Annotated in this window: 61 protein-coding genes and 2 pseudogenes (2 of these 63 only partly in view); 42 read left to right on the top strand and 21 right to left on the bottom strand. The window is 63.2% G+C overall.

The window, feature by feature from the left end; all coding sequences use genetic code 11:
• From LB543_RS16845 to LB543_RS16800, 10 genes and pseudogenes are all read left to right on the top strand, one after another.
• Window positions 1-238: the end of a DUF2778 domain-containing protein gene (locus LB543_RS16845; RefSeq protein ID WP_224614835.1), read on the top strand. The gene continues 1,361 nt to the left of window position 1, outside the view; only the last 238 of its 1,599 coding nucleotides appear in the window; its start codon lies beyond the left edge, outside the window; it ends in the stop codon at window positions 236-238.
• A 123-nt stretch (window positions 239-361) separates the two neighbouring features.
• Window positions 362-3,529 (top strand): excinuclease ABC subunit UvrB, encoded by a 3,168-nt coding sequence (gene uvrB / locus LB543_RS16840; RefSeq protein WP_224614834.1) that lies wholly within the window; start codon window positions 362-364, stop codon window positions 3,527-3,529.
• Between the two features lie 122 nt (window positions 3,530-3,651).
• Window positions 3,652-4,557 carry a DMT family transporter gene (locus LB543_RS16835; protein WP_224614833.1) on the top strand — a complete coding sequence of 302 codons (906 nt, stop codon included), beginning with the start codon at window positions 3,652-3,654 and terminating at the stop codon, window positions 4,555-4,557.
• 250 nt (window positions 4,558-4,807) lie between these two features.
• Window positions 4,808-6,323: pseudogene (locus tag LB543_RS16830) on the top strand (ABC-F family ATP-binding cassette domain-containing protein).
• Between the two features lie 134 nt (window positions 6,324-6,457).
• Window positions 6,458-6,739: a type II toxin-antitoxin system RelE/ParE family toxin gene (locus LB543_RS16825; protein WP_140810368.1), complete on the top strand. Its 282-nt coding sequence runs from the start codon at window positions 6,458-6,460 to the stop codon at window positions 6,737-6,739.
• A 14-nt stretch (window positions 6,740-6,753) separates the two neighbouring features.
• Entirely contained in the window at window positions 6,754-7,053 is a 300-nt protein-coding gene (locus LB543_RS16820) for a HigA family addiction module antitoxin (protein ID WP_127278412.1), read from the top strand.
• Between the two features lie 130 nt (window positions 7,054-7,183).
• A complete protein-coding gene (locus tag LB543_RS16815; protein WP_023770253.1) occupies window positions 7,184-7,366 on the top strand; it encodes a hypothetical protein in 183 nt (60 codons plus the stop codon).
• 142 nt (window positions 7,367-7,508) lie between these two features.
• Window positions 7,509-7,925, top strand: a complete 417-nt coding sequence (locus LB543_RS16810) for a VOC family protein (protein WP_224614832.1) — start codon at window positions 7,509-7,511, stop codon at window positions 7,923-7,925.
• Window positions 7,926-8,024: 99 nt separating this feature from the next.
• Window positions 8,025-8,378 (top strand): DUF1428 domain-containing protein, encoded by a 354-nt coding sequence (locus LB543_RS16805; protein ID WP_224614831.1) that lies wholly within the window; start codon window positions 8,025-8,027, stop codon window positions 8,376-8,378.
• Window positions 8,379-8,463: 85 nt separating this feature from the next.
• Window positions 8,464-9,033, top strand: coding sequence for a dihydrofolate reductase family protein (locus LB543_RS16800; protein WP_224614830.1), 570 nt, complete (start codon window positions 8,464-8,466; stop codon window positions 9,031-9,033).
• Between the two features lie 22 nt (window positions 9,034-9,055).
• Here LB543_RS16800 and LB543_RS16795 read toward each other — a convergent pair whose 3' ends face one another.
• Window positions 9,056-10,690, bottom strand: a complete 1,635-nt coding sequence (locus LB543_RS16795; protein ID WP_224614829.1) for a tetratricopeptide repeat-containing sulfotransferase family protein — start codon at window positions 10,688-10,690, stop codon at window positions 9,056-9,058.
• Window positions 10,691-10,883: 193 nt separating this feature from the next.
• Between LB543_RS16795 and LB543_RS16790 the strand changes: the two are divergent.
• Window positions 10,884-11,218: pseudogene (locus tag LB543_RS16790) on the top strand (NADPH-dependent oxidoreductase); the annotation flags it as partial.
• Window positions 11,219-11,233: 15 nt separating this feature from the next.
• Here the strand turns inward: LB543_RS16790 and LB543_RS16785 are convergent.
• Window positions 11,234-11,638, bottom strand: a complete 405-nt coding sequence (locus LB543_RS16785; protein WP_224614828.1) for a Kazal-type serine protease inhibitor family protein — start codon at window positions 11,636-11,638, stop codon at window positions 11,234-11,236.
• Between the two features lie 583 nt (window positions 11,639-12,221).
• Between LB543_RS16785 and LB543_RS16780 the strand changes: the two genes are divergently transcribed.
• The 3 genes from LB543_RS16780 to LB543_RS16770 all read left to right on the top strand — a co-directional run bounded on the left by LB543_RS16780 (window position 12,222) and on the right by LB543_RS16770 (window position 13,592).
• Window positions 12,222-12,434 carry a cold-shock protein gene (locus tag LB543_RS16780; RefSeq protein WP_006202520.1) on the top strand — a complete coding sequence of 71 codons (213 nt, stop codon included), beginning with the start codon at window positions 12,222-12,224 and terminating at the stop codon, window positions 12,432-12,434.
• 318 nt (window positions 12,435-12,752) lie between these two features.
• Window positions 12,753-12,965, top strand: coding sequence for a cold-shock protein (locus tag LB543_RS16775; protein ID WP_008877668.1), 213 nt, complete (start codon window positions 12,753-12,755; stop codon window positions 12,963-12,965).
• A 192-nt stretch (window positions 12,966-13,157) separates the two neighbouring features.
• Window positions 13,158-13,592, top strand: coding sequence for a BA14K family protein (locus LB543_RS16770; RefSeq protein WP_224614827.1), 435 nt, complete (start codon window positions 13,158-13,160; stop codon window positions 13,590-13,592).
• A gap of 100 nt (window positions 13,593-13,692) precedes the next feature.
• Here the strand turns inward: LB543_RS16770 and LB543_RS16765 are convergent, their stop codons facing one another.
• From LB543_RS16765 to LB543_RS16755, 3 genes are all read right to left on the bottom strand, one after another.
• Entirely contained in the window at window positions 13,693-14,331 is a 639-nt protein-coding gene (locus tag LB543_RS16765; RefSeq protein ID WP_140810374.1) for an MBL fold metallo-hydrolase, read from the bottom strand.
• A 137-nt stretch (window positions 14,332-14,468) separates the two neighbouring features.
• Window positions 14,469-14,786 carry a hypothetical protein gene (locus LB543_RS16760; protein WP_224595768.1) on the bottom strand — a complete coding sequence of 106 codons (318 nt, stop codon included), beginning with the start codon at window positions 14,784-14,786 and terminating at the stop codon, window positions 14,469-14,471.
• A gap of 147 nt (window positions 14,787-14,933) precedes the next feature.
• The gene (locus LB543_RS16755; RefSeq protein WP_224595766.1) at window positions 14,934-15,827 is read right to left on the bottom strand and encodes a branched-chain amino acid aminotransferase; all 894 of its coding nucleotides are present in this window, start codon (window positions 15,825-15,827) and stop codon (window positions 14,934-14,936) included.
• 260 nt (window positions 15,828-16,087) lie between these two features.
• Here LB543_RS16755 and LB543_RS16750 point away from each other — a divergent pair, with 260 nt between their 5' ends.
• The 4 genes from LB543_RS16750 (at window position 16,088) to LB543_RS16735 (ending at window position 20,171) form a co-directional block, all read left to right on the top strand.
• Window positions 16,088-16,621: a MarR family winged helix-turn-helix transcriptional regulator gene (locus tag LB543_RS16750; RefSeq protein WP_181178647.1), complete on the top strand. Its 534-nt coding sequence runs from the start codon at window positions 16,088-16,090 to the stop codon at window positions 16,619-16,621.
• Complete coding sequence (locus tag LB543_RS16745; RefSeq protein WP_140759369.1) at window positions 16,608-17,327, top strand: response regulator; 720 nt, start codon at window positions 16,608-16,610, stop codon at window positions 17,325-17,327. Before LB543_RS16750 ends, LB543_RS16745 begins: the two co-directional genes overlap by 14 nt.
• A gap of 146 nt (window positions 17,328-17,473) precedes the next feature.
• Window positions 17,474-18,889, top strand: coding sequence for an ATP-binding protein (locus LB543_RS16740; RefSeq protein ID WP_140810376.1), 1,416 nt, complete (start codon window positions 17,474-17,476; stop codon window positions 18,887-18,889).
• Window positions 18,890-19,148: 259 nt separating this feature from the next.
• A complete protein-coding gene (locus LB543_RS16735) occupies window positions 19,149-20,171 on the top strand; it encodes a glycosyltransferase family 4 protein (RefSeq protein WP_224614826.1) in 1,023 nt (340 codons plus the stop codon).
• Window positions 20,172-20,414: 243 nt separating this feature from the next.
• On the opposite strand, the gene LB543_RS16730 is transcribed toward LB543_RS16735, so the two are convergent.
• From LB543_RS16730 to LB543_RS16720, 3 genes are all read right to left on the bottom strand, one after another.
• Window positions 20,415-20,774 (bottom strand): tRNA-binding protein, encoded by a 360-nt coding sequence (locus LB543_RS16730; RefSeq protein WP_224595760.1) that lies wholly within the window; start codon window positions 20,772-20,774, stop codon window positions 20,415-20,417.
• A 16-nt stretch (window positions 20,775-20,790) separates the two neighbouring features.
• Entirely contained in the window at window positions 20,791-21,291 is a 501-nt protein-coding gene (locus tag LB543_RS16725) for a YbjN domain-containing protein (RefSeq protein WP_027143347.1), read from the bottom strand.
• Between the two features lie 319 nt (window positions 21,292-21,610).
• Window positions 21,611-21,913 (bottom strand): accessory factor UbiK family protein, encoded by a 303-nt coding sequence (locus LB543_RS16720; RefSeq protein ID WP_027143348.1) that lies wholly within the window; start codon window positions 21,911-21,913, stop codon window positions 21,611-21,613.
• 212 nt (window positions 21,914-22,125) lie between these two features.
• Between LB543_RS16720 and LB543_RS16715 the strand changes: the two genes are divergently transcribed.
• From LB543_RS16715 to LB543_RS16685, 7 genes are all read left to right on the top strand, one after another.
• A complete protein-coding gene (locus tag LB543_RS16715; protein ID WP_140810380.1) occupies window positions 22,126-22,368 on the top strand; it encodes a BrnA antitoxin family protein in 243 nt (80 codons plus the stop codon).
• A gap of 127 nt (window positions 22,369-22,495) precedes the next feature.
• Window positions 22,496-23,356 carry a prolipoprotein diacylglyceryl transferase gene (gene lgt / locus LB543_RS16710; protein WP_224614825.1) on the top strand — a complete coding sequence of 287 codons (861 nt, stop codon included), beginning with the start codon at window positions 22,496-22,498 and terminating at the stop codon, window positions 23,354-23,356.
• Complete coding sequence (locus tag LB543_RS16705; RefSeq protein ID WP_224614824.1) at window positions 23,353-24,441, top strand: class I SAM-dependent methyltransferase; 1,089 nt, start codon at window positions 23,353-23,355, stop codon at window positions 24,439-24,441. Before lgt ends, LB543_RS16705 begins: the two co-directional genes overlap by 4 nt.
• Before the next feature lie 103 nt (window positions 24,442-24,544).
• Entirely contained in the window at window positions 24,545-25,339 is a 795-nt protein-coding gene (gene pgeF / locus LB543_RS16700; protein WP_224614823.1) for a peptidoglycan editing factor PgeF, read from the top strand.
• A complete protein-coding gene (locus tag LB543_RS16695; protein ID WP_140810384.1) occupies window positions 25,339-26,490 on the top strand; it encodes a M24 family metallopeptidase in 1,152 nt (383 codons plus the stop codon). The genes pgeF and LB543_RS16695 overlap by 1 nt, the downstream gene beginning before the upstream one ends.
• 43 nt (window positions 26,491-26,533) lie before the next feature.
• Window positions 26,534-27,169: a hypothetical protein gene (locus LB543_RS16690; RefSeq protein WP_224614822.1), complete on the top strand. Its 636-nt coding sequence runs from the start codon at window positions 26,534-26,536 to the stop codon at window positions 27,167-27,169.
• 155 nt (window positions 27,170-27,324) lie between these two features.
• The gene (locus LB543_RS16685) at window positions 27,325-28,260 is read left to right on the top strand and encodes a ribose-phosphate pyrophosphokinase (RefSeq protein WP_140758465.1); all 936 of its coding nucleotides are present in this window, start codon (window positions 27,325-27,327) and stop codon (window positions 28,258-28,260) included.
• A gap of 8 nt (window positions 28,261-28,268) precedes the next feature.
• Here LB543_RS16685 and LB543_RS16680 read toward each other — a convergent pair whose 3' ends face one another.
• A complete protein-coding gene (locus LB543_RS16680; protein ID WP_224614821.1) occupies window positions 28,269-29,165 on the bottom strand; it encodes an AraC family transcriptional regulator in 897 nt (298 codons plus the stop codon).
• A gap of 139 nt (window positions 29,166-29,304) precedes the next feature.
• Between LB543_RS16680 and LB543_RS16675 the strand changes: the two genes are divergently transcribed.
• Window positions 29,305-30,546, top strand: a complete 1,242-nt coding sequence (locus LB543_RS16675; protein ID WP_224614820.1) for an MFS transporter — start codon at window positions 29,305-29,307, stop codon at window positions 30,544-30,546.
• A gap of 72 nt (window positions 30,547-30,618) precedes the next feature.
• Here the strand turns inward: LB543_RS16675 and LB543_RS16670 are convergent, their stop codons facing one another.
• A complete protein-coding gene (locus tag LB543_RS16670; RefSeq protein WP_224614819.1) occupies window positions 30,619-31,476 on the bottom strand; it encodes an alpha/beta fold hydrolase in 858 nt (285 codons plus the stop codon).
• 152 nt (window positions 31,477-31,628) lie between these two features.
• Between LB543_RS16670 and LB543_RS16665 the strand changes: the two genes are divergently transcribed.
• From LB543_RS16665 to ychF, 4 genes are all read left to right on the top strand, one after another.
• Window positions 31,629-32,057 carry a MarR family winged helix-turn-helix transcriptional regulator gene (locus tag LB543_RS16665; RefSeq protein WP_140810389.1) on the top strand — a complete coding sequence of 143 codons (429 nt, stop codon included), beginning with the start codon at window positions 31,629-31,631 and terminating at the stop codon, window positions 32,055-32,057.
• Window positions 32,058-32,291: 234 nt separating this feature from the next.
• Window positions 32,292-32,933, top strand: a complete 642-nt coding sequence (locus LB543_RS16660; RefSeq protein ID WP_140810390.1) for a 50S ribosomal protein L25/general stress protein Ctc — start codon at window positions 32,292-32,294, stop codon at window positions 32,931-32,933.
• Window positions 32,934-32,956: 23 nt separating this feature from the next.
• Entirely contained in the window at window positions 32,957-33,712 is a 756-nt protein-coding gene (pth, locus tag LB543_RS16655) for an aminoacyl-tRNA hydrolase (RefSeq protein ID WP_224595732.1), read from the top strand.
• Window positions 33,713-33,810: 98 nt separating this feature from the next.
• Window positions 33,811-34,914 (top strand): redox-regulated ATPase YchF, encoded by a 1,104-nt coding sequence (gene ychF, locus LB543_RS16650; protein WP_224614818.1) that lies wholly within the window; start codon window positions 33,811-33,813, stop codon window positions 34,912-34,914.
• Between the two features lie 68 nt (window positions 34,915-34,982).
• On the opposite strand, the gene guaD is transcribed toward ychF, so the two are convergent.
• Window positions 34,983-36,350 carry a guanine deaminase gene (gene guaD, locus LB543_RS16645; protein WP_224614817.1) on the bottom strand — a complete coding sequence of 456 codons (1,368 nt, stop codon included), beginning with the start codon at window positions 36,348-36,350 and terminating at the stop codon, window positions 34,983-34,985.
• A 136-nt stretch (window positions 36,351-36,486) separates the two neighbouring features.
• Between guaD and LB543_RS16640 the strand changes: the two genes are divergently transcribed.
• The 3 genes from LB543_RS16640 (at window position 36,487) to LB543_RS16630 (ending at window position 38,901) form a co-directional block, all read left to right on the top strand.
• A complete protein-coding gene (locus tag LB543_RS16640) occupies window positions 36,487-37,821 on the top strand; it encodes a uracil-xanthine permease family protein (protein ID WP_224614816.1) in 1,335 nt (444 codons plus the stop codon).
• A 154-nt stretch (window positions 37,822-37,975) separates the two neighbouring features.
• Window positions 37,976-38,446, top strand: a complete 471-nt coding sequence (locus LB543_RS16635; protein WP_224614815.1) for a MaoC family dehydratase — start codon at window positions 37,976-37,978, stop codon at window positions 38,444-38,446.
• Window positions 38,443-38,901: a MaoC family dehydratase gene (locus LB543_RS16630; protein ID WP_224614814.1), complete on the top strand. Its 459-nt coding sequence runs from the start codon at window positions 38,443-38,445 to the stop codon at window positions 38,899-38,901. The genes LB543_RS16635 and LB543_RS16630 overlap by 4 nt, the downstream gene beginning before the upstream one ends.
• 48 nt (window positions 38,902-38,949) lie before the next feature.
• Here the strand turns inward: LB543_RS16630 and LB543_RS16625 are convergent, their stop codons facing one another.
• From LB543_RS16625 to petA, 4 genes are all read right to left on the bottom strand, one after another.
• The gene (locus LB543_RS16625; RefSeq protein ID WP_027143364.1) at window positions 38,950-39,495 is read right to left on the bottom strand and encodes an adenine phosphoribosyltransferase; all 546 of its coding nucleotides are present in this window, start codon (window positions 39,493-39,495) and stop codon (window positions 38,950-38,952) included.
• A gap of 221 nt (window positions 39,496-39,716) precedes the next feature.
• A complete protein-coding gene (locus tag LB543_RS16620; RefSeq protein ID WP_140758477.1) occupies window positions 39,717-40,589 on the bottom strand; it encodes a cytochrome c1 in 873 nt (290 codons plus the stop codon).
• Window positions 40,590-40,616: 27 nt separating this feature from the next.
• Entirely contained in the window at window positions 40,617-41,957 is a 1,341-nt protein-coding gene (locus LB543_RS16615) for a cytochrome b (RefSeq protein ID WP_224614813.1), read from the bottom strand.
• 16 nt (window positions 41,958-41,973) lie between these two features.
• Entirely contained in the window at window positions 41,974-42,534 is a 561-nt protein-coding gene (petA, locus tag LB543_RS16610) for a ubiquinol-cytochrome c reductase iron-sulfur subunit (RefSeq protein WP_140758479.1), read from the bottom strand.
• A 314-nt stretch (window positions 42,535-42,848) separates the two neighbouring features.
• Between petA and LB543_RS16605 the strand changes: the two genes are divergently transcribed.
• On the top strand, window positions 42,849-43,193 hold the full coding sequence (locus tag LB543_RS16605; protein ID WP_224614812.1) for a cupin domain-containing protein: 345 nt from the start codon (window positions 42,849-42,851) through the stop codon (window positions 43,191-43,193).
• An 83-nt stretch (window positions 43,194-43,276) separates the two neighbouring features.
• Window positions 43,277-44,161, top strand: coding sequence for an alpha/beta fold hydrolase (locus LB543_RS16600; protein WP_224614811.1), 885 nt, complete (start codon window positions 43,277-43,279; stop codon window positions 44,159-44,161).
• On the opposite strand, the gene LB543_RS16595 is transcribed toward LB543_RS16600, so the two are convergent.
• Genes LB543_RS16595 through LB543_RS16575 form a run of 5 tightly spaced genes read right to left on the bottom strand, consistent with a single transcriptional unit; the run spans window position 44,142 to window position 49,177 of the window.
• Complete coding sequence (locus LB543_RS16595; protein ID WP_224614810.1) at window positions 44,142-44,453, bottom strand: DUF6665 family protein; 312 nt, start codon at window positions 44,451-44,453, stop codon at window positions 44,142-44,144. The two genes, LB543_RS16600 and LB543_RS16595, sit on opposite strands and share 20 nt — an antisense overlap.
• A gap of 1 nt (window position 44,454) precedes the next feature.
• The gene (locus LB543_RS16590; protein WP_224595727.1) at window positions 44,455-44,970 is read right to left on the bottom strand and encodes a GNAT family N-acetyltransferase; all 516 of its coding nucleotides are present in this window, start codon (window positions 44,968-44,970) and stop codon (window positions 44,455-44,457) included.
• 4 nt (window positions 44,971-44,974) lie between these two features.
• Window positions 44,975-46,858, bottom strand: a complete 1,884-nt coding sequence (locus LB543_RS16585; protein WP_140758483.1) for an ABC transporter ATP-binding protein — start codon at window positions 46,856-46,858, stop codon at window positions 44,975-44,977.
• 10 nt (window positions 46,859-46,868) lie between these two features.
• On the bottom strand, window positions 46,869-48,755 hold the full coding sequence (locus LB543_RS16580) for an ABC transporter ATP-binding protein (RefSeq protein WP_224614809.1): 1,887 nt from the start codon (window positions 48,753-48,755) through the stop codon (window positions 46,869-46,871).
• Between the two features lie 29 nt (window positions 48,756-48,784).
• Window positions 48,785-49,177 carry a hypothetical protein gene (locus LB543_RS16575; RefSeq protein ID WP_140810404.1) on the bottom strand — a complete coding sequence of 131 codons (393 nt, stop codon included), beginning with the start codon at window positions 49,175-49,177 and terminating at the stop codon, window positions 48,785-48,787.
• A 409-nt stretch (window positions 49,178-49,586) separates the two neighbouring features.
• Between LB543_RS16575 and LB543_RS16570 the strand changes: the two genes are divergently transcribed.
• Together LB543_RS16570 and soxR are read left to right on the top strand one after the other, a co-directional pair.
• Entirely contained in the window at window positions 49,587-50,045 is a 459-nt protein-coding gene (locus LB543_RS16570) for a tRNA (cytidine(34)-2'-O)-methyltransferase (RefSeq protein WP_140758486.1), read from the top strand.
• Between the two features lie 129 nt (window positions 50,046-50,174).
• Window positions 50,175-50,618: a redox-sensitive transcriptional activator SoxR gene (gene soxR, locus LB543_RS16565; protein WP_140758487.1), complete on the top strand. Its 444-nt coding sequence runs from the start codon at window positions 50,175-50,177 to the stop codon at window positions 50,616-50,618.
• Between the two features lie 248 nt (window positions 50,619-50,866).
• Here the strand turns inward: soxR and LB543_RS16560 are convergent, their stop codons facing one another.
• Window positions 50,867-51,124: a hypothetical protein gene (locus LB543_RS16560; protein ID WP_023770299.1), complete on the bottom strand. Its 258-nt coding sequence runs from the start codon at window positions 51,122-51,124 to the stop codon at window positions 50,867-50,869.
• A 163-nt stretch (window positions 51,125-51,287) separates the two neighbouring features.
• Between LB543_RS16560 and hemF the strand changes: the two genes are divergently transcribed.
• The 5 genes from hemF to LB543_RS16535 all read left to right on the top strand — a co-directional run.
• The gene (gene hemF / locus LB543_RS16555; RefSeq protein ID WP_224614808.1) at window positions 51,288-52,202 is read left to right on the top strand and encodes an oxygen-dependent coproporphyrinogen oxidase; all 915 of its coding nucleotides are present in this window, start codon (window positions 51,288-51,290) and stop codon (window positions 52,200-52,202) included.
• A gap of 303 nt (window positions 52,203-52,505) precedes the next feature.
• Window positions 52,506-52,766, top strand: a complete 261-nt coding sequence (locus LB543_RS16550; RefSeq protein ID WP_140758489.1) for a DUF1344 domain-containing protein — start codon at window positions 52,506-52,508, stop codon at window positions 52,764-52,766.
• 213 nt (window positions 52,767-52,979) lie between these two features.
• Entirely contained in the window at window positions 52,980-53,165 is a 186-nt protein-coding gene (locus LB543_RS16545; protein WP_027143380.1) for a DUF1059 domain-containing protein, read from the top strand.
• A gap of 245 nt (window positions 53,166-53,410) precedes the next feature.
• Window positions 53,411-53,989, top strand: coding sequence for a hypothetical protein (locus tag LB543_RS16540; protein WP_224614807.1), 579 nt, complete (start codon window positions 53,411-53,413; stop codon window positions 53,987-53,989).
• 86 nt (window positions 53,990-54,075) lie between these two features.
• Window positions 54,076-54,936, top strand: partial view of a S8 family serine peptidase gene (locus LB543_RS16535; RefSeq protein ID WP_140758491.1) — the 5' portion only. 126 nt of this gene lie beyond the right edge of the window; 861 of the gene's 987 nt are visible here — the first part of the coding sequence; it begins with the start codon at window positions 54,076-54,078; its stop codon lies off the right edge, out of view.

Genomic DNA, 54,936 nt, shown 5'->3' with positions numbered 1-54,936 from the left:
CGTCGAGGCCATCCGCCTGACACCGACGAGCGGCGGCAACAAATACAACCGCACCGGCCTGCTCGCGCACACCTACATGCTGCGCGGCGGCCGCGCCGAATCCAATGGCTGTGTCGTCTTCAGGGACTATGCCCGCTTCCTCGCCGCCTTCAAGAAGGGCAAGGTCACTCGCCTCGTCGTGGTGCCGCGCCTGAACGGATCGCCGACCCGCGTGGCGGACAACGCGCGCGGCGCCTGAGCCCTGCGAGCAAGCGCGATACCTACCAACTCCTGACAGCCTGCTGTCAGCAGCCGCAGTTGGCAATGCGCCTGTCTTCATCCCGCTCTTTCCATTTTCGCCAAGACCTCCCATATTCGGGACATGGCCAAATCCCCCGATAAAAGAACGCCGCCGACGGCGAGTGACGAGCGCGCCGCGCCGAAGCGGCGCAGCCCGCTGACTGATTTCCTCGACGCGTCGGAACCACTGCACAAGGGCGGCTTCGCCGAAATGCCGCAGACCGAACTGTCGGGCACGCCGCTGACCGGTTCGATCGCGGATTGGGCCGAGCAGATCGAGCAGGAGGCGGAACGCGAAGGGCGCACCACGGGCAAGGGTGGCGGCGCCAAATCGCCGAAGAAGATACCCGAGCGCTCCGCCGCGCCGGGCCGCACCGCGCGCGGCACCTCGATGGGCGGCGCCGCGACGGCCCGCGAACGCGCCGCGGCCGGCCTCAATCCCGTCGCCGGCCTCGATGTCTCGCTGGAGGAGGCCGAGACGATGACGTCGAGTGGCGTCACCGCTACGGTGGCCGCGCTCTCGGCGCTGATCGAATCCGGCAATCCCCTGCACAAGGACGGCGTGCTGTGGACACCGCACCGCCCTGCCCGGCCGGAAAAGTCCGAAGGCGGCATCGCCATCAAGATGGTGTCGGACTTCGAACCCGCCGGCGACCAGCCGACCGCGATCAAGGACTTGGTTGAGGGCGTCGACAACAACGATCGCACCCAGGTGCTGCTTGGCGTCACCGGCTCCGGCAAAACCTTCACCATGGCCAAGGTGATCGAGGAGACGCAGCGGCCCGCTTTGATCCTGGCGCCCAACAAGACGCTGGCCGCGCAGCTCTATTCGGAGTTCAAGAAATTCTTCCCCGACAACGCGGTCGAGTATTTCGTCTCCTATTACGACTATTACCAGCCGGAAGCCTACGTTCCGCGCACCGACACCTTCATCGAGAAGGAATCCTCGATCAACGAGCAGATCGACCGCATGCGCCACTCGGCGACGCGCTCGCTGCTCGAGCGCGACGACGTCATCATCGTTGCCTCGGTGTCGTGCATCTACGGTATCGGCTCGGTCGAGACCTATACCGCGATGACCTTCCAGATGCAGATCGGCGACCGGCTCGACCAGCGCGCCCTGCTCGCCGACCTCGTCGCCCAGCAGTACAAGCGCCAGGACATCAATTTCGTGCGCGGCTCGTTCCGCGTGCGCGGCGACACGATCGAAATCTTCCCGGCCCACCTGGAAGACCGCGCCTGGCGCATCTCCATGTTCGGCGACGAGATCGAGGCTATCACCGAGTTCGACCCGCTGACCGGCCAGAAGACCGGCGAGCTGAAGAGCGTCAAGATCTACGCCAATTCGCACTACGTGACGCCGCGCCCGACGCTCAATCAGGCGATCAAGTCGATCAAGGAAGAGTTGAAACACCGGCTGGTGGAACTGGAGCGCGCCGGCCGTCTTCTGGAAGCGCAGCGGCTGGAACAGCGCTGCCGCTTCGACCTGGAGATGCTGGAGGCCACCGGCTCCTGCGCCGGCATCGAGAACTATTCGCGCTATCTCACCGGCCGCCAGCCGGGCGATCCGCCGCCGACGCTGTTCGAGTACATTCCCGACAATGCGCTGGTCTTCATCGACGAAAGCCACGTCACCGTGCCGCAGATCGGCGGCATGTATCGCGGCGACTTCAGGCGCAAGGCGACGCTGGCCGAATATGGCTTCCGCCTGCCCTCCTGCATGGACAACCGGCCGCTGCGCTTCGAGGAATGGGACGCCATGCGGCCGCTCTCGGTTGCGGTTTCGGCGACGCCGGGCGGCTGGGAGATGGAACAGGCCGGCGGCGTCTTCGCCGAGCAGGTCATCCGCCCGACCGGGCTGATCGATCCGCCGGTCGAGGTGCGACCGGCCAAGAGCCAGGTCGACGACGTCGTCGGCGAAATCCGCGAGACGACGGCTGCCGGCTATCGCACGCTGGTCACGGTGCTGACCAAGCGCATGGCCGAGGACCTGACCGAGTACCTGCACGAGCAGGGCGTGCGCGTTCGCTACATGCACTCCGACATCGACACGCTGGAGCGCATCGAGATCCTGCGCGACCTGCGGCTTGGTGCCTTCGATGTGCTAGTCGGCATCAACCTTCTGCGCGAAGGCCTCGACATTCCCGAATGCGGCTTCGTCGCCATCCTCGATGCCGACAAGGAAGGCTTCCTGCGTTCGGAAACCTCGCTGATCCAGACCATCGGCCGCGCCGCCCGCAATGTCGACGGCAAGGTCATCCTCTACGCCGACCAGGTCACCGGCTCGATGGAACGGGCGATGGCGGAGACCAACCGCCGCCGCGAGAAGCAGATGGAATGGAACGCCGCCAATGGCATCACGCCGGAATCGGTGAAATCGCGCATCTCCGACATCCTGGATTCGGTCTACGAGAAGGATCACGTCCGCGCCGACATCTCGCAGTTCACCGACGGCGCCGGCGCCATGATGGGTAACAATTTCAAGGCTCATCTCGACGCGCTCGACAAGCAGATGCGCGACGCCGCCGCCAATCTCGACTTCGAGAAGGCGGCCCGTATCCGCGACGAGATCAAGCGGCTGCGCGAGATGGAACTATCCATCTCCGACGATCCGCTGGCGCGCGAGGTGGAAGGCCAAAGCCCGGCGTCAGGCCGCGAAAAGGGCAAACACAACAAGGGCGTGGCCAAGCATCGAACGGCTGAGGAGCAGGAACGTTTCCGCAAGCTCGACCAGGCACGCGCCGCCAAAGAGGCGGCCAAGGCCGCCAGGCCCAACCTCTTCCGCAAGCCCGATCTCGACGAGATGGGCACCGACGGCGCCGTACCGGTGAAGAAGCCGCTGTTCGCCAAGCCCTCGCTCGACGATATGGGACCTGGTACCGACATGCCGACACCGTCCGGCGCGGTGTCGCGTTCGCTGTTCAAGAAGCAGTCGGCCGAAGAGGCGCACGGCTCCGACTTCGGCATTCCCGGCGACGCGACCAAGCCGCTGTTCAAGAAGAACTCGCTCGACGAGATGACGGTGCGCCGCACGGAAAAACCGGTCGAGGGAAAAGTGCCGGCGAAGCCACAGCCAATCTCCCCCCTCATGGGGGAGATGTCCGGCAGGACAGAGGGGGGCGCGAAGGATCGCGGCGATACCGGCAAGCCAATCATCCGCCAACGCTCTGGCATCGGGTCCTATGAAGATCCGGGAGACGCCCGCCGCGAAAAGCGCCGGCCGGGCAAGACTGGCAGGCCGGGAAAGTAGCGATCCTTCGCGCCCCCCTCCGACATAGATCAGCTCTTTTTGCCACCTTGCCAGTCATGGGACGAACCTATACGGGCCTTGCAATTCTGCTCTTCCGCTCCGGAAACCATCAGCCCACCACCATGAAACCAAGAGACATCGCCGCCTACGTCTTCCTGGCCGTCACCTGGGGACTGTCGTTCTTGGTGCTGCTCAAGGTGGTGCATGCCTTTGGCTGGGTCGGCGCGGTCACCTTGCGCGCGCTGATCGCCGGCATCACGCTCTTTCTGCTTGCAGCCGCGACACGGCGACGGCTGGATTTCAGCGCCGGCTGGCGGCACTTCGCCATGGTCGGCGCAACCACGGTCGCGGCGCAGCTGATCGGCCTGTCCTATGCCACGCCGCGCATCGGCACGGCGATGGCGGCCATCCTGGTTGCCGCGATCCCGCTGTTCTCGATGATCATCGGCCAGTTCTGGGGGCTTGAGCGCATCACTGTTCGCGGCCTTGTCGGGCTGCTGCTCGGCGTTGCCGGCATCATCGTGCTGGTCGGTTTCCCCGCGGTTCCGGTCACCGCTTCCTTTGCGATCGGCTGTGCCGCCTCGCTGTTCAGTTCCTTCTCGGCGGCGTTCGGCAGCAACTACGCCAATCGCCATTTGCGGTCGGCCGGCTCGCTGGAGCTCACCAGCGCCGCCTTCCTCTTTGGCGGCCTGATGACGCTGCCGCTGCTGCTCGCCGTGCCGGTGCCGGCCATGCCGCGCTTTGTCGACTTCCTCTATTTGGCGATACTGGCCTGCGTGATGAGCGCATTGACCTATGTCGTGTATTTCCGGCTGGTGGCCAGCATCGGCGCGACCAGGACGATCAGCGTCGAATTCGCCGTGACCACGATCGCGGTGCTGGCCGGAACGATTGTGCTCGGCGAGTCTCTGACCATGATCCAGGGCTTCGGCGCGGCGGCGATCATCGGCGGCTGCATACTGGTGCTGGATCCCTTCCCGCGCCGCTTGAAAGCGGCGCCCTTGCCATCCGCCCCGCCTTTGGTGTAGCCAGTCGTCACACTCGAACGTCTCGAAAGGAGGGCTCACGTGTTTACGTTTTTTCGTCACCATCGTCAGCGTGGCCCGATTTCTGCCCTGCAAGCTAGCTTGCAGGGCTGACCAGGGACGGTCCGGGTTTTTTCCCGCTTCGATTTTTTGGTCTGCCCTTCGTGGTGTGCAACGCCTGGCCTGATCGCCGGCACGCGCACCGACAAAGTGCATCGAGCCGGATTTTCCGGACAGACCAGAGAAATCGAAAATGGCCCTGATCAGCCTCAAATCCCTCGGCGTCACCATGAGCGCGCCGCTCTTCTCCAACCTCGACATCAGCATCGGCACCGGCGACCGGCTCGGCATCGTCGCCGCCAAGTCGACCTTGCTGAAATGCCTGGCCGGCGAACTGGAGCCGACGACAGGCGACATCACCCGCACGCGCGGCCTGCGTGTCGGCCATGTCGAGCAGTCCGTTGTCCCTGCCCTGCTCGGCCGCCCCTTTTATCAGGTGGTGGCTGACGCCTTGCCGCCGGAGCAGGCCGACAGCGAGATGTGGCGCGTCGACGTGGTTCTCGATTCACTCGACGTGCCCGAGGCGATGCGCGAGCGGCCCAATGCGGGCGCTGAGCGGCGGCTGGCAGCGGCTGGCGCTGATCGCCCGCGTCTGGGTCACCGATCCCGACGTGCTGCTGCTCGACGAGCCGACCAACCATCTCGATCTCGCCCGCATCAGCCAACTCGAGACATGGCTGAATGCGCTGCCGCGCGAGGTGCCTGTCATCATCGCCAGCCATGACCGCGCCTTCCTCGACGCCACCACCAACCGGACGCTGTTCCTGCGCCCGGAACAATCGCCGGTGTTTTCCCTCCCCTATTCGCGGGCCAGGGACGCGCTGGACGAGATAGATGCTTCGGCCGAACGAAAATTCCAGCGCGACATGAAGGTGGCGCAGCAATTGCGCCGCCAGGCGGCCAAGCTCAACAATATCGGCATCAATTCCGGCAGTGATCTGCTGACGGTCAAGACCAAGCAGCTCAACCAGCGCGCGGAGAAGCTCGAAGAGGCCGCCAATCCGGCGCATCGCGAAAAATCGGCGGGTGCGATCAAACTCGCCAATCGCGGCACGCACGCCAAGGTGCTGATCACGCTCGACGACGCGGCGGTCGAAACGCCTGACGGCACGCTGCTGTTCAGGACCGGCAAACGCCACATCTGCCAGGGCGATCGCATCGTGCTGCTCGGTCGCAACGGCGTCGGCAAATCGCGCTTCGTCACCTTGATCCGCAACGCCATCGTCGAACCGGATACGGTGCGGAATGTTAAGGTGACGCCGTCGACCGTGCTCGGTTACAGCGACCAGGCGCTGTCGGGCATCAGCGGCGACGACACGCCGCTGGCGATGGTCTCGCGCCGTTACGATATCGGCGAACAGCGCGCCCGCTCGTTGCTTGCCGGCGCCGGCGTGGTCATCGAGATGCAGGAGCGCAGGATCGGCGTGCTGTCGGGCGGCCAGAAGGCGCGGCTGATGATGCTGGCGCTGAGGCTCGCCAATCCCAACTTCTATCTGCTCGACGAGCCAACCAACCATCTCGACATAGACGGCCAGGAAGCGCTGGAGGAGGAGTTGTTGAAGCACCAGGCAAGCTGCCTGCTCGCCTCGCACGACCGCTCCTTCATCCGCGCCATCGGCAACCGCTTCTGGCTGATCGAGAAGCGAAAGCTGACCGAGGTCGAAGACCCGGAGAATTTCTTCCGCGAGGTGGCTGAGGGAACCAACTGAGCGGCGGGGACAGATGCCTTGCCAATGAAGTTCCTGCCTGTCATTGACACGCCGGACCTTTGGTATCATTTCATGAGACGTACTCTTGATTCCTGGAACGTATCATGTCATGGTACGTCTGTCGGGCTCCACGGATGATACGTTCATTCAAGGACAAGACCAGCGAAGCCGTTTCGAACGGCAAGGCTCCAAAGGGCTTCCCTTCGGATCTTGTCCGACCGGCCCAACGGAAGCTGTACATGATCGACAACGCCGCCGAACTGTCAGATCTCAAGACGCCTCCCGGCAACAGGCTTGAGCCGTTGAAAGGCAACCGTGCCGGTCAGCATTCGATCCGCATCAACGATCAGTTTCGCATCTGCTTTCGCTGGGTGGATGGGCAAGCAGAAGATGTTGAAATAACCGACTACCATTGAAAGGCAGGTCCTAAATGCTTGATATCAACCCGCCTATCCATCCCGGAGAAATTCTCCGCGAAGAGTATCTCATACCGCTTGGTCTGAAGCCTTACACGCTGGCCAAAAAGCTGCATGTGCCTCGCACGCGCATCGAGCGCCTGGCCAGCGAGACGACCCCGGTAACCCCTGATACCGCGTTGCGCCTTGCGAAGTTTTTTGGGACCACGCCGCAGTTCTGGATGAACATGCAGGCAAGCTATGACCTCGCCGTCGAGGGAAAGGCCAAGAGAGCCGACCTTGAAACGATCGAACGATTGGAGACTGCCGCCTGACGTAAGCGCGCCGCGCCGGTAACAGAGGCCGCTGAAAAATTCTCCGGGCGATCTGTCGGATCGCCCATTGGTGCCTCGTCCTTGGGATGCCGACACGATGATGCCGGCGCCAACCCAGGGAGAATTCGTCATGTCCGTCCTGTCATCCATCGGCCGCATCGCAACCCGGTATGCCGCGGCGCGCGCCCGTCACCGCAGCGAACGAATTCTGCTGTCGCTGCCGGCCGAACTGCGCAAGGATATCGGCTTTCCGGAAATCTTCGATGCCCGCGACAGCCGTCGCGCGGCCACGTCGTCGGCCAAGGTCATATGACCACTGCCTGTGCGCCGGCCTCCAGAGGCGACCGGTTGCCCGATGATATCAGGCGAAAAATTTTCGCGACCCTGTAGGATTGGCGTCACCTCGTCCGTCCTATGGTCCGCAAGGCCAACCAAACGTGAAGAGGAACACGAGAATGACCGACCAGACCCCGCCCCGCGCCAAAGTTCTTGGCGGATTGACCCCCTATCTGCAGGTCAACGGCGCCATCAAGGCCGCCGAATTCTACAAGAAGGCTTTCGGGGCCGAGGAAGTCTTTGCCTATCCGGCGGATGAAAAAGGCCGCACCATGCATATCCATCTCTACATCAACGGCTCGACGCTGATGCTGGGCGACGCCTATCCGGAACACGGCCACCCGCACCAGGCGGCGCAGGGCTATACGCTGCAGCTCCATCTCGGCAAGGATGACATCGACGCCTGGTGGAAGCGCGCCGTCGACGCCGGCTGCGAGATCGTCACGCCGCTGCAGGTGATGTTCTGGGGCGACCGCTGGGGTCAGGTGAAGGACCCCTTCGGTGTCGCCTGGGCAATGAACGCACCGGTGGAATAAGTTTTAGCGCGCGCGCCCTCGCCGAGGGGGATGCGCCCAACCGCGCCGGGTCGTATCCCCGCCGACCCGGCGCCCGTTTCCAGCAATGAGGAGACCACCATGTCCTATGTCGATGGCTTCGTGCTTGCCGTGCCGAAGGCAAATCTCGATGACTATAAAAAGCTGGCCAACGTCACAGGCCCCATATGGATGGAACACGGCGCGCTCGCCTATGTCGAATGTATCGGCGACGATGTGCCCTATGGCGAGTTGACCTCGTTTCCGCGTGCCGTTCAGGCCAAGGATGACGAGATCGTCGTTTTCTCCTGGGCCGTCTACAAATCCAGGCAGGACCGCGATGCGGTGATGGCCAAGGTGATGGCCGACCCGCGCCTGAAACCCGATTGGGGAACCATGCCCTTCGACGCCAAGCGCATGATCTTCGGCGGCTTCCAGCCCTTCATGGAGCTATAGGCGGGACGATCTGACCGATCATTCCCTACCCCGCGCGACAGCAGGGCCCGAGACTCATCTTCATCTCTCAAAATAGGACCGACTTATGCGCAAGCTGATCGTATTCAACAGCATATCGCTCGACGGCTATTTTACCGACAGGCACGGCGCCATGGACTGGGCGCACAGCCAGGATCCGGAATGGAACGCTTTCGTCGCCGACAATGCCAAAGGCGGTGGCATGCTGGTGCTGGGCCGCGTTACCTACGACCTGATGATCCAGTTCTGGCCGACGCCGATGGCGGCCCAGATCGCACCGGTGGTGGCCGAACGCATGAACGCCATACCGAAGGTCGTGTTCTCACGGACGCCCGACACGGCGAGTTGGAACAACACTGAGCTGGTCAAAAGCGGGCCGGCCGCCAAGCTTCGCGAACTGAAGCAGCAACCGGGCAACCACATGACAATCCTCGGAAGCGGCAATCTCGTCGCTCAATTGGCCGCGGAGAGTCTGATCGACGAATACCAGTTCGTCATCGTGCCGATTATGCTTGGCGCCGGCAGGACGATGTTCGAAGGCATCGGCAATTGGCTCAACGTGAAGCTGGCCCGGTCGCAAGCTTTCGGCAACGGCAATGTCTTCCTGCGCTATGAGCAGAAGGAACGGGCCGGCTAATGCATGTCGCATACTTGACTGCTCAGTCCAGTCTATCCAGCAGCGGCTTCAGCCGGTCGCCATAACGCTTCCACAGATCGACCGAGCCCTGGTACATCGGCTGGCGCACCTGCGCGGCCGATGCCGTGCGTACCGGCCGGTCGGTCTGGTGGAACGACAGCACGGCATCGTCCCACGGCAGGCCGAGATAGTCGATCAGCGCCCGGCTCTGCCCGTCCTGGTCGGCGACGAAATCCTCGTAGCGCACATCGTGCACGACGCCGGGCAGCACCTTGTGCCAATGCGCCATGATGTCGGTATAGAGATTGTGGAAATCGGCGAGCTCGCCGAGGTCATAGCCATAGCGGTGGCTGTCGCCGCGGAAATGCACCTTGTAGATCGACAGGCATGTCGCCGCCGCATCGCGGGCGCAATGGATGATTTTTGCCTTCGGCAGCATCATGTGGATGAAGCCGATGAGCAGGAAGTTGCCCGGCATCTTGTCGGTGACGTGGCGCATATGCGGATAGCGGGCATGGAGCATGTCGAGATAGGCCTGCCCCGCCTCGGCGAAATCCGTATCGTCCGTATCGGCCACGCCCCAGGGAAAGCCGCCCTGCATGTTCGACGGGAACTGCCTGCCGACCGCCGTCTTCAAGATACCGAGCTCGCCCGCGCCATAGACTTGTGCGTGGCTGGCGATGATCTGTTCGACCAGCGTCGTACCTGAACGCGGCATGCCGACGACGAAGATCGGCGCGTCGTCGGTGATCGGGCTTGGTCTGTGCTTTTCGAAGAAGCCGGCATCGAACACCGTCTTCATCGCCTCGAATTCGGCGCGCGTCTTCACCGGATCATAGTCGATGCCCTTGCGGCGGATGGCATTGCCCTCGGCGAAGTAGTCGAAAGCCTTGCCATAATCCTTGAGATCGTCATTTGCCTTGCCGAGGCCAAACGACAGCTGCATGCGTGCCAGGCTGTCCTGAGGCGCCTTGGCGTGCTGTGCCTCCATGCCGGCCAATTCGGCATCGCGCTCCTTCTGGCGCTTGACCTGAGACAGCATCAGCCACGCGCGGGCCATCGGGGGATGGATCGCCACCGCCTGCCGGAACAGGTCGGCCGCCTCGTCGAGCTTGCCCTTCTCCATCAGCCCGACGCCCAGGCCGTGCAGCAGGTCCGCATCCTTGGGCCGGATGGCCAGTGCCTCCTGGAAGACAGCCAGCGCCTCGTCGAGGCGTCCGGCCTCCTGCAGGGTTTCGGCAAGCCCGATACGCGCGCGCGCGCGGAATGGATTGCGCTGCACCGTGCCGCGATAGATATCCTCGGCCTCATCGAACCGGCCGATCTGCTTCAGCGACGAGCCGAGATTGTCGCGCGCCGCGAGCTGCTCCGGCCGCAGATCCACCGCACCGCGGAAGAAATCGATCGCCGCCGTGACACGGCCGAGATCCCGCATCACCGTGCCGAGATTGTTGAGGAAGTCGGGGTTCGTCGGCTGCAGCTGAACCGACTGTTCCAGGAAATCCATGCCTTCTTCGCTACGCCCGGTCTGGTGCAGCAGCAACCCCAGGAAATGCGCCGCGGCCGCATGTTTGGGCTGACGCGCCAGCACCTGCCGGTAGATCGCCTCGGCCTCTTGCCGGCGCCCGGCCTGATGCAGTTGCAGCGCCTGCTGCACATACTGGTCGAGGCCCAGCGGCGGCTGGCCTCCCGCGCCAGACTTGGCCGCGCCAGACTTGGCTCCCGCACCCGCCGCTCTTCTCTGATCTCTGTTGATGGGACACCTGCCGTGTTTATACGCCTGCGGGACCTAAGCCATGCCGGGGAGAGATTCAAGTGTGTGGCCCGTCGCGCGAACGGTCAGGACTGTCCGCGTCATGGAACGCATGGAAGCCTTTCTGGACGAGACCGACGACAAGCGCCGCATGCCGGCCGCCGGCAAGGTGGCGCTGGTGGCGACCGTCGGCAACGAGGATGGCGCGCGTCATTGCCATGCGGAATGCTTCCAGGCGCTGAACGACGTTGGCTTCACATCCCCGCCAATGGCGGCGCCTACTGGGTCGGCGACGCCATGGGCGACGTCAACTATGTCGACCTGCCGAAAACCCCAAAGGCGGTCGCCGGCATGGTCGAGATGGCGGCGTCGAATGCGGCTCACCTGGCAGCCCTGCTGAAGAGCAAGGCCTATGTCGGCGCGGATGGGTGAGGCGTTCCTACCCTCTCAGCACGGCCCGTCGCCGACGATGCGGTAGTCCGAGGCACGGGCCTCGCAGGCATTGGGGAAGGTGCGCATTTCGCCATGCCGACGGCCGCATACCGGCGCGTATTCGCGGGTGCAGAAGGTCTGCTCGCCGCCGCCACCACCGCCGTCGCGGCAGGGACCGTCGCGCACGATGCGGTAACCCGCCCGGTCGGCAAGGCAGGCATTGGCGAAGGTCTGGCGATCTCCGCCGCGCCGGGCGCAGACCGGCTCGTACTGCTTGGTGCAGAATTGCGGCTCGGGGCGCGGTGGACGCGGCCGCGGTCCCGGTCCGTCATCGACGACGACCGTACAGGCGGCAAGAATTGCCGACAGGAACAGGACGGTAAAACCCTGTCGTGAAAAGATGGCCGCAAGAAACCTCATGATCGTCTCTCCCTCGATCCCCGTCCCGGTGCATACCGCCCAAGACTGCCTGGCGGTTCACTGATAATGATATCGATCAAAACAGGATTTAAATCAGTCGCCTATGGCATGATCCTCGCCATTCCACTGCCAATTGCAACCCCGTTCGCGGCCTCTATCGGGAAATGACGGCGGGATCAGCCACGACCCCGCCGCGTCGCCGGCAATCATCGCTTCTGGCCCATGCATGACCGGGGCTGTGGGCCGATGACCCCTCGGGCAACGAGGCCTATCTGCGGCCGGTCGACGCTCTGATCGGTCGATTTTTGCGTCGGGATGCGCTCATGGCGGCGGCCCGCGGCGCTGTCTTGCAACCTTCACGTTTCCGTGCGATAAATTCTGTGTTCGGGCATTTGCGACCCGGAGAGCGGAACGTTTTGGACGACCTTTCCCCGATACTGTGAATCTCTGACGGCCCCGTTTTTCGGCGGGGGGTTTGACCATGCGCCAATGCATGACTGCCGAAAGCAACCACCAGGAACTGCCCTCGACGCCAGGTGGCGGGCAGGACCACCAAGACTGAACGGGTGAAGGAGTTTCCCCAATGGCCCAGACCGGCACCGTTAAATTCTTCAATGCGACCAAAGGCTTCGGTTTCATCACGCCCGACGGCGGCGCCAAGGACGTGTTCGTCCATATTTCAGCGATCGAGGCCTCGGGCCTGCGCACGCTCGTCGACGGCCAGAAGGTCACCTTCGATGTCGAGCCGGACCGCATGGGCAAGGGCCCGAAGGCGGTCAACCTGCGCGCAGCCTGAGCGATCGGCGCGCCGCACATCCCAGGCGGATGGGCGAACGAGGAGCTTGACCAGCAGCTTGGGCAGGCAGACAGATTTTGAAAGGCGCGGCGGTTTTCGTCGCGCCTTTTTCATGACGCGGTGCAGCATAAACGCATGTCATCGGGAAGTTCATCCGGTCCGGGCCAATGACACGCGTCATAACAAGCACTTAAAGCGCGACGTGCTTTAAGTGCCCGCAAAACTTTCACTTGCCGATAGCGCTAAAATAAAGGACAAATTTCCACTCGGGCATTTGCCGGCCCGAGACTGGAGTTTATGGGATCAAAGGAGCTTCCCATGCCGCAGACCGGCACCGTCAAATTCTTCAACCATGCCAAGGGCTTCGGCTTCATCACACCCGATGATGGCGCGAAGGATGTCTTCGTGCATATTTCGGCCGTGCAGGCGTCGGGTCTTCCCGGTCTCGAAGATGGGCAGAAAGTGACATTCGACACCGAGCCGGACAAGCGCGGCAAGGGACCGAAGGCCGTCAACCTGTCGGTCGGCTGAGCCGGCTTCAAACCGGCGCCGGCGCCCGCAGGTCGGGCCCACGCTCCGAGGTTGCGGCTTTTGACGCCGTGAAGAACGCGTGCGGTTAAATTTTCGTTCAGCCCCCGTTCAGCCACGGTCCCATATTAGTCGTTTGTAAAGCCGGACCGCATCCCCTGCAGAACTGCACGGTCCGGTACGAAGGAGACCAAGATGAACCGTATTTTCAAGACAGCCGTGCTGTCCGCCGCCGTGGTCGCCACGACGCTGGGGACCTTTTCGGCGGCCAATGCCGATGACTGGCGCCGCTGGCACCATCACGGCCATGGCAATGGCGACGCTGTGGCAGCCGGCGTTCTCGGCCTTGCCGCCGGCGCGCTGATCGGTGGCGCGTTGGCCATTGACCGGCCGCCGCCCGAGTCCGACCGTTATTACAATGACGGCTATTACGATCGTGACGTGCGGATACGCCCGGCCCCGGTCCGCCGCTACTACGTGGAACCGCAGGTCGTCTATGCCGACCGCTATGCCGAACCGTGGACGCGCGGCTGGTACGAGTACTGCTCGGACCGATACCGCTCCTTCAATTCCCGCACCGGCACCTTCACCGGCAGTGACGGCGAACAGCATTTCTGCACCGCCAACTGAGGCTTCCCTGCCCCAAACAAAAAAGCGCCGACCGCAAGGCCGGCGCTTTTTTTGTTGTCAGCTTGCTGGGCCTTCAAACGCAGGTGCGGTCAGACCTCCTTCAGGTCAAAAACGGGTTCGTCCGCCGTTCCTCGCCGAAGCGCCCGCCCGGACCGTGACCGCAAATGAAGCCGATGTCGTCGCCAAGCGGCAACAGCTTGTCCTTGATCGAGGCGATGAGTGCCGCATGGTCGCCGCCCGGCAGGTCGGTGCGGCCAACCGAACCGCGAAACAGGACGTCGCCGACATGGGCGAATTTGGCGGCCCGATTGTAATAGACGACATGGCCGGGCGCGTGGCCGGGGCAATGCAGCACCTCGAACACATGGCCGCCAAACGACACTGTCTCGCCTTCGGTGAGAAACCGGTCGGGCACGCAATTGCGCACGCCCTCGATGCCGTAGCGCCTGCCCTGGTTTTCCAGATTGTCGAGCAGCACCTTGTCGGCGTCATGCGGGCCGATGATCTCGATGCCGAGTGCTTCCTTCAACTCCATGGCGCCTCCGGCATGGTCGATATGGCCATGCGTGATCCAGATCGCTTCGGCCGTGATCGCATTGTCCTTCAATACCGCCAGCACCTTATCGATGTCGCCGCCGGGATCGACCACCACGCCGTGCTTGTCGTCCATGTCGAACAGGATGGTGCAGTTCTGCTGGAACGGTGTGACCGGCACGATGCCGGCATTGAGCTGACCCATGATCGTCCTTTCGCTGTGTCAGCGGTGATGTAGAGGCGTGGGCCTGGAGCGTCCAGCCCCGCAAAGGCGAACGGCCGGTCGCCGCAAAAGAAATGGGCGGCCGAAGCCGCCCATTTTGCCAGCCCGAGATTGCAGGCTCATTTCTTCATGGCGCCCATGACCGCGCCGAGAATGCCGGTCAGGATCGCGCCGCCGCCGGCGCCACCGACGATGTTCTGCAGGTTGAGCGCGCTGCCGAGACCGCTCGTCGCCGCCGCGGCTGCATCAGGACTGATCGCGCCGTGGCCGAGCAGGCTGCCGAGGATCGCCGCGCCGCCGACACCACCAATGGCACCGCCCAGGATTTTGGGAAGCTGCCCCATCGCCGCCGTCTTGATAGCCGCGCCTACCGCCTGACCACCGATGATGCCCGTAATGATCTGAACGATGATCGGAAGAAGCGTGTTCATGTCCATATGATTAGTCCCTCCATAGCTGCCAGCCTCCCGGGCCGACACCATCATGAGAGACGCCGAATTTGATGAAAGTCAAATGCACAAACGCTGAAATAAAAGGGGCGGCCCGAAAACCGCCCCTGCTTGCCCGAAAAGCTGTGACTATCGTTATTCTGCGGCGATAGCATGCTTGGGTTGAACGGCGATAGAATAGTCGTTCATGAGATTCTTGGCGATCTCGCCAACTTCGAATCGGTAAGGGCCGATCTCCGAAACCGGGGTTACTTCCGCTGCGGTTCCTGTCAGGAAGCACTGCTCGAACCCTTCGAGTTCTTCCGGCATGATGGCGCGTTCGATGATCTCCAGGCCGCGATCCCTGGCGAGACCGATGACCGTGCGGCGGGTGATGCCGTCGAGGAAGCAGTCGGGCTTGGGCGTGTGGATCTTGCCGTCCTTGACGAAGAAGATGTTGGCGCCGGTCGCTTCCGCGACCTGGCCCCGCCAGTCGAGCATCATCGCGTCGGCATAGCCCTTGGCCTCGGCGGCATGCTTGGACATGGTGCAGATCATGTAGAGGCCCGCCGCTTTCGACTTCGACGGCGCCGTGCGCGGGTCGGGCCGGCGCCATTCCGCCACATCGAGGCGGATGCCCTTCAGCTTCTGAGCCGGGTCGAAATAGCTTGGCCATTGCCAGATGGCGATCGCGACATTGATGCGGTTGTTTTGCGCCGAAACGCCCATCTGCTCGCTGCCGCGCCAGGCGATAGGCCTGACATAGGCGTCCTGGAAGCCCTGCTTCTTCAGAAGCGTGGTCGAGGCGTCGTTGAGCTCGGCCACCGAATAGGGAATCTTGAAGCCGAGCAGGCGCGCCGATTCATGCAGCCGCTCGGTATGCTCGTTGAGCTTGAAGATCTCGCCGCCATACGCGCGCTCACCCTCGAAGACCGCGCTGGCGTAGTGCAGGCCATGGGTCAGCACGTGAATCTTGGCCTCGCCCCACGGGACGAACTCGCCATTCATCCAGATGAAGCCGTCCAGTTGATCGAAAGGAACGGATGCCATGGTAACCTCCCGCGGACCTCGGCCCGCATATCTCAGTGTCGTTGCATGTTCTTTTTGGCCGCGCCATGTGATTGGAGACGCCGGCCGGTGTCTCGAAGCGTAAGCGGATAATCGCGCCCTGGCAAACTCAGGAAGTTCCGGAAAAACCGGCCTGCCTTGCCTTTTCGTTCGCAATCCGCCCAAAAGCTTGTCAAAAATTACCATTGCAGGGAAATTACGTCAATAGTACTGACATAATCTCCCGTTCCCATGGAGAAATGATGACGGATAAAAACCCAGCCGCCGGAGAACCGATCAGGACCGCGATCACCAGCGAGGACGGCATCGATTTCGCCATCATCGAACTCTTCTTCTTCGCCTATCGCGACTTCACCTCCGATCCCGATCAGATCCTGGCCGATTACGGTTTCGGCCGCGCCCACCACCGCGTGCTGCATTTCGTCAACCGCCGGCCGGGCCTGACCGTCGCCGAACTGCTCGACGTGCTGAAGATAACCAAGCAGAGCCTGGCGCGCGTGCTCAAGCAATTGATCGACACCGATCACGTCGTGCAGCTGCAGGGTCCGCGCGACCGCCGCCAGCGCGAACTCTATCCGACGGCCAAGGGCCGTGCGCTGGCGCTGGCGCTGGCGCGGCCACAGTCGCGCCGCATCCGTGCTGCATTGGAAGATTGCGGCGCCGCCGAACGGACCTTGGTGGAACGCTTCCTCGAAGCGATGGTCAATCCGGAACTGAGAGCTCAGATCGACGTTGGGTCCGCAAAAATGTCAGGGAAAAGCCATGGAGAGCACTGAGAGGATCGACCAGGCGGCCGCACCGGACGACGACGCGCCGCATCTGCTCGTGGTCGACGACGACACCCGTATCCGCAATCTTCTCAAGCAGTATCTGACCGAAAACGGCTTTCGCGTCACCGTCGCCGGCAATGCCGGCGAGGCCCGCCGCAAGCTCGCCGGCCTCGACTTCGACCTGCTTGTGCTCGATGTCATGATGCCGGGAGAAAGCGGCGTCGATCTCACCAAGGCGCTGCGCGCCGAGAAGAACGTGCCGATCCTGATGCTGACGGCCCTGTCGGAGACCGACAACCGTATCTCGGGACTCGAAGCCGGCGCCGACGACTACCTGCCCAAGCCCTTCGACCCGCGCGAGTTGATCCTGCGCATCAACAACATCCTGCGCCGCGGCGGCCCGGCGGCGACGCCCAAGGTCGAACAGCTGGTGTTCGGTCCCTACACCTTCCAGATCGCCAGGCGCGAACTGAAGCGCGGCGGCGAAGCGCTGAAGCTGACCGACCGCGAACAGGAGATCCTGGCGATCTTCGCCGCGCGCGCCGGCGAAACCATCCCCCGCCACGAGCTGGTCGGCGACGATTCGGAAGTCGGCGAGCGCACCATCGACGTCCAGATCAACCGGCTGCGCCGCAAGATCGAGCGCGATCCGTCCAATCCGGTCTGGTTGCAGACCGTGCGCGGTATTGGGTATCGGCTCAGCGTGGAATAGAATGCCGGCGGCGGCCCAAGGGCATGATCCCGAAAAGTGGGAACCGGTTTTCGGAAAAGATTGTGCTCCAACAAAGAGTTAGATCAGGATGACGATTCGGCCAAACGTCATGCTGGTCTAATACCGCCGACGGATGAAAAGAGCCAATGGCGACCACGGAACTGGAAGAGCCGGACAATGACGGCTTGAGCGCACGCGCCACGCGGACGCTCAAGGCGGTGCCGCGCATCTGGAACCGGTTCTGGCGCCTCGTTTCGCTTTACATGCCCAAGCGCCTCTATGCGCGCTCATTGATCATCGTCATCGCGCCGATGATCCTTTTGCAGTCGGTCGTCGCCTTCGATTTCATGGAGCGCCACTGGGCAACCGTGACGCAGCGCCTGTCGCAGGCCACCGTGCGCGACATCGCCGCCATCATCGACTTGATCGAGACCTACCCGCACGACGCCGACTACGCCAGCATCATCCGCATCGCGCAGGACCGCATGCAGCTGAAGGTCGATCTCCTGCCGCCCGATCCGCTGCCGCCGCCCGGTCCAAAACCGTTCTTCTCGATCCTCGACGATGTTCTCTCCGCCGAGATTACCCGCCAGATCAACCGCCCATTCTGGATCGACACGGTCGGCAATTCCAACATCGTCGAGGTCCGCGTCCAGCTCGAGAACAAGGTGCTGCGCGTCTTCGTGCGCCGCAGCCAGGCCTATGCCTCCAACACCCATATCTTCCTGATCTGGATGGTCGGCACCTCGCTGGTGCTCCTGATGATCGCCATCCCCTTCCTGCGCAACCAGATCCGGCCGATCCTGGCACTTGCCGAGGCCGCCGAAAGCTTCGGCAAGGGCCGGCCGATGCCGCGCGATTTCCGCCCGCGCGGGGCTGAAGAGGTGCGCCGCGCCGGCTTTGCCTTCATCCAGATGCGCGAGCGCATCGAGCGCCAGATCGAGCAGCGCACGGCCATGCTGACCGGTGTCAGCCATGATCTTAGGACCATTCTCACCCGCTTCAAGCTGCAGCTGGCGCTGGCCGGCGGCAAGGCCGAGACCAAGGCGGCGCTGGACCAGGACATCGAAGACATGCAGTCGATGCTGGAAGGCTATCTCTCCTTTGCCCGCGGCGAGGCCTCGGAGGATCCGGGACGTTTCGATCTCGAAGCCTATTTCCAGAAGCTCGGCGAGGAAGCGGGCTTGCGCAAATGCAAGCTGTCGACAACGCTTTCCGGCGATCCGACCGTGCATGTGCGGCCGAACGCCTTCGCGCGGCTGTTGTCCAACATCATCGGCAATGCCTTCCGCTATGCCCGCACCGTCGAGGTCACCGCCAACCATGGCCGTGGCTCGCTTCTGGTCACCATCGACGACGATGGGCCAGGCATTCCGGCCGACAGGCGCGAAGACGTGTTCAAGCCCTTCGTGCGCCTCGATGAAGCCCGTAACCTCGACGCCAGCGGTACCGGGCTCGGCCTGTCGATCGCCCGTGACATCGCCCGCAGCCATGGCGGCGACATCACGCTCGACGACAGTCCGATGGGCGGCCTGCGCGTCGTAATCAAGGTTCCGGCCTGATTTCTATTTGACTAGCCGAGCATGATCTTGGCTAAAAACCGGTTTCGACTTTTCGGGATCACGGTCTGCTTCATCCGCCCGTCATGAAACCATGGTCAAGAGCGCGCATGAAGCGTGCGACCGCATTTGATTCGTCCTTGCCGCCTCACTTTGAGCCCGTGCCCGCCAAGGTGCGCTGGAGCGAAGCGAGGGCGGCCGCCTGGTCCCCGTTCCGGCATCGTTTCAAGGCAACCGCGGACATCCGGAGCAAAGGGCCGCCATGCGCATATTGATGGTCACCGACGCCTGGCGCCCACAAGTCAACGGCGTCGTCCACACGCTGGAGCGGCTCACCGAGACCTTGAAGTCCTTCGACGTCGCGGTCGAGTTCCTGACCCCGAACATCTTTCGCACCCTGCCCTTGCCGACCTACCCCGACATCCGCCTGGCGCTGACCACCCCCCGCCATGTCGCGCGCCTGATCGACGGCTACAAGGCCGACCACGTCCACATTGTCACCGAGGGACCACTGGGCATCATGGCGCGGCGCTATTGCCGCAATGCCGGCCGGCCGTTCACCACCAGCTACCACACCCGCTTTCCCGAATATCTCAGCGCCCGCCTGCCGGTACCGGAGAGCTGGGCCTATCGCTGGCTGCGTGATTTCCACAATTCAGGCCAAGGCACGCTGGTCGCCACGCAGTCGCTCGCCGACGATCTCACGGCGCGCGGCTTCAACAAGCTCAGGCCGTGGACGCGCGGCGTCGACACTGAGCATTTCCACCCTGACAAGCGCAAGGACCTCGGCTTCCCCGGCCCGGTCTTCCTTTGCGTCGGCCGTGTCGCCGTCGAAAAGAACCTCTCCGCCTTCCTCGATCTCGACCTGCCCGGCAGCAAGGTGATCGTCGGCGAGGGTCCGGAGCTTGCCAAGCTCAAGACAAAATACCCCCAGGCGCATTTTCTCGGCCATCGTCCCAATGACGAACTGGCCGAAATCTACGCCTCGGCCGATGTCTTCGTCTTCCCCAGCCGCACCGACACTTTCGGCAATGTCATCATCGAGGCACTGGCCAGCGGCACGCCAGTCGCCGCCTATCCGGTGACCGGGCCTATAGACATCGTCGGAGACGGCTTTGGCGGCGCGGTGTCGAACGATTTGCGCCAGGCGTCGCTCGCCGCACTCAACGTCGACCGCGCCCAGGCCCGCGAACGCGCCATGCGCTACAGCTGGAAGGCCTGCGCGGAAATGTTCCTCGACGCGGTCGAGGAAGCGCTGGGAACGACGCGCAAGCTGGCGGCCTGAGCAGAGGCTGGTGCTGCCGAAATATCCGATATGCTGGCGGGCCAGCGCCCCCCTCTGTCCTGCCGGACATCTCCCCCTCGAGGGGGGAGATTGGCAGCTTTACCGACAGCGCTTTCTCTTTCAACGTTGGAAATTGGCGAAAGCCGAAATGACGTCCGATCTCCCCCCTGGAGGGGGAGATGTCCGGCAGGACAGAGGGGGGCGCCAAGGAACGAGGCGCTATTCTGTTTGGCTCCAGAACGCCTAAAACAAACGCCCGCCGTCCGGGACCTTGCGCTCGATGGCGCCCAACACGACGGCACCCTCTTCATCGGGAAAACCGAGCGTCAGCACTTCCGACATGAACGGACCGATCTGGCGCGGCGGGAAATTGACCACCGCGAACACCTGGCGGCCGATCAAGGTCTCGGGCGTATAGTATTTGGTGATCTGCGCCGACGACTTCTTGATGCCGATCTCGGCTCCGAAATCGATCTTCAGCTTGAAGGCCGGCTTGCGCGCCTCCGGAAACGGCTCGGCCTCGACGATCGTGCCGGCGCGGATGTCGACACGATCGAAATCGGCGAAGCTGATCTCGGGCTTGCGCTCGTTGCTCGAACTCATGTCGAACGCTTCTTGCTCAGGCGTTGCCGAAGGTCTCGAACAGCACGCCGGCCAGCGCGTCCTTGGCCGAGGTTCCCGACCAGACGACGAACTGGAAAGCCTGGAAATAGCACTCGCAGGCTTCCAGCGCCGAGGACAAGAGCACCTCGACTTGCTGGCTCGACGGTTCGACCCCGCCGGCCAGGAGCAGCGACTGGCGGAACATGATCGCGCCTTCCTGCTCCCAGAGGTCGAAATGGCCGAACAGCATCTGTTCGTTGATCAGCGACAACAGCCGCATCACTTCCAGCGTGCGGGTTTCCGGCACCTTGATGTCGAAGGCGCAGGCGAGATGCAGCGCCTCGAAATCCTCCATCCACGAGAAGGACACGTGATAGTCGGTCCAGCTGCCGGCGACCGAGATCGAGATTTCGTCGTCGCCGGCCCGTTCGAAGGACCAGTCATTGTTGTGGGCCACCTGCTCGATCACATCCACCGGATGGATTTCGCGGGAAAATTCGAGTTCGAGAAGTTCCATGGAATGCTTCCTGTGTTCAGGGGGAGCGCCACACGCTCCGCGGGGCACACACGACGAACAATCTTGTCTAGAACTCGGACGGCCGGGACTTCTCGACGCAAAGACCCCAGACCGGACCCCACCGCCCGGCGCATGACCCCTGTTCCGAATCATGCAACAAATTCAGTCTATTGATCGGGAGTCGCGTGAACAGCCCAATTTTTCGCACTGCGTCATTCGCATGTGGAAAGGTGCCTGTCACAAAGAGTCACGCAATGCCGGTAAGCGATTCACGGCAAAGCGATTTTCAGGCTGGTGCTTTGTGGAAAAGTTTAACGAATTATTTTTTCGGCTTGGGCTTCGCCGGAGCCGCCGGTGTGGCCTGACCGGTCAGTTCGGCGATCCTGGCCTCGAGCGTCTCGATGCGCTCGGCGAGCCTGCCGTTCTCTTCTCTCGCCTTGGCCGCCATCTCGCGCGCAGCCTCGAACTCCTCGCGCTGCACGACATCCATGGAGTTGAGGATGCGTTCCGCCTGGCCCTTAAAGGCCGTCTCCACCTCGCGCCGCACACCTTGAGCGGCACCGGCGGCGTCGGTCATCAGCTTGGCGAATTCATCGAGAATGCGGTTCGGTCCGGTCGACATGGCAAATCCTCGCTTGCTTGATTGGAATTAGTGACGTGGCGCGAGGAATGCAAGAACGTTGAAGCTAGCTGCGGCGGCTGCGTTGCTATGGCGCACAGCCGCATGGTGAGCGCCACGCCCTTCCGAACGGCTCCGAAGCTGTACTTAGTGGTGGCAAGTCGCCTATTATGACGCCCTCTCTCCCCTTCAGGCACGTTCAATCAGGATAACCAATGGCAACACCCCCGCGCCGACCGACAAATCCGATGGAAGCCGCTGAAGCTGTCTTCAAGCCAGTCAAGAAGCCGGCCGCGGCTCCGCCACGCGAACCCTCCACCACTCCGAATGTCCGCGAGCTTGTCTCGATCAGGATCGACCGGGCCGTGCTCGATCATTTCCAGGAAGATGGTCCCGGCTGGCAGGACAGGATCAACGACGCCTTGCGTAATGTGGTGGCCGGCAAGCCCAGGGGTTGAGGACGTCCGTCCGCGCGATGGACCTTGAAGCGATCCTGTTTACGGACCATGGACGGCCGTGACCTTGCCTTGACCCTGCCAAAACCCTGCCGCATGGTCCGCGCCGATCGCAACCGAGAGCTTTCCGTTGAACGAGTATTTCCTGCTGCCGTTGGCTTCGCTGCCTTTCCCGAACATCAACCCGATCCTCATCCAGATCGGGCCGCTGGCGGTGCACTGGTACGGCATCGGTTACATCGTCGGCATCCTGTTTGCCTGGTGGTATGCCAAGCGGCTCGCCGCCAATCCGAAACTCTGGTCCGACGGCGTCCTGCCGATGAAGCCGGAGGATCTCGACGATTTCATCGTCTGGGCGGCCATCGGCGTGGTTTTGGGCGGCCGCACCGGCTATGTCCTGTTCTACGACCTGTCGCGCTATATCGCCCATCCGCTCGATATCTTCGCCGTCTGGCAAGGCGGCATGTCCTTCCATGGCGGCCTGCTCGGCGTCATCCTGGCCATGACGCTGTTTTCCTTTAAGCGCGGCATCCGCACCTGGTCTCTGTTCGATGTCGTGGCAGCCGGCGTGCCGGTCGGCCTTGGCCTCGTGCGCGTCGCCAACTTCATCAACTCCGAGCTCTGGGGACGGCCTACTGATGTGCCCTGGGCGATCGAATTCCCCAATGGCGGTCCGTTCACCCGCCATCCAAGCCAGCTCTACGAAGCCTTGCTCGAAGGGCTGGTGCTGTTTCTCGTGCTGCGCATCCTCACCCACTCGCGCCTCAAGCTGAAGACGCCGCGCTTCGTCGGCGGCGCTTTCATCTGCGGCTACGGCCTGTCACGCATCTTTGTCGAGTTCTTCCGCGAACCCGACCAGCAGCTCGGCTATCTCCTCGGCACCAACTGGCTGACCATGGGCATGATCCTGTCGACGCCGATGGTGCTGGCCGGAATCTGGGCGATGGCGACAGCCAAGCCAGTGATCCAAACGCAACAGCAAGCGACATGACGCGACTGAAATCCCGCATCGTCGACCTGATCGAGGCGGTTGGCCCGATGCCCGTCAACGAATACATGGCGCTGTGCCTGTGCGATCCGCGCGACGGCTACTACACGACACGCGAACCGTTCGGCGCGGCCGGCGACTTCATCACCGCGCCGGAGATCAGCCAGATGTTCGGCGAACTCGTCGCCATCTGGTTTTACCAGGCCTGGGCAGCGATCGGCCAGCCGATGCCGGTCACCATCGCCGAGATCGGCCCCGGCCGCGGCACGCTGATGAAGGACATGCTGCGCACCTTGTCGCGGCTCGATCCGGCCTTGGCCAATGGCGCCGCCATCGCCATGATCGAGACCAGCCCGCGCCTGACGGAAATCCAGAAACAGACGCTCGGCGCGACACCATTCGCTGTTTCCTGGCACGAGGTCGTCGGCACGCTGCCGCGGCAGCCGCTGCTGATCGTCGGCAACGAACTGTTCGATGCCGTGCCCATCCGCCAGTTCGTCCGCGCCGGCGCCGAGTGGCGCGAGCGCATGGTCGGCCTGGACGACGCGGACAATCTTTGCTTCTTCGCCGGCGTCGGCTCCGTCGACCCGACGCTGCTGCCCAGGGATGCAGTCGACGCGCCGCAAGGGGCGATCGTCGAAATCGCGCCGGCCCGCACGGCCCTGATGGCGGCGATCGCCGAGCGCATAGCCGGCGACGGCGGCGCCGGACTGTTCCTCGACTACGGGCATCTGCAGCCCGGTGTCGGCGACACGCTTCAGGCCCTGCGCCGGCACAATCACGAAGATGTGCTGGCCAGTCCCGGCGAAGCGGACCTTACCTCCCATGTCGATTTCGCCGCCCTTGCAGCGATCGTGCGCGCGCACGGTCTCGACACCTATCTGTCGACACAGGGCAATTTCCTGCTCGGCATGGGCATTCTGGAGCGCGCCGGCCAGTTGGGCGCGGATGCCGGCCAGCCGGCACGCGACGAGATATCGGATGCCGTCGAGCGCCTCGCCGGCCCGCAAGCCATGGGTGAACTCTTCAAGGTCCTCGCCATCGTTCCGCGCGGCATCTCCGTCAGGCCCTTCGCCACGGCGGATTGACTTTTCATCGCTACCCCTCCCAATCTCCCGTCCGGTAAAAGAGCGGCCGGACCGCCGGCCGCTTTTCCTTGACGAAACCGCCCACACGGACAACAACGCCCGCATGCTGAATCAGACCAAACCGGATCCCGTTCGGTCGCCGCTGCTGGACCAGGCGCAGGCACAAGGCATCCGTCACGGCTATTTCACCCGCATCGGCGGCGTCTCCACGGGCATCTACCAAGGCCTCAACATCGGCACCGGGTCGGATGACGACCAGGCGCTGGTGGCGCAGAACCGGGCTCGCGTCGCCGCCTGGATGGGCGTGCCCGCAAGCCATCTGTTGACCGCCTGGCAGATCCATTCGCCCGACGTCGTCATCGCCAGGGAACCCTTCGCGGGCGAGCGGCCCAAGGCCGATGCCATCGTCACCGACAGGCCGGGCATCGCCATCGGCGCCTCGACCGCCGACTGCGGCCCGGTTCTGTTCGCGGATACCGGCGCGCGCATCATCGGCGCCGCGCATGCCGGCTGGAAAGGCGCTTTCACGGGCGTGCTCGAAAACACCATTGCCGCCATGGAAAGCCTCGGCGCCCGTCGCGAAAACATCGTCGCCGTGCTCGGGCCTTCGATCGGCCCCGACAATTACGAAGTGGGGCCGGAATTCGTCGCCCGCTTCGTCGGTGCCGACAGTGAGAATGCGCGGTATTTCGTGCCTTCGGCACATGCCGGCCATTCGATGTTCGACCTCAACCGCTATACGATCGACCGGCTGGCCAGGGCCGGAGTGACGGCCGATGGCCTTGGCCGCTGCACCTATGCCGAGGAAGATCTGTTTTTCTCCTACCGGCGCACCACGCACCGCAAGGAGCCCGATTATGGCCGGCAGGTTTCGGCAATCGTTTTGGAGAAGGTATAATGGTGCTGCATTTTGAACGATCGGAATTCGACGCGCGGCGCGACCGGCTGATGATCGAGATGGCCGAGAAGAAGCTCGACGCCATCCTGCTATTCGCGCAGGAAAGCATGTACTGGCTGACCGGCTACGACACGTTCGGCTTCTGCTTCTTCCAGTGCCTGGTGGTGAAGGCCGACGGCTCCATGGTGCTTCTGACCCGCTCGGCCGATCTGCGCCAGGCGCGCCACACCTCGATCATCGACAACATCGTGCTGTGGACCGACCGCGACGGCGCCAATCCGGCGGTCGACCTGCGCAACCTGCTCAACGAACTCGACCTGCTCGGCGCCCGCATCGGCGTCGAATACGACACCCACGGCCTGACCGCCTTTAATGGCCGCCGCCTGGACGAGCAGTTGCAGACCTTCGGCCAGATTGCCGATGCTTCCGGCATCGTCGGGCGGCTGCGCCTGTTCAAGAGCCCGGCCGAGGTCGCCAAGGCGGAAAAGGCCGCCAATCTTTCCGACGACGCGCTGGACGCGGCGCTGCCGCTGATCAAGCAGGGCGGCGACGAAGCGCTGATCCTCGCCGCCATGCAGGGCGCGATCTTCGCCGGTGGCGGCGACTACCCGGCCAACGAGTTCATCATCGGCTCCGGCGTCGATGCGCTGCTGTGCCGCTACAAGGCCGGCCGCCGCAAGCTCACCAAGAACGACCAGCTGACACTCGAATGGGCCGGCGTCTTCCATCATTACCATGCGCCGATGATGCGCACGGTGCTGACCGGCAAGGTCTCCAAGCGCCATCAGGAGCTGTTCGACGCGGCGCGTGCAGCGCTTCTGGCCGTCGAAAAGGCGATGACGCCCGCAAACACCTTCGGCGACGTGTTCGACGCCCACGCCCGCACCATGGAAGCGCACGGCTTGACCAAGCACCGGCTGAACGCCTGCGGCTATTCGGTCGGCGCCCGCTTCACGCCGTCCTGGATGGACATGCCGATGTTCTACCAGGGTAATCCCGAGCCGATCGCGCCGAACATGACGCTGTTTGCCCACATGATCATCATGGATTCCGAGACCGAGACGGCGATGACGCTTGGCCGCACCTACCTGACCACCGAATCCCAGCCGAAGCCGCTGTCCCGCCATGATCTCGACTTGATCGTGCAGTGAATCCACAATGGGAGACGTTCTTCGCCAAGGAGTTAGAAGGCAAATGAGACGATCGCATGTGACGACCGTGTCATTGCTTGTGGCATTGGCTTTGACCGCCTGCACCAACGCAAAGGACGTCCTCGAACCTTCCGCCATCACCCCGCCGGCGGCTTCGGCACAGCCCGCACCCGCCACGCAAGGCAGCGCTGCGGGCACCGTTCCAGCCCCGGCGCCGGCCGCGACGGCCACCACGACGGCGGGCGCACCCGCCGCCGCGCCCGTCCCCTCCGCCCAGGCCGCCGCCATCCTGTCGAAGACCCGGCTGCAGATCGCGCCGATCGTCGGCGCTTCGGTGGAAGCCGCCACGCCGCTGACGGCGGAACTGCAGACACGCGCCAAGCAGCGCGGCATCACGCTGGCCGGAAGCCAGGACCAGACCGCTACCCACGTGCTCAAGGGCTACTTCTCGGCGATGACGGAGGGCAAGGACACCACCGTCATCTATGTCTGGGACGTCTACGACCCCTCCGGTAACCGGCTGCACCGCATCAACGGCCAGATGAAGGCGCCTTCGACCAATTCCGGCGGCAGCGCGGGCGCCGACAGCTGGAAGTCGGTCTCGCCGGCCACCATGCAGGCGATCGCCGACCAGACCATCGATCAGTTCGCGGCCTTTCTTAGCGGCAAGGCGAGTTGAGGTGTTGCCAGTCGGTGATGCCGAACAGTTTTCCTGGACTTAGCCGGCGGATTCACGATCTCGGTGCTTGCAATACCAGCGCGGGCCGCTAAAAGCCCGGTTAAAAGGCGCAGGAGAGTCCGCCGGACCTCTCCGTCCTCCACCAGGAACGGTGCATGAAACTCTTCGCGGGCAATTCCAACAGGGTGCTGGCCGAAGCGGTCGCCCGCTATCTCAACATCCCGCTGGGCAAGGCCAGTGTCAGGCGCTTCGCCGACCAGGAAATCTTCGTCGAAATCCAGGAAAATGTGCGCGGCGAGGATGTCTTCATCCTGCAGTCGACTTCCTTTCCGACCAACGATCACCTGATGGAATTGCTCATCATGATCGACGCCTTCATGCGCTCGTCGGCCAAGCGCATCACGGCGGTTATTCCCTATTTCGGCTACGCAAGGCAGGATCGCCGCGCTTCCGGGCGCACGCCGATCTCGGCCAAGCTGGTCGCCAACATGATCACCCGCGCCGGCGTGGACCGGGTTTTGACGCTGGATCTCCATGCCGGCCAGATCCAGGGCTTCTTCGACATCCCGACCGACAATCTGTTCTCGGTGCCGGTGATGGCCCGCGACGTCAAGGCTAAGTACAAGCAGCTCGGCAATGTCGTGGTGGTGTCGCCCGATATTGGCGGCGTGGTGCGTGCCCGCGCTCTGGCCAAGCGCTTCGACGCGCAACTCGCCATCGTCGACAAGCGCCGTGAGCGTCCGGGCGAATCGGAAGTCATGAACATCATCGGCGCCGTCGCCGGCAAGGATTGCCTTTTGATCGACGACATCGTCGATTCCGGCGGCACGCTGTGCAACGCCGCCGACGCGCTGCTGGCCAACGGCGCCACCAGCGTCACCGCCTACATCACCCACGGCGTGCTGTCGGGCGGCGCGGTCGCCCGCATCAGCGCCTCGAAGCTGCAGGAACTGGTGATCACCGATTCCATCCAGCCGACGCAGGGCGTGCTCGACGCGCCCAACATCCGCGTCATCTCGATCGCCGACCTGATGGGCGAAGCCATTTCGCGCACGGCGACCGAGGAATCGGTGTCGAGCCTGTTCGACTGAAAAGCCGGTTACCCCTGCGGCAAGGCCGAGGGTGCCGGGGCTTCTAACCGGGCCGGGGCTCGGCGCATGCCTTCGCCGGCATCACGCGCGCCGCGCATATAGCCGCGCGGCGAGGAACCCAGCATGCGCTTGAACATGGTGATGAAGGCCGGCACGCTGTCATAACCGAGATCCAGCGCCACCCGGGTGATCGGCTCGCCATCGGCGAGCCTCGGCAGCGCCGCGAACAGGCAGGCCTGCTGGCGCCAGGTCGACAGCGACAGGCCGGTCTGGCGCTGGAAGGCGCGCGTGAAGGAACGCCTGCTCATGCCGACGGTATCGGCCCATTCGTCGATCGTTGCGTGTGGTGAGGGTGCGGCGACGAAACGCCGGCAGAGCGTCGCCAGCTTGGGATCGGACGGGAACGGCAGGCCGAGCGGCCGCTCCGGCAATTGCGGGATCTCATGCAGGAGAAGGCTCATGATCAACCCGCCCCGCCCTTCCAGTTCGCCGCCTTGCGGCAGCTTCTCGGATTCCACGATCAGGCTGTGCATCAGGTCGGTGATGCCGACCACGCGCATGCCCTCCGGCAGGCCCGGGATCGCCTGCGGCATGACATAGACGGAGCGCATCGAGACATCGCCCAGCATCTCGACGGAATGTTCGATGCCGGCCGGAATCCACATCGCATGGTCCGGCGGCACCATCCAGCGCCCATGCCGCGTCGTCACCAGCACGACGCCGACCAGCGCGTGTAGCAACTGGCTGCGGCTGTGGTGGTGGTGCGGCACGTGATAGCCGTCCGGATATTCGGTCGGCAACACCACCGCCGGCCCGACCGCCTGCTCGAGCCACTGCCAACGCAACCCGTGCAATTGCTCGAGATCGGTGTGGCCGGCGCCGAAAATCTCCCTGGTTTTTGGCATTCGGTATGGCCCACTCGCGAAACTATTGGACCAAACCACGAAAGAAGTCGCTTGGCAACCGGACTATAAGGCTGCCTGCGGGAAGCCCCGCCACGTCGCCTGCGGGGACAACCCGCCAAAAAAGACTACGGAGCCTATCTTGACCGATACGACAGCCAGCAGCGTCGCGACACAAGCGACCGCCAGTCACGCTTCAGCCCAGGCGACGGCCTTCACCGTCATCCTGGCGGTGAGCCTCTGCCACTCCATCAACGACATCATGCAGTCGCTGCTATCGGCCATCTATCCGCTTCTGAAAGACAATTACGGCCTCGACTTCTGGCAGATCGGCTTGTTGACCTTCACCTTCCAGGTGACGGCATCCCTGCTGCAGCCGATCATCGGCGCGGTTACCGACAAGCGGCCGATGCCTTATTCGCTGCCCTGGGGCATGGCGTCCTCGCTGATCGGCCTGGTCGTGCTGGCCTATGCCGGACACTACTATCTGCTCCTGATCGGTGCCTCGCTGATCGGCATCGGTTCGGCGATCTTCCATCCGGAATCCTCGCGCATCGCCCGCTTCGCATCCGGCGGCCGGTTTGGCCTTGCGCAGTCGCTGTTCCAGGTCGGCGGCAATTTCGGCCAGTCCATGGGTCCCTTGCTGGCCGCCTTCATCGTCGTGCCCTTCGGCCAGACCAGCATCGCCTGGTTCGCCGTCGGCTCGCTGATCGGCATCGTCATCCTGTGGCAGGTCGGCGGCTGGTACAGCCGCCTGCGCGCCGCGCAGGGCAATCGCAAGACGGCAAGCTTCGTCTCGCCCTTCCCGCGCCGGAAGGTGATGTGGGCATTGGCGGTGCTGACCTTGCTGGTGCTGACCAAGAACGCCTACATCGCCAGCCTCGCCAGCTACTACACCTTCTATTCCATCCATAAGTTCGGCGTTTCGGTGCAGATGTCGCAGGTCATGCTGTTCCTCTTCCTCGGCTCTTCGGCGCTGGGCATCCTGCTCGGCGGCCCGTTCGGCGACCGCTATGGACAAAAGGCGATGATCTGGTTCTCGATCGTCGGCGTCCTGCCCTTCACGCTGGCGCTCCCCTACGCCAACATGGAATGGACGATGGTGCTGACCGTGCTGATCGGCCTGATCCTGTCGTCGGCCTTCTCCAACATCGTCGTCTTCGCGCAGGAACTGGTGCCGGGGCGTGTCGGCATGATCGCCGGCATCTTCTTCGGTTTCGCCTTCGGCGTCGGCGGCATCGCGGCCGCCGTGCTTGGCGTCGTCGCCGACATGAAGGGCATCGACTTCGTCTTCCAGATCTGCTCGTACCTGCCGTTCCTGGGACTGCTGACGGTGTTCCTGCCCAACATGAAGGAAGCCCGGAAGGCGCGAGCAACCGCTTAAGTCATCCGAGCTGTATCCAGGCAAAGGCACCGGCCTCACGGCGGGTGCCTTTGCCGTTCAGGTGGGAAGCATCTAGTCCTTGAAGAAAGCCAGCAGGTCGGCGTTGATGATTTCGGTGTGGGTCGTGGCCATGCCGTGCGGAAAGCCCTTGTAGACCTTGAGCTCGCCCTTCTTGAGCAGCTTGATGCTCAGCAGCGCCGAGTCGGCGATGGGGACGATCTGGTCGTCGTCGCCATGCATGACCAGCACCGGCACATCGATCGCCTTCAGATCCTCGGTGAAATCGGTTTCCGAAAAGGCCTTGATGCAGTCGTAATGCGCCTTGGTGCCGCCCATCATGCCCTGGCGGTACCAGTTGTCGACAACGCCCTGCGAAACCTCGGCGCCCGGACGGTTGAAACCGTAGAACGGGCCGGCGGGAACATCCACATAGAGCTGGGCGCGGTTGGCGGCGACGCCGGAACGGAAGCCGTCGAACACCTCGATGGGAAGGCCGCCGGGATTGGCTGGGGTCTTGAGCATGATCGGCGGCACCGCGCCGAGCAACGCTGCCTTGGCGACACGGCCGCCCGAGCCATACCGGGCAACATAGCGCGCCACCTCGCCGCCCCCGGTCGAATGGCCGACATGGATGGCATCCCTGAGGTCGAGATGCGCGACAAGTTCAGCCACATCGGCGGCATAGGTGTCCATCTCGTTGCCGATATCGGTCTGGGTCGAGCGGCCATGGCCGCGGCGGTCATGGGCGATGACACGGTAGCCCTGTGCCAGGAAGAATAGCATCTGAGCGTCCCAGTCGTCGCTGCTCAATGGCCAGCCGTGATGGAAGACGATGGGCTGACCGGTTCCCCAGTCCTTGTAATAGATTTGCGTGCCGTCCTTGGTGGTGATCGTGCCGCTGCCTGAGCCTGATTTGGTTTGCGAGGTCATCTCAATCTCCGTTCGATTAATGTCGCGATAAACAATATCGCGATATCAATCTCGCTAACGCAGCTTGATCTCCGTGTCCACAAAAATACGTATCGCGATATCATTTTTCGTAGTACATATCCCGGGCGCTTAATCGGCAAAGGAATGTTGTCGTGCCTCTCCCGTTGGACAATCAGCTCTGCTTCACGCTCTACGCCACCAGCATGGCGATCAATCGCACCTACAAGCCGATGCTGGACGAGATGGGCATCACCTATCCGCAATATCTCGTGCTCAACGCTCTGGGCGAGGCCGACGGCATGTCTGTCGGCACGATCGCGCACAGGCTCGCTCTGGAATCGAGCACGGTCACGCCGCTGGTCAAGCGCATGGAACAGGCCGGCCTGTTGACCCGCCAGCGCAGCCAGACCGACGAGCGCCAGGTGCAGGTCGACCTGACATCAGCCGGCCGCAAGCTGCTCGTGCAGTGCAACTGCCTGAACGAGACCCTGGTTAAGCGCTCGGGCATGACGCTGGCCGAGCTCGACGCCCTGAACCGGCAGGTCCAGGCACTGCGCGATGCCTTGAGCGGCGACCGGTAAGCGACGGCCTTCCCACCGCTTGCACGCCTGCCCACCTTCCGCTATAGAGCCGCCACCCGCGTAGACACCCTTGGAGGCAACGCGGCGGAAGGCTGCCTTCCCCTTGTGATCCGAACAAAGATCCGCTCGCTGCGGTTTCCGGCATTCGGACATCGAGGTCTGGCGGCTTTCGACGTTTACGGCTTGGGCACATCGCCGACCGTAGGCGCTCCATAACACGCGAAAGGAAAAACCATGAGCCACGATACTTACGAGCTCAAGGCCGAAGCGCGCGAACAGGTCGGTAAGGGGTCCGCCCGTGCAGTTCGCCGCAATGGTAAAGTGCCTGCAGTAATTTACGGTGACAAGCAGCCTCCCCTGGCGATCGCTCTCACCTACAAGGACATCTTCTACAAGATCCATGGCGGCGGGTTCCTGACCACGGTCGCCACGATTGATGTCGATGGCAAGAAGATCCAGGTCCTGCCGAAGGACTTCCAGCTTGACCCTGTCAAGGACTTCCCGATGCACGTGGATTTCCTGCGCATTGGCAAGGACACGGAAGTCAACGTCGATGTTCCCGTGCACTTCATCAATGAAGACAAGTCGCCCGGCATCAAGCGTGGCGGCGTGCTCAACATCGTGCGTCACGAAGTCGAGTTCCACTGCCCGGCCAATGCGATCCCGGAATTCATCACCGTCGATCTCACCGGCGCCGACATCGGCGATTCGATCCACATCTCGGCGGTCAAGCTGCCGGCCGGCGTCAAGCCGGTCATCTCCGACCGCGACTTCACCATCGCGACCGTTGCTGGTTCGGCGGCGATGAAGCCGGAGACGGAAGAGACGGTCGAGGCTGAGGCTCCCGAAGCGGCTCCGGCCGCCGAAGAGAAGTAACTCTTTCACGCCCGGAGCGGACGATGCCAGGGAAGACGGCGCTTGTCTTTGCAGGCCTCGGCAATCCGGGCGCGAAATATGCTCAAAACCGGCACAATGTCGGCTTCATGGCGGCGGACGCTATCGCTCGCCGCCATTCCTTTTCGCCCTGGTCGAAGAAGTTCCAGGGCCTGATTTCCGAAGGCACGCTCGGCGGCGAAAAGATCATCCTGATCAAGCCGCAGACCTTCATGAACCTGTCCGGCCAGTCGGTCGGCGAAGCGCTGCGCTTCTACAAGCTCGACCTTTCCGCCCTCACCGTCTTCTATGACGAGATCGATCTTGCCGAAGGTAAGCTGCGCATCAAGACCGGCGGCGGCGCCGGCGGCCACAACGGCATCCGCTCGATCGACGGCCATATCGGCAACGCTTATCGGCGCGTGCGCATCGGCGTCGGCCATCCCGGCGTCAAGGAAATGGTCCAGCATCATGTGCTCGGCGATTTCGCCAAGGCCGACCGCGAATGGCTCGACCCACTGCTCGACGCGATCGCCGACAATGCGGCGATGATCGTCAAGGGCGACGAATCCGGCTTCATGAACAAGGCCGCCCTTGCCATCCAGGGCAAGGCGGGCGCCGAGCCGGAAAAGCCGGCGCAGAAGCAGTCCAGCCCGAAACAGCAAAGCTCGAAACAGCAGAGCCACATTCGCCAGGCCCGCCCCCAGCAGGCGCCCGCCAAGCTACCCGAGACCGGCCCGATGGCCGCCATGCTGAAGAAACTCTTCGGCAACAAGGACTGAAGCATAGGCGCATGTGGCCTTACAGGGCTTGACGTTCCCAACCCCTATCGCCCATAGCCCTGATCAAATTTCGCTTTTCCCCGATAGGACCGGACAAAATGGGTTTCAAATGCGGCATCGTTGGCTTGCCCAATGTCGGCAAGTCGACGCTTTTCAACGCGCTGACGAGGACGGCCGCCGCGCAGGCCGCCAATTATCCCTTCTGCACCATCGAACCGAACACCGGCGAGGTGGCGGTGCCCGATCCGCGCCTGCAGAAGATCGCCGAGGTCGCCAAGTCGAAGGAGATCATCCCGACGCGCATCTCCTTCGTCGACATTGCCGGCCTGGTGCGCGGCGCTTCGAAGGGCGAAGGATTGGGCAACCAGTTCCTCGCCAACATCCGCGAGGTCGACGCCATCGTGCATGTGCTGCGCTGCTTCGAGGATGACGACATCACCCATGTCGAGGGCCGCATCGACCCGGTCGCCGACGCCGAGACGGTCGAGACCGAACTGATGCTCGCCGACCTCGACAGCATCGAGCGCCGCATCGTGCAGATCCGCAAGCGCGCCGGCAGCAAGGACAAGGAAGCGACCACGGTGCTGCCGATGATGGAGGCAGCACTAGAACTGCTGCAGGCCGGCAAACCGACCCGCATCCTGCTCAAGGGCATTTCGGCGGAGGACCTGCGCATCCTGCAGGGGCTGAACCTTCTGACCTCGCACCCCGTGCTCTATGTCTGCAACGTCGCCGAGGCCGATGCCGCGACCGGCAACGAGCACACCAGGGCCGTGGAAAAGATGGCCACCGCGCAGGGCGCCGGCACCGTCGTGATCTCGGCCGCGATTGAGGCCGAAGTCGCCCAGCTCTCGGACGAGGAAGAGATGGAGTTCCTGTCCTCGCTCGGGCTCGACGAGCCTGGCCTCAACAAGGTCATCCGCGCCGGCTACGACCTGTTGCATCTGATCACCTATTTCACCGCCGGTCCGAAGGAAACGCGCGCCTGGACCATCCACAAGGGCGACAAGGCCCCGCAGGCCGCCGGCGTCATCCACACCGACTTCGAACGCGGCTTCATCCGCGCCCAAACCATCGCCTACAACGACTTCGTCACGCTGGGCGGCGAAGTGGCGGCCAAGGAAGCCGGCAAGGCACGCGATGAAGGCAAGGAATACGTCGTCCAGGACGGCGACGTCATGCTGTTCAAGTTCAACACGTGATGTGACGGAAATCACGTCCCCCATGGCGCCGTGAAGTCCAAATCTCTCGGGGCGGCCACAAGCCGGCCTCAGCTACCGCCGATCACCCTGCGGCCTCCAACCCACACAGCGGCAATATTGGCGCGCCCCGCATTGAGCACAATCTTCTGGAAGACGTCGTCGCGCGTATCGTCGGCGGCGTTGAGGTGGATATTCGAGGCGCTCGCTTTCGTGTCGATCAGCAGCGCGTCGAATTCGTGTCCGACGCGAAAACTGCCCGTCGGCAGGTCGAGCGCTTCAGCACCTCCGGCAGTCGCCAGCCAGAACGCTTCCTGATGCGTGATCGGCTCGCCGGGCGCGCCGCGCTCCTCTGCCGGCAGACCGGCATGCACGCCGCTCTGCAGCGTCCTCGAGGCAGACAGCGCATGCCGGCAGCCATCGAACAGCGATGGGCTGTAGCCGCCTGAAATATCGGTGCCGAGACCGACATGCATGTGCCGGTCGAGTGCCGCGCGCAGCGGAAACACCGCATTGGCGAAGTAGATATTGGAGAGCGGGCAATGAGCGACGCCAGCGCCCTTCTCCTTGATCAGATCCATGTCCTGTCCGTCTATGAAGTTCGAATGCGCCAGGATCGTGTGGCGGGTGAGCAGGCCGAAACCATCGAGGCTTGCCGCATCGGTGCGGCCGAAGCGGTCTTCCACGAACTGTTTTGCCCAATCGCTTTCGGAGCAATGGGTCTGCACGTGGCAGCCGAACTCCTCGGCGAGCTCGCCCAGCCCCTGCAAAGCCGCATCCGTGCAGCTTGGAATGAAGCGTGGCGTTATCACCGGCTGGACCAGCGGCCTTTCGCCCGGACCCAATGACCTGACCGCTTCGATGAAGCGCCTGGTATCCGAAACGGCACTTGCCGCATCGGTATCGCGGTAGAAGGGTGGGCACTGTTCGGGATCGTCCATCACCACCTTGCCGACCAGAGCGCGCTGGCCCTTTTCGAGGCATGTCTCGGCGAGCGCCACGCTCGCCTCGACGTGGACGGTGGCGAAATAGAGCGCCGTGGTGGTGCCGTTGGCGAGAAGATTGTCGACCAGATCGGCATAGACCTCGCGAGCATAGTCCAAATCCGCATAGCGGGCCTCGAGCGGAAAGGTGTATTTCTGCAGCCAGACTTCGAGCGGCACATCCAGCGCCTTGCCCATCTGCGGCCATTGCGGCGCATGGATGTGCAGGTCGATGAGTCCGGGCAGCAGGAACTGCCCCTCACCGAGTTCCATCAGCCTGCCAGCCTGACGGGCATCGCTCATCGTCACCGCGTATTCCGGGTGGCCGGGCGCCAGGATCTCGGCTATGCGCCCTTGCGCACCAACGCAGAACAGATGCTCCTCCAGCACCTCCAGCCTGCCACGCTCGGGCGTGTGGAAGGCAGTGCCAAGCAGCGTGAACGGTTCTGCCGTCATATTGTCGCTCCGGTTCTGCTGGCGCGCGGGACTGCCGACGCGTGGCCTAGAAGAAAACAGTTGGCAAACATTTCCACCGCTGTCCTTTGCCGCCGACTGATCCCATGATCGGCCGGGGATTTCCAGAGGGGACATCATGGAACGCGTTGCGCCAGAAGTCACTTTGATCGCTCAGCCGGACGATCCGTTGCCGCTGGGCAAGGCCACCCTGCTCGGCCTCCAGCACGTGCTGGCGATGGACGTCTATATCGTGCCGTTCATCATCGCTTCGGTGCTTGCCTTCAGCGTCGGCGACGCCGGCGCCTTCATCCAGTCGGCCTTCGTGGCGGCCGGCGTCGCAACCCTGATCCAGTCGCAGCTTCTGATGCGCCTGCCGGTCGTCCAGGGACCGTCCTTCGTCCCGATCGGCGCGGTGCTGGCGATTGCCTTCGGCGCCGGCGGCGGCATGGCAGGACTGTCCGCCGTGATCGGCGCGCTCATTCCGGGCGCCATACTGGTCATGCTGCTTGGCTCGCCGACAAAGCTCTTCCACCGTCTCGTCAACCGCTTCGTGCCGCCCATCGTTGGCGGCGCCATCATCATCGTCGTCGGGGTCGCGCTGATGCCGGTGGCGCTGAAGGAGAGCGTGTTCGCCGTCCACGGCGCCGCCACCGTCGGCGGCAACATCATCCTCGCCTTCATCGCCGCGGCAGTGCTTGTCGGCTGCATGCTGACCGGCATGGCGCTTGGCGCGAAAGGCGCCTGGCTGCGCCTGCTGTCCGTCATCATCGCGCTTGTCGCCGGCAGCGTGGCGGCCGCTTTCATGGGTCAGTTGGACATGACGGGCGTTTCCGCCGCGACCTGGTTTTCCATGCCGCGCATTGCATTCCTCAATCTCGACGTGACCTTCTCCTGGTCTGCGACGCTGACGATGCTGATCGTCTATATCGTCGTCCTCGCTGAAACCACCGGTACCTGGTTCGCGGTCGGCGCCGTCATCGATAGGCCGCTCTCGGACCAGCAACTCGACCGGGGCGCTACCGGCGAAGGCCTCGGCTGCCTCATCAGCGCGCTGCTGTGCAGCACACCGGTCACCGGCTATTCGTCCAATGCCGGCATCATCGCCATAACCGGCATCGCCAGCCGTGCCGCCTTCGCGGCGGCCGGCATCTTCCTGGTGCTGTTCGGGCTGATCGGCAAGCTCTCCGCGGTCATCGCCTCGATCCCGGGACCGGTGATCGGTGGCGTCTTCGGCGTGCTGTGCGTCGTCATCGCCATGAACGGTTTTCGCGTGGTGCGCGCCACGCCGCTGACCGAAAGGAACATGCTGGTCATCGGCCTGCCGATCCTGATGGCGCTGTTCGCCACACTGGCGCCGCCGGATTTCATCAAGACGTTGCCCGACATCGTTCAGTATATTTTAGGCTCATCCATCGCCTTCGGCGCCGTCTGGGCGATCGTCCTGCACCAGATCCTGCCGAACGCCCGCTAGACTATCGGAGGCGCGCGGCTGGCGCCGACCGCCGCCGCGGGCCCGATCGCGCCGGCTGGCTCACCAGAAAGGGCTTGACCAAACCGCCGGCGGCCTGCATCCGGGTTTTGCCGATCCATGCGGATCGCGCATTCTACAACCGGATTTGCAGACCATGACCGCAAAGACATGGGCGTATGAGGACTTCGTCGAGGGAGCCTCGTTCGATCTCGGCACCAAACAGGTGAGCGCGGCCGAGATCATCGAGTTCGCCAGCGAGTTCGACGCCCAGCCGATGCACCTCGACGAGGAGGCCGGCAAGGCCAGCATTCTCGGTGGCCTCTCGGCTTCGGGTTGGCACACCTGCGCCATGTTCATGCGCATGCTGTGCGACGCCTTCCTGCTGGACTCCACCTGCCAGGGTGCGCCTGGCGTCGATCAGGTCAAATGGAAAAAGCCGGTGCTCGCCGGCGATACGCTGCGGGGCAACCTGGTGGTTCTGGCCAGGCGCCTGTCGAAGTCGAAGCCGCAACTCGGCTTCGTGGCCATGCGCAGCGAACTGGTCAACCAGCGCGGCGAAAGCGTCTTCGAGCTCGAGAATTCCGTCATGTTCCTGACGCGCGATGCCGCGGGGAATGCGTCATGACACTGGACGAATTCTTCCGCATCGGCACCACGGTGACGCTGGGCTCGCACACATTCGAACCCGAGGCGATCAAGGCGTTCGCCCGCAAATACGACCCGCAGATCTTCCATATCGACGAGGAGGCCGCGAGGAAGAGCGTGCTCGGCGGGCTCTGCGCCTCCGGCTGGCACACCGCGGCCACCTGGATGAAGCTGAACCTGGAGACCCGCCTGGACGCCGAAGGCTGGGGCGGCCCGGTGCCCGAATTCGGCCCCTCCCCCGGCTTCAAGAACCTGAAATGGCTGAAGCCCGTCTATGCCGGGCAAACCATCACCTTCACCCGCACGGCGCTTTCCCACCGCCCCATAGCGTCCCGCCCCGGCTGGCGTTTGCTGGCGTTGCTCTGCGAGGCCTCCGATTCGACCGGCGGCAAGGTGCTGGAGTTCGAAAGCGCGGTGCTAGTGAAGGTTGGGTGAGGCGTCTCTTCCTTCTGCCCTTGTGGGAGAAGGGAAAATCCGCACCCTTCAATGCCCTTCGAAGCCGATCAGCGTCCGCACCGGCACGCCGAGCGCTTCGAGCTTGGCGCGCCCGCCCAGATCCGGCAGGTCGATGACAAAGCAGGCGGCGAGGATGTCGGCGCCGATCTGGCGCAGCAGCTTGACCGCCGCTTCCGCCGTGCCGCCGGTGGCGATCAGATCGTCGACCAGGATCACCTTCTCGCCGGGCGCGACGCCGTCCTTGTGCATTTCCATCTCGTCCAGCCCGTATTCCAGGCTGTAGGCGACGCGCACGGTCTCATAAGGCAGCTTGCCCTTTTTGCGGATCGGCACGAAGCCGGCCGAAAGCTGGTGGGCGACGGCGCCGCCCAGGATGAAGCCGCGCGCTTCGATGCCGGCGATCTTGTCGATCTTCTGCCCGGCATAGGGATGCACCAGCTCGTCGATGGCGCGGCGGAAAGCGCGCGCGTTGCCGAGCAGCGTGGTGATGTCGCGAAACAGGATGCCAGGCCTGGGATAGTCCGGAATGGTGCGGATCGACGCCAGCAGCGTGTCTTCGAGCGAGGATTTCATGAAGCGGCTCCGGATGATCCAGCTGACAGAAGCGAAACGGCGCGGGGCCGATCGTAACCCGGCGCGACCGACAACGGCTAGCGCGATGTGACGGTCGAGACAAGCACATCCGGCATGTGCGGTGACGGCCATGTGACACCGCACAGGTGTGGCGGTGTAATCCACCCCAAAAGCAGAAAGGGCGCCTCGCGGCGCCCCATGTCGTGCTCCGAACGGCCGCCTTAGTGCGCGACGGCTTCCCACACCTTGCGCTTGGTCATGTAGACCAGGGCGCCGAACAGGAGCAGGAACACCAGCACGCGGAAGCCCATCTTCTTGCGGTCTTCCATGTGCGGCTCGGCCGCCCATGTCAGGAAGGCAGCCACGTCGCGGGAATACTGGTCGATAGTCTGCGGCGAACCGTCGTCATAGGTCACCTGGCCGTCCGAGAGCGGCTTGGGCATCTTCAACGACACGCTGGACATGAAGTACGGATTGTAGTGCGTGCCTTCCGGGATGACCATTCCGGCCGGCGGCGTCTGGTCGTAGCCGGTCAGCAGCGAATGGATATAGTCGGGGCCGCCCGCGTCATACTGGGTGAAGATGTCGAAGACGAACTGCGGAAAGCCGCGCTCGACGCCGCGCGCCTTGGCCAGCAGCGACATGTCAGGCGGCGCCGCGCCGCCATTGGAGGCAGCGGCGGCTTCCTCGTTGGCGAACGGCGCCGGGAAATGATCGGACGGCTTGCCGGGACGGTCGAACATGTCGCCGGCATCGTTGGGGCCGTCATGGATGGTGTACTCGGCCGCCAGCGTCTTGATCTGGGCGTCGCTGTAGCCGAGGTCCGAAAGCGTGCGGAACGCCACCAGGTTCATCGAATGGCAGGCCGAGCAGACTTCCTTGTAGACCTTCAGGCCGCGCTGCAGCTGCGCCTTGTCATAGGTGCCGAACGGGCCGGTGAAGCTCCAGCTCATTTCCTTCGGCTCGTTGATCGGGAAATGCGTCGGAGCCGCCGCGTTGTGCGCCTCTTCGGCCGCGAACGCCCAAGTGCCTGCTACCCCAGTGCCGGCGGCCACAAGGCCGACCAGCGCCAGCGAGGTGAGAATCTTTTTCATGCCAAATCCCCTTAGATTCTCTACCGCTCAGCCCTTGGTCTCAGGTGCTGCCATGGCGCCCGCCGGATGTCCGCTGCCGCCCTTGTTCTTCTCCAGCACCGCCTCGGTGATCGAATTCGGCAGCCTGCGCGGCGTCTCGATCAGGCCGAGCACCGGCAGGATGACGAGGAAGAAGGCGAAGTAGAACAGCGTCGCAGCTTGAGCGTAGCCAACGTAGTTGCCCACGACCTCACCGGTTAGGAGGCTCAACAGACCGCCGCCTTCCGCCGGCTGCGAGCCCAGCCAGCCCAGCAGGATGGCATTGGCCACGAACAGCCAGAAGAACAGCTTGTACCAGGGCCGGTAGACCGCCGAGCGCACCTTGGAGGTATCGAGCCACGGCACCAGGAACAGCATGACGATGGCGCCGAACATGCACAGCACGCCGCCGAGCTTGGAATTGATCGGCCCGATGTTGAAGGTGATGGCGCGCAGGATCGCGTAGAACGGCAGGAAGTACCATTCCGGAACGATATGGGCCGGGGTCTTCAACGGGTTGGCGACCGTGTAGTTGTCCGGATGGCCGAGATAGTTCGGCAGGTAGAAGACGAAATAGGCGAAGATGAACAGGAACACGATCATGCCGAACGCGTCCTTGATGGTTGCGTAGGGGGTGAAGGCGACTGTGTCGGTCTTCGACTTGACCTCGATGCCGGTCGGGTTCGACTGGCCGACGACATGCAGCGCCCAGACGTGCAACACGACGACGCCGGCAATCATGAACGGCAGCAGGTAATGCAGCGCGAAGAAGCGGTTGAGCGTCGGATTGTCGACGGCAAAGCCGCCGAGCAGGAGCTGCTGGATCCAGTCGCCGACCAGCGGAATAGCGCTGAAGAAGCCGGTGATGACGGTGGCGCCCCAGAAGCTCATCTGCCCCCATGGCAGCACATAGCCCATGAAGCCGGTCGCCATCATCAGGAGGTAGATGATGCAGCCCAGGATCCACAGAAGTTCGCGCGGCGCCTTGTAGGAACCGTAATAAAGACCGCGGAAGATGTGCAGGTAGACGGCGATGAAGAAGAACGAGGCGCCGTTGGCATGCATGTAGCGCAGGAGCCATCCCGAATTCACGTCGCGCATGATCTTCTCGACCGAACCGAAGGCGAGATTGGTGTCGGCCGTATAGTGCATGGCCAGCACGATGCCGGTCAGGATCTGCGCCACCAGCATGATCGCCAGGATGCCGCCGAAGGTCCACATATAGTTCAGGTTGCGCGGCACCGGATAGGCGATGAAGCTGTCATAGACCATCCTGGGCAGCGGCATGCGGGCGTCGAACCAGCGTTCGATACCGGTCTTCGGCGTATAGGTCGAGTGTCCCTCGCTCATCGAAATATCCCCTGCCTCAACCGATAAGGAGTTTGGTGTCGGAAACGAACTTGAATACCGGAATCGCCATGTTCTCCGGCGCCGGGCCTTTGCGGATGCGGCCGGCAGTGTCGTATTGCGAGCCATGGCACGGGCAGAACCAGCCGCCGAAATCGCCTTCCTGGCCGAGCGGAATACAACCCAGATGGGTGCAGACCTGAACCATCACCATCCAGGCTTCCTTGCCGGGCGTGGTGCGGTTGGCGTCGGTCGCCGGCGCATCGGCCGGCAAATTGGCGTTGCGCGCGATCGGATCCTTGAGATCGGAGAGGCTGACGGCCTCGCCTTCCTTCATTTCCTTCTCGGTGCGGTTGCGCACCACGACGGGCTTGCCGCGCCACTTGACGATCAGCGAGCTGCCAGGCGTCAGCGAGGAGACATCGACCTCGACCGAAGCGAGCGCCAGCGTCGAGGCGTCGGGGCGCATCTGGTCGATGAACGGCCAGGCGAAGGCACCGGCGCCGACCACGGCGGCCATGCCGGTGGCGACGTAGAGAAAATCTCGACGGTTGGGATCGTGGATGTCGGTTGCGCTCACGGGTGCCTGATCCTTTCGCCTCTTCCGCGCCGGTGGTCGAGCCTTGTTCCCCGCTCAATCACGCCAACCCGACAGCGCATGGCGAACAGGCTAGCGAATTCCTCCGGCATTTGGACTTCGGTTTATGCGTGAAGCCCGTTCTTGTCCAGACGGGTGAAGGCACAAGGGCAGATTGTCGCGGGGACAAAATACCCGGTCGCCCGGCGGGACAGCCAGGTGCCGTGAAAGGCGGCTAAACAGCCGGGAAACAACCGCAAATCCGATGCCTGGCTTCGCCTCGACACTGAGCATCGGCGTGATCTATCCTTGGCCGCATGGCGCACGTCATCGATCGCGAGGAATGGGCTGTTCGCTCCAACCACTGGAAGGGCGAACTGCAATGTGGCGCCTACGGCTCCAACTCCTGCCTGATCTTCAACTACCTGCCCGACGTCGGCGGCGGCCCGCGGCTGCACGCGCATCCCTATGCCGAGATCTTCATCATCCGCCAGGGGACCGGCTTGCTCACGGTCGGCGACCAGGAGATCGAAGCCACCGCCGGTCAGATCGTCATCGTGGCGCCGCACACGCCGCACAAATTCACCAATCTCGGCCCGGGTCCGCTGGAAACGACCGACATCCACGAAAACGGTAGCTTCATAACCGAATGGCTGGAGTGATTCCTGCATAGCCCTGGCGGATTCCCGGTTGGCGCCTAGATCTTCGGCATAGGCGCCATCCGGGAAGCCGCCAGGGCCAGGACATGCAAACCTCGACCATCGAAATCGAAGGGCTGAGCATTGCCATGCGCGAGGCAGGCCCTGCCGGAGCGCCGGCTTTCCTCCTGCTGCATGGATGGCCGCAAAGCTCCTACGCCTTCGAGCGGGTGATCGGCCGGCTGGCGGCCGACTACCGGGTCGTCGCCCCTGACCTGCCCTGCATCGGCGGCTCGCAAGGCCTGCCCGGGGCCGGCGACAAGAGAACCCTGGCGAGACTGATGCGAGGCGTCGCCGAGGTTTGCGGGCTGCGGCAACTCGTGGCCGCCGGCCATGATGTCGGCGGCCAGATCGTGTTTGCCCTGTTGAGAGACCATCCGGACATCCTTTCCGGCGCGGCGATCATGGATGTCGTCATTCCAGGCATTGCGCCGTGGGAGAAGGTCATTCGCGATCCGCGGATCTGGCACTTTGCGTTCCATGCCGTCCCGGCCTTGCCGGAAACGCTGGTCAGCGGCCATCAGAGCGCCTATTTCGACTTCTTCTTCAATGTGCTTTCGAAGGATCGAGCCTCGATCCCTGACGACGCCAGGGAAATCTACGCCAAGGCCTATTCCCGGCCGGAAAGCCTCCAGGCGGGGTTCGACTGGTATCGCGCCTTTCCCGAGGATGCCAAGGCCAATGCCGCGCGGCCCGCGAAGCCGATTGCGATTCCGGTGCTGTATCTGAGGGGTGCGGCCGAGTCCGGCGACATCGGCGACTATGTCGATGGCCTGCGCGCCGCCGGGCTCTCAAATGTCGAGGGCGACATCATAGCCGACAGCGGACATTTCGTTGCCGACGAAAATCCCGATGCGCTTGCCGCCCGCCTGGCGCGCTTCCACGGGGAAATCAGCGCGGCAAGCTCCAGCTCTACATGGCGCCAAGCCTGACCAGCACGGCTTTCGGGATATCGTATTCGCGGATGACGGCGTCATGCTTGCGAAAGCCGCACAGCTCTCGCTGGATGAAATAGCCATGCACCGCCGCGGCCGCCTCCTTGAGCAGACGGGGGCGCAACTTATCGTCGCCATTGTCACGCAGCCTGGCCAGGGTTTCTTCCACGCGCTGTCCGGCGCGACCGAGTGCCGCCGCCTTCTCGGCGAGGATTTCATGGCCAAGCGCGTCGAAGGCCGCCTCGGCAGCCGACGTGCCGGCAAGATGAGATGGCGGACGCAAGGACATTTCAGTTGCCTTTCCCGAACACCATGCGGTGGGTGACGAATTCTTCGCCTTCCAGGCGCTGAAAGCCAAGCCGTTCATAAAAACCGAAGGCTTCCGGCGGCGCGCGAGTGTTCAACACGGTGAAATATTGGCGGGCCCGGTCGATCACGGTCTCGACCAGCATGCGGCCAAGGCCGTTGCGGCGATGGCGTGAGCTGACGAACAGGTGCCGGACCCGGCCCTGGTCCCTGCCCTCGAAATAAGGATCGATGTTCAGCCCGCAAACGCCGGCGAGTTCGGCGCCATGCCATGCTCCAAACAGCGCCTCGCCCCGCCTCAGGAACTTGTTGCGGCCGCTTGCCCAGCCATCGCCCAGGCGCACCAGCATCCAGTAACCCTCCAGCCGGCTCTCTTCCTTCAACGCGTCGAAGGCCGCCACGGTTGGTCGCAAACGCTTGAGCACGTAGCCGATCCCTGGGCCGATTTCTGGGCCGACCTCTGGGCCGATTTCCGGGCTGGCCTCTGGCGATCCACCCATGCGCCTACTCCGCCGGCCGCGTCTCTTCCAGCACGCTTTCCTCGTGATAGAGGAAGCCGCCGGATTGGCGCTTCCACAGCCGGGCATAGAGCCCGTCGAGCGCCACAAGTTCGTCATGCGTGCCTTGCTCGACGATGCGGCCGCCGTCCAGCACTACCAGCCGGTCGAGGGCCGCGATCGTCGACAGCCGGTGCGCGATGGCGATCACGGTCTTGTTCTCCATCAGCCGCGTCAGATTCTCCTGGATCGCCGCCTCGATGTCGGAATCGAGTGCCGACGTCGCCTCGTCGAGGATCAGGATCGGCGCATCCTTGAGGAAGACGCGGGCGATGGCCACGCGTTGGCGCTGGCCGCCCGACAGTTTGACGCCGCGCTCGCCGACGAAGGCTTCGTAGCCATGGCGATCCCTGTTGTCGCGCAAGGTGAGGATGAATTCGTGGGCCTCGGCCTTCTTCGCAGCCGCGATCACCTGCGCGTCGGTCGCATCGGGCATGCCGAGCTTGATGTTGTCGCGTAGCGAGCGGTGGAACAGGGCGGTGTCCTGGCTGACGACGCCGATATTGGCGCGCAACGAATTCTGCGTCACACCAGAGACGTCCTGGCCGTCGATGGTGATCTGGCCGCTTTCGAGATCGTAGAGGCGCAGGATCAGGTTGGCCAGCGTCGTCTTGCCGGCGCCCGATGGCCCGACCAGCCCGACCTTCTCGCCCGGCTTGACGACAAGGTGGATACCGTTCAGCACGCCGAACCCCTTGCCGTAATGGAACTCGACATTCTTCACGTCGATGCGTCCGCCCGTCACGACCAGCTCCTTCACGCCCGGTTCATCGGTCAGGCCGAGCGGCTGCGAGATCAGCGCCTTGGAGTTCTCCAGCACGCCGAGGTTTCGCAAGATGCCGTTCATCTGCATCATCACCCGGCCGAGCAGCATGTTGAGCCGCAGCACCAGCGACAGCGTAAAGGCGACGGCGCCGACGGTGATCGAACCCTCGACCCAGAGATAGACGGCAAAGCAGCCGATCGCCGTAATCATAACGCCCGAGAGCGTCGTCAGCGCCATGCGCACGCCGGTCAACCGGCGGGTGAAAGGCCGCAGCGCGTCGAGATAGATGTCGAAGCCGTTCCTGATGTAGCGGTCGTCGCCGTCGGCCGCGAACAGTTTCAGTGTTTGCACGTTGGAATAGGAATCGACGATGCGGCCATTGATCATCGAGCCCGCCTCGGCTGTCGCTTCGGCGTGCTTGCGGATCGCCGGCAGGTAGCGCCTGGCCAGAAAGCCGAAGGCGGTGATCCAGATCACCACCAATGCCGCCAGCCTGAGGTCCAGCCCTGCGACCAGGGCCAGCGTCGTCACCGTATAGACGATCATGAACCAGACGACCTCGATGAAGCTTTCCATCAGGTCGCCGGTCGCCTGCCCCGCCTGCCAGACTTTCGTCGCGATTCTGCCGGCGAAATCGTTCTGGAAGAAGGCGTAGGACTGGCGCGAGACGTGCCGGTGCGCCTGCCAGCGCACCAGATTGTAGAAGCCGGGCGTGATCGTCTGTTCGTCGACCAGCGCCGACAACCCGACGACCACGGTTCGGATGACCAGCACCACCGCGACCATGAACACAAGTTCGGGGCCGGCGGCGGTCCACAGCGCGTGCCAGCTCCGCTCGCCGGGCAATTGATCGAGAATATCGACCAGCCGCCCGACAAAATAGAACAGGCCGGCCTCGACCAGCGGCGCGATGCCGCCGATGACCAGCATGGCGAAGAAGGCGAACTTCGCCTGGCCGACATAGTGCCAGAGGAAGCCGGCGACGCTGGCCGGTGGCCGAAGATTCGCCGGCTCCCTGAACGGATAGACCCAGTTCTCGAACCAGCGGTAGACGGCTGTCATCATGCGGCGGCCATCATTCTGCGGCTTGTCCCTTTACAACTGCGTCGTTGGCGGCGTCGACCGGGCCGTCCTCGAGGAGGAACCCACCCGACTGGCGCTGCCAGAGCTGCGCGTAGAGCCCGCCTCTGGCGACCAGTTCCTCGTGCGAACCCTCCTCGATGACGCGGCCCTGGTCCATCACCACGAGCCTGTCCATCGCCGCGATGGTCGACAGCCGGTGCGCGATGGCGATGACGGTCTTGCCTTGCATGAGCCTGTAGAGATTCTCCTGGATGGCGGCTTCCGCCTCGGAATCGAGCGCCGACGTCGCCTCGTCGAGGATAAGTATAGGCGCGTCCTTCAACATAACGCGAGCAATGGCGATGCGTTGCCGCTGGCCGCCGGACAGTTTGACGCCGCGGTCGCCGACATAGGCGTCGAAGCCCTGGCGGCCGCTGTGGTCCGAAAGCGCCGATATGAAATCAAGCGCCTCGGCCCGCCGCGCCGCCTCGACAAGCATGTCATCGCTGGCATCGGGGCGGCCGTAGAGGATGTTCTCGCGCACAGAACGATGCAGCAGCGAGGTATCCTGTGTGACCATGCCGATCTGGGCGCGCAGCGAATCCTGCTTCACGCCAGCGATCTCCTGGCCGTCGATCAGGATCCGGCCGGATTCCAGGTCGTAGAAGCGCAAGAGCAGATTGACCAGTGTCGACTTGCCGGCGCCCGAGCGTCCGACGATGCCGACCTTCTCGCCCGGCTTCACCGCCAGCGACAGGTTTTCGATGACGCCCTTCTGTTTGCCGTAATGGAAGCGAATGTCCTCGAAGCGGATATCGCCTTTGGAAACGCCGATCTCCTTGGCCTCCGGCCTGTCCTCGACGAGGCGCGGCAGCGAGATGGAGGCAATGCCGTCCTGCACCGTGCCGATATTCTCGAACAGGCCCGACATTTCCCACATGATCCACTGCGACATGCCCCACATGCGGAGCACCAGGCCGATGACGACGGCGACCGCGCCGATCGTCACCGCTTGTCCCATCCACAGCCACAGCGAGATGGCGGTGACCGAGAACAGCAGCAGCGCGTTCAATATGTAGAGCGAGCCGAACAGCACCGTCACCAGCCGCATCGACCGGTAGACCGTGTCGAGGAAGCCCATCATGCCCTCCCTGGCGAAGGCGGCCTCGCGGCGCGAATGGGAAAACAGCTTGACCGTCTGGATGTTGGTGTAGCTGTCGACGACGCGGCCGGTCATGGTCGAGCGCGCATTGGCCTGCTCCTCGCCGACCTTGCCCAGGCGCGGGATGAAAAAGCGCAACAACAGGATATAGCCGACCAGCCAGACGCCGAGCGGCGCGGCCAGCCGCCAGTCGGCCGAACCGACGATCAACAGCATGCCGAGGAAATAGACGATGACGTAGTTCAGGACGTCGATCACCTTGATGACGCATTCGCGCACGGCAAGTGCTGTCTGCATCAGCTTGGTGGCGATGCGGCCGGCGAACTCGTCCTGGTAGAAACTCATCGACTGCTTGAGCAGGTAACGGTGCACCTGCCAGCGGATCCGCATGGGATAGTTGCCCATCAGCGTCTGCTGGTTGAGCAGCGAATGCAGCCAAACCGTGCCGGGCAGCGCAAATAGGACGATGAAGGCCATGCCGGCGAGCTTCCAGCCCTCCGTCTGCAGGAAGGTCTCGCGGTTCTGCCCCGACAGCCAGTCGACGATGCGGCCGAGGAAGCCGAACATCCACACTTCCGCGATGGCGATGGCCGCCACCAGCACCGCATCGACAAGGATATAGGGCCATGCGCCGCGCGTATAATGCAGGCAGAAGGCAACCAGCGTCTTGGGCGGCTCGACCGGTTCCGCGGACGGGAACGGGTCGAGCCTTCTTTCAAACCAGCTAAACAACAACATAGGTCATGCCTGTAAAATCTGTTTTCCGCTTACGCGGCTTGGCGACGTACAAAGTCCTCGGACCGCATGGCGTCGAGGGCCGACGCGCCGGAATCATCCGATGCGTCGGCCCTGCTTCGCGCAATATAGGGGCTCTCCGGCTTTTCGCCGACAGGCACCTTTGTCGATCCTGACGACACGGTGCCAGTGCGGTTTTTCGCGCCCGGCCGGATCAGCCGGATAATCCGGCGCACCAGCGACGGCCGGCTCGGGTCGGGAACCGCGTGCGAGAAATCGACATCCGGCAGCATGCCGCGATGCGGACGCCGGCGCACTTCGGCATGAACCGCCGACGAATAGGTGTCGCCGATCAGCAGCGCCCAGGTCGGCAGCCGGTGGATATGCAGGCTCCTCGAGCCCGGTATTCTGTATGGATCGAACATCGGTCCGTCCTCCGTGTTGAAATAGAGATAAAAAGGATGATCGACATCGTGCCGCGGGATCGGCGGCGGATCAGTCGGGACGCGTTGGGACGGGGCCATAGGCCCCTTCGGCAGCTTGAAAAACATCGCAGGATTCCTTCGAAGACCAGGGTATGGCTTCGGCGGAAATCGGTGCGGAAGTGTCTAAAAGATCAGAAGAAACGTCGTACCGAAACCGCCAGGGCGCAAGTAAGCCCACGGGTGGGGCGCTGGATGTGCATGGCCATCATGAATTACCCCTCCATCGGTTCGGGTTGACAATGTTGGTCGTATACTCGACTTCGCTGAAAATGGCCACCCGCAGGTCCAGGAATTTCCAAAACCGCGAAGCAGCTGTGGCGGATCTGCCACTTATTAGAAGGACGCGAAAGTGAACCGTGGTCTCCGCATCGCGCTCTACCAGCCTGACATTGCCGGCAATACCGGGACAATCCTGCGCTTCGCCGCGTGTCTCGGCCTTGGCGTCGACATCATCGAGCCGGCCGGCTTTCCGCTCTCCGACAAAGCGCTCAAGCGCGCCGGCATGGACTACCTCGAAATGGCGGCCTTGACCCGGCATGTTGACTGGCATGCCTTCGAGGAGTGGCGCAAGGTCCGCGCGGATCGGCTGGTGCTGCTGTCGACCAAGGCTGCGACCCCCTACACCGACTTCAGTTTCACCGACCGCGACATCCTCCTGTTCGGGCGCGAATCCGCGGGCGTGCCGGATCCAGTCCATCAGGCGGCGGATGTTCGGCTGACCATCCCGATGCGGCCCACTGCGCGCAGCCTCAACGTCGCCCTTTCCGTGGCCATGGTGGCGGGCGAAGCCATCCGGCAACTCGGCTAGGGGATCGCCGGCAGCGCGGTCAGCGGTGATTTTTGCCCAGGCGCACATCCGCCTTCTCCTTCGTTTGCACATCCAGGCTTTCTTGGCTACAAGCTCAACTTAACTTGAGGTCAAGCGGAAAATTACGAGATGGCACCAGCGTTGGAATTGACGGTCGGCCAGGTGGCCGCGCGCAGCGGCGTGGCGGTGTCGGCGCTGCACTTCTATGAAGCCCGCGGGCTGATCCGCAGCCACCGCACCTCCGGCAACCAGCGCCGCTACGGCCGCGACGTGCTGCGCCGGGTGGCCATAATCCGGATTGCCCAGGAGGTCGGCATCTCGCTCGCGGAAATCGGTGCTACGCTTGAATCATTACCTGAAGGCCGCACGCCGACCCGCGAGGATTGGAATCTGCTTTCAACGGCTTGGCGCGATGACCTCGACCAGAAGATCAGCCAGCTAAAGAAGCTGCGCGACGGCCTGACCGACTGCATCGGCTGCGGCTGCATGTCGATCGACAAATGCCCGCTTCGCAACAAGGGGGATCGGCTGGCGAGGGAGGGAACGGGCGCGCGGCGGTTAATTGCACCCTGAATAGAACAATGCGATTATCGCGCGATAAGGGAGGAATGTCTGTGTTAGGACACCTAATCCAGGCTGAAGAAGAGACACAGCTCATCACGATCTACCGGATCGATTCTGGCGGCATGCCAACCCTCTATACGTCCGTGAGTTTTGACGAGGCGCGAAAAATGGGCCTGGAAAAATTCAGCAACCTACTTGGCGAGAACCTAATTCTAGATTCTCCAAAATTGCGCGATCTATTTTTGTTGTAATATTCCTCAATCCGCCGCCGGCAGCCGCCTGATCGTGAACTCGATCAGATCGCCCGGGCGCTCGAACCAGCTTTCGATCTCGGTCCAGTAGGCCTGCTTGGGGAAACGCTCGAACCATTCCTTGGCCTTGAGGCGGGCATCCGAGCGCGGCAGGACGAAGGTCTCGCGCAGGAAACCGTCGCGCGGCATGCGCGCGCGTTCGGCCCGGCTTTGGTCGAGCCTTTTCTTCAGGCCATCCAGCGGCGGTCTTGCCGGGGTGCGCACGAAACAACTCCTTGCACCTGGCGCATGACCCCGAAATCGAGTTTCGGAAAGGATCATGCGCAAAACCAAAGTGACTTGACCCTGTCCCTCAAGAGATTAGGGATCGCGCCCGGAAAAGACGAGTCTTTTGTCGACTCACCGCCCCGCAAACCGGAGACGGCACTTGGAACGACCTGAAATACCGGCGGGGCTACCCGCCGACATCGAAGAGAAGAAGATGAAGGCCCGGCTTTGGTTCGAGGCGCTGCGCGAGCGCATCTGTGGCGCTTTCGAGCAGATCGAGCAGGACCTCGGCGGGCCGCTGGCCTCCTGGTCGCCCGGCCGCTTCGAACGGACGCCCTGGGAACGTGACCACGGCAAGGGCGGCGGCGGCACCATGTCGATGATGCATGGCCGCGTCTTCGAGAAGGTCGGCGTCCACACATCGACCGTTCATGGCGAGTTCTCGCCCGAATTCAGGAAGCAGATGCCTGGCGCCGAGGAAGACCCGCGCTTCTGGGCATCGGGCATTTCGCTGATCGCGCACCCGTGGAATCCCAACGTTCCGGCCGTGCACATGAACACGCGCATGGTCGTCACTTCAAGGCAATGGTTCGGCGGCGGCGCCGACCTGACGCCGGTGCTCGACCGCCGCCGCACGCAGGACGATCCCGATACGATAGCCTTCCACCGTGCCATGCAGTTCGCTTGCGAGAAGAACGCCGGCGTCGCCGATTATCCGAAATTCAAGGCCTGGTGCGACGAGTACTTCTTCCTGCCGCATCGCAACGAGCCGCGCGGTACCGGCGGCATCTTCTTCGACTACCTGCATTCGGGCGACGAGAAGGGCGGCTGGAACGCCGATTTCAACTTCGTCCAGGATGTCGGGCGTTCGTTCCTCGTCGTCTACGGCCACCTGGTGCGCGCCAACTTCAACGAGAACTGGACCGATGGCGACCGCGACGAACAGCTCATCCGCCGCGGCCGCTATGTCGAATTCAACCTTCTTCACGATCGTGGCACCATCTTCGGGCTGAAGACCGGCGGCAATGTCGCCTCGATCCTGTCCAGCCTGCCGCCGGAGGTGCGCTGGCCGTAACAAGATGGTGAGCGCGATGTGAAGCCGCATTGATGTCCCATTTGTCGAATCTGGGCGCGGAATGTGACGCCAGGAATATCTTTTTCGTCTAATATCCATTTGAAAAAACTGGGTTATTTGTCGCATTTGGGTCGGGAAGCGCCGGTGGTTTGCCTGAGGGCAATTCCAGGAAATGCAACCGCTTTCCCTTCGGAATTGCGTCGGAACAAGGTTAGCCGCGACTCGACGCGACCGGACGACCCAAAGACGACGCGGGACCATCCTCGTCACAAAGGATGCCCGCTCTTCCAGGAGTGCATCAGCATGAGAAAGATCATCGTTTCCGCTGCCGCGGCCGCCCTTCTTGCTTCCGGTTCGGTGGCGTTCGCCGCCGTCAGGCACACCACCGGAACGGTCAAGACCTTCGATACGGCGTCCAAGAGCCTGGTTCTCGACAATGGATCGTCTTTTACGCTTCCCGGGACTTTCAAGGATCCTGGCCTGAAGGTCGGCGAGAAGGTCAGAATTTCGTGGGACATGAGCGGCAAGAACAAGGTTGCCGAGGTAGTCAAGATCGTGAAGTGATGGCCTGCCCGCTGGATTAGCGTAAGAGGGCGGAGCAGCGCTGCTCCGCCTTTTCACCGTTGACCGCAACCAATACCACCCCATCTGTGTTATGACCTTCACCCTGCCCGTGGTCCGGCCCCAAGGCCGCACAGCGGGCCAAGAAGGTGCGGAGCCTCGGCCTGTCCCTGCAGGGCAGTCGATCGGGCTCCATGGAGGAAGAGGAGAAATCCCATGAAGCAGTTCCACTGCGGATCGCTGGTTCCCGGCTGCGACTGGCACACCCGTGCCGACGAGGAAGCCGAGGTCATGCGCCGTGCCGTCGAGCATATGCGCGAGACGCATGGCGAGACGATCATCCGCGAGACGATGATCGAGGCTATCCGCTCCCGAATTGAGAAGGCCCGCGACGCGGCGTAGGGCGCGGCGGGGGGCTGTCGGTCTTGGCAAAGAACCGCAGCGGCGCTCGGGTAGCGCGCGTCGCGCCGATCTATTTCGACGCGTGGCCCGCGCCTCAAAAATTAGATTTGCTCCAGCTAAAATAAACCGTGCGGTAACTGAACCCGTGCGATCGTCGGACTGATATCCAGACTACAGGGGGCTGCCAGAGAAGCCCGTCGCCGTCAGGCACTGGTCCGGAATCGGTGGGGCGAGGTGTTTCGCGGATGCGCGAAAAGTCCGGCAATCGTGCGAGTTTGTACGCAACGGCGCTCCTGCCGTGGGTGTTCCTCGGCACGCCACCGGCGGTTGCCCAGGAATTTACGACATCGCTCATCGACATCCATCAGGGCTCGCCGCTCAGCGACAAGGCGAGAGGCCTGGGTGACGGCGGGTATGAGTTGCAGACCGGAAGCCGGGTATCGTTCAACCAGTGGTACCAGACAAACTGGGTCGACATGCATGTGGACCTGATGACGCAGATCACGCAGGACACCGGTATCCTTTGGGGGTTTGGCACCGGGGAACAGGCCGAGAAGTATCGGATCGGGCCGAGCCTCAAGCTTGGTTTCCTCACACAGCTGCATCCGAGTGCGAACAGCATACTGTCCCTGTCGTTCACCACGACCTTCGGCGGCAAGCTCACCGAAAAGCCCTGCCAGGCCGATTATGGCGATCTGGGCACCTACAGCGTCAATTGCCGGCTCGCCGCTGGCGAGATGGCGCCCGAGGAAACCTTGAAATATCTGGTTAACGCTAAACCGGAGAGCCAGCATCTCTGGCTGAATTACCGTGTTACTTTCTGATCGCGAGGGGCCGGGCACGAGATGTGGCGTGGCCGCCGGAGATCTGCGGTCGTCCGTCCTAGCTTCTGTTGAACCGGGGTAAGATCATGTCAAATGCGCGTTGGAAGTTCGGTATCGCCACGGCCCTCGCCCTTCTGCCGGCTTCCATGGCGGCGGCTCAAGAAGCTGGCGGTCCGGATCCGCTATCCGCGCTCTGCATGGGCGGTCGGGCGAACGCGTCCATATGCCTGAGCGCAACCTTGCCGGCGGCGACATCGCAGACCTTGCAAGGCTGGATGAGCCCGGATGTCGGAGCCGCATGGCGTGCCGGCTACAAGGGCCAAGGCGTCACCATCACGATCGTCGACGACTTCTCCAGCACATCGAAGTTCAGCGGCAATTTCGGCATCGGCACCCAGACCCAGCGCCACGGCGAATGGACCCGCGAAGAAGCCAGCATGGTTGCGCCCCTGGCAACGATAAGGTCGAAAGACTTTTCCACCAGCTCATTGGTCGCGCTGTCGCCGGGCCTGAACGTGCTCAATCTGAGCTATGGCATGTACGCCAAAGCGGGTTACAGCCCCAGCCAGATCGGATGGAGCGCCGAGGAGGCCTCCATCATCTCCTATGCCACCAAGGGAACGGCCGTGGTTTCGAAGGCCGCGGGCAACGACGCGGTTGCCGTGGGCGGCGTCACCAGCGGCCAGCAGGACTATCTTGACCTCGCTTTGGTCGGAAAGGCATCCGCGATTTTCGTCGGCGCGCTCAACAGCAACGGCACGACCTCGAACAAGGCCAGCATGGCATGGTACTCCAACATCGCCGGCTCCAATCAGGCTGTGCAGAGCCATTTCCTGGTCGTGGGTGTCACCGGGGACAAGACCGGCCTTTACGGCACCTCTTTCGCCGCGCCGATTGTTGCCGGCTATGCCGCGATCGTGGGCAGCAAGTTCACCAAGGCAACGCCG

This window comes from Mesorhizobium sp. ESP7-2, from assembly GCF_020164715.1.
Lineage (GTDB): Bacteria > Pseudomonadota > Alphaproteobacteria > Rhizobiales > Rhizobiaceae > Mesorhizobium.
Note: the sequence above shows the minus strand (reverse complement) of the source record. Positions and strands in the feature narration are given on the sequence as shown.

Bases quoted from the DNA above. Each gene is read 5' to 3' on its own strand.
- uvrB (WP_224614834.1), top strand. From the start codon at position 362: ATGGCCAAATCCCCCGATAAAAGAACGCCGCCGACGGCGAGTGACGAG.
- LB543_RS16835 (WP_224614833.1), top strand. From the start codon at position 3,652: ATGAAACCAAGAGACATCGCCGCCTACGTCTTCCTGGCCGTCACCTGG.
- LB543_RS16825 (WP_140810368.1), top strand. From the start codon at position 6,458: ATGATACGTTCATTCAAGGACAAGACCAGCGAAGCCGTTTCGAACGGC.
- LB543_RS16820 (WP_127278412.1), top strand. From the start codon at position 6,754: ATGCTTGATATCAACCCGCCTATCCATCCCGGAGAAATTCTCCGCGAA.
- LB543_RS16815 (WP_023770253.1), top strand. From the start codon at position 7,184: ATGTCCGTCCTGTCATCCATCGGCCGCATCGCAACCCGGTATGCCGCG.
- LB543_RS16810 (WP_224614832.1), top strand. From the start codon at position 7,509: ATGACCGACCAGACCCCGCCCCGCGCCAAAGTTCTTGGCGGATTGACC.
- LB543_RS16805 (WP_224614831.1), top strand. From the start codon at position 8,025: ATGTCCTATGTCGATGGCTTCGTGCTTGCCGTGCCGAAGGCAAATCTC.
- LB543_RS16800 (WP_224614830.1), top strand. From the start codon at position 8,464: ATGCGCAAGCTGATCGTATTCAACAGCATATCGCTCGACGGCTATTTT.
- LB543_RS16785 (WP_224614828.1), bottom strand. From the start codon at position 11,638: ATGAGGTTTCTTGCGGCCATCTTTTCACGACAGGGTTTTACCGTCCTG.
- LB543_RS16780 (WP_006202520.1), top strand. From the start codon at position 12,222: ATGGCCCAGACCGGCACCGTTAAATTCTTCAATGCGACCAAAGGCTTC.
- LB543_RS16775 (WP_008877668.1), top strand. From the start codon at position 12,753: ATGCCGCAGACCGGCACCGTCAAATTCTTCAACCATGCCAAGGGCTTC.
- LB543_RS16770 (WP_224614827.1), top strand. From the start codon at position 13,158: ATGAACCGTATTTTCAAGACAGCCGTGCTGTCCGCCGCCGTGGTCGCC.
- LB543_RS16765 (WP_140810374.1), bottom strand. From the start codon at position 14,331: ATGGGTCAGCTCAATGCCGGCATCGTGCCGGTCACACCGTTCCAGCAG.
- LB543_RS16760 (WP_224595768.1), bottom strand. From the start codon at position 14,786: ATGGACATGAACACGCTTCTTCCGATCATCGTTCAGATCATTACGGGC.
- LB543_RS16755 (WP_224595766.1), bottom strand. From the start codon at position 15,827: ATGGCATCCGTTCCTTTCGATCAACTGGACGGCTTCATCTGGATGAAT.
- LB543_RS16750 (WP_181178647.1), top strand. From the start codon at position 16,088: ATGACGGATAAAAACCCAGCCGCCGGAGAACCGATCAGGACCGCGATC.
- LB543_RS16745 (WP_140759369.1), top strand. From the start codon at position 16,608: ATGGAGAGCACTGAGAGGATCGACCAGGCGGCCGCACCGGACGACGAC.
- LB543_RS16740 (WP_140810376.1), top strand. From the start codon at position 17,474: ATGGCGACCACGGAACTGGAAGAGCCGGACAATGACGGCTTGAGCGCA.
- LB543_RS16735 (WP_224614826.1), top strand. From the start codon at position 19,149: ATGCGCATATTGATGGTCACCGACGCCTGGCGCCCACAAGTCAACGGC.
- LB543_RS16730 (WP_224595760.1), bottom strand. From the start codon at position 20,774: ATGAGTTCGAGCAACGAGCGCAAGCCCGAGATCAGCTTCGCCGATTTC.
- LB543_RS16725 (WP_027143347.1), bottom strand. From the start codon at position 21,291: ATGGAACTTCTCGAACTCGAATTTTCCCGCGAAATCCATCCGGTGGAT.
- LB543_RS16720 (WP_027143348.1), bottom strand. From the start codon at position 21,913: ATGTCGACCGGACCGAACCGCATTCTCGATGAATTCGCCAAGCTGATG.
- LB543_RS16715 (WP_140810380.1), top strand. From the start codon at position 22,126: ATGGCAACACCCCCGCGCCGACCGACAAATCCGATGGAAGCCGCTGAA.
- LB543_RS16705 (WP_224614824.1), top strand. From the start codon at position 23,353: ATGACGCGACTGAAATCCCGCATCGTCGACCTGATCGAGGCGGTTGGC.
- pgeF (WP_224614823.1), top strand. From the start codon at position 24,545: ATGCTGAATCAGACCAAACCGGATCCCGTTCGGTCGCCGCTGCTGGAC.
- LB543_RS16695 (WP_140810384.1), top strand. From the start codon at position 25,339: ATGGTGCTGCATTTTGAACGATCGGAATTCGACGCGCGGCGCGACCGG.
- LB543_RS16690 (WP_224614822.1), top strand. From the start codon at position 26,534: ATGAGACGATCGCATGTGACGACCGTGTCATTGCTTGTGGCATTGGCT.
- LB543_RS16685 (WP_140758465.1), top strand. From the start codon at position 27,325: ATGAAACTCTTCGCGGGCAATTCCAACAGGGTGCTGGCCGAAGCGGTC.
- LB543_RS16680 (WP_224614821.1), bottom strand. From the start codon at position 29,165: ATGCCAAAAACCAGGGAGATTTTCGGCGCCGGCCACACCGATCTCGAG.
- LB543_RS16670 (WP_224614819.1), bottom strand. From the start codon at position 31,476: ATGACCTCGCAAACCAAATCAGGCTCAGGCAGCGGCACGATCACCACC.
- LB543_RS16660 (WP_140810390.1), top strand. From the start codon at position 32,292: ATGAGCCACGATACTTACGAGCTCAAGGCCGAAGCGCGCGAACAGGTC.
- pth (WP_224595732.1), top strand. From the start codon at position 32,957: ATGCCAGGGAAGACGGCGCTTGTCTTTGCAGGCCTCGGCAATCCGGGC.
- ychF (WP_224614818.1), top strand. From the start codon at position 33,811: ATGGGTTTCAAATGCGGCATCGTTGGCTTGCCCAATGTCGGCAAGTCG.
- guaD (WP_224614817.1), bottom strand. From the start codon at position 36,350: ATGACGGCAGAACCGTTCACGCTGCTTGGCACTGCCTTCCACACGCCC.
- LB543_RS16640 (WP_224614816.1), top strand. From the start codon at position 36,487: ATGGAACGCGTTGCGCCAGAAGTCACTTTGATCGCTCAGCCGGACGAT.
- LB543_RS16635 (WP_224614815.1), top strand. From the start codon at position 37,976: ATGACCGCAAAGACATGGGCGTATGAGGACTTCGTCGAGGGAGCCTCG.
- LB543_RS16630 (WP_224614814.1), top strand. From the start codon at position 38,443: ATGACACTGGACGAATTCTTCCGCATCGGCACCACGGTGACGCTGGGC.
- LB543_RS16625 (WP_027143364.1), bottom strand. From the start codon at position 39,495: ATGAAATCCTCGCTCGAAGACACGCTGCTGGCGTCGATCCGCACCATT.
- LB543_RS16620 (WP_140758477.1), bottom strand. From the start codon at position 40,589: ATGAAAAAGATTCTCACCTCGCTGGCGCTGGTCGGCCTTGTGGCCGCC.
- LB543_RS16615 (WP_224614813.1), bottom strand. From the start codon at position 41,957: ATGAGCGAGGGACACTCGACCTATACGCCGAAGACCGGTATCGAACGC.
- LB543_RS16605 (WP_224614812.1), top strand. From the start codon at position 42,849: ATGGCGCACGTCATCGATCGCGAGGAATGGGCTGTTCGCTCCAACCAC.
- LB543_RS16600 (WP_224614811.1), top strand. From the start codon at position 43,277: ATGCAAACCTCGACCATCGAAATCGAAGGGCTGAGCATTGCCATGCGC.
- LB543_RS16595 (WP_224614810.1), bottom strand. From the start codon at position 44,453: ATGTCCTTGCGTCCGCCATCTCATCTTGCCGGCACGTCGGCTGCCGAG.
- LB543_RS16590 (WP_224595727.1), bottom strand. From the start codon at position 44,970: ATGGGTGGATCGCCAGAGGCCAGCCCGGAAATCGGCCCAGAGGTCGGC.
- LB543_RS16585 (WP_140758483.1), bottom strand. From the start codon at position 46,858: ATGATGACAGCCGTCTACCGCTGGTTCGAGAACTGGGTCTATCCGTTC.
- LB543_RS16580 (WP_224614809.1), bottom strand. From the start codon at position 48,755: ATGTTGTTGTTTAGCTGGTTTGAAAGAAGGCTCGACCCGTTCCCGTCC.
- LB543_RS16575 (WP_140810404.1), bottom strand. From the start codon at position 49,177: ATGTTCGATCCATACAGAATACCGGGCTCGAGGAGCCTGCATATCCAC.
- soxR (WP_140758487.1), top strand. From the start codon at position 50,175: ATGGCACCAGCGTTGGAATTGACGGTCGGCCAGGTGGCCGCGCGCAGC.
- LB543_RS16550 (WP_140758489.1), top strand. From the start codon at position 52,506: ATGAGAAAGATCATCGTTTCCGCTGCCGCGGCCGCCCTTCTTGCTTCC.
- LB543_RS16545 (WP_027143380.1), top strand. From the start codon at position 52,980: ATGAAGCAGTTCCACTGCGGATCGCTGGTTCCCGGCTGCGACTGGCAC.
- LB543_RS16540 (WP_224614807.1), top strand. From the start codon at position 53,411: ATGCGCGAAAAGTCCGGCAATCGTGCGAGTTTGTACGCAACGGCGCTC.